Source organism: Halomonas sp., assembly GCF_014859505.1.
Lineage (GTDB): Bacteria > Pseudomonadota > Gammaproteobacteria > Pseudomonadales > Halomonadaceae > Halomonas.
Genome location: NZ_JACUUD010000009.1, coordinates 1 through 49,247, shown reverse-complemented (window position 1 = coordinate 49,247; position 49,247 = coordinate 1). Strand labels below are relative to the sequence as shown.

Here is a 49,247-nt window from a genome sequence, read left to right as displayed (position 1 = left end):
GGGGTCTCCGCCATTCTTCGCCGGGCAGAGCCCGTGGTTCAGCCAGCGGGCCTGTCGTGCTGGCGAATGCCGGGGCCGGTGACACCGTCCATGCCCAGTTCGTAGAGCAGTTCGGCCTCCTGCAGGCTGTCGACGCCCTCGGCGATGGCCAGGATGCCGATGGAGTGGCACAGCGTGGCCATGCCGCGCAGGATGGTCTGCTGCTCGGGGCTGCGGTCGACCCCCTTGACCAGCGAGGCGTCGATCTTGAGGTAGCTGAGCCCCAGGTCCTGAAGGTCCGAGATGCGCCGGAACTCGCGCCCGACGTGCTCCAGGCCCAGCTTGCAGCCGAAGGGCTGCAGTTCGCGGCACAGGCTGCGAAAGCTCTCCAGGTCGTGGATGACCATGGCTTCGGGCACCTCCAGCCAGAGCTTCTCGGCGGCGTCGCGATGGGAGTGGATCAGGTTGCGCAGGTCGAGCACGAAGCGGGAATCGCACACCGAGGCGGGCGAGAGGTTGATGCCCAGCGGCTTGCCGTGTCGCGAGATCTCCTTGACGGCCTCGCGGGCTATGGCCATGTCCAGGGTGGTGTCCAAATCCAGGCGCGAGACCCAGGGCATGAAGACGCCGGCGGGGCGCCACTCGCCCTTCAGGCGCAGCCGTGAGGGGCACTCCAGGTGGAGCAGCTTGCCGTTGGTGTCCAGCACCGGGAAGCGGCCCAGGTAGACGCCGGCCTGCAGGGCCTCCTGCAGTGCCTGGCGCCAGTCGGCGTGGCTGTTGAACAGCGGCAGGCGCTGGGCCCCTTCGGCGATCAGCTGTGCGAGGTCGCCGCGGTTCTCGGCGGTGGCCAGCGCCCCATCCAGGCTGGCCAGCAGGGCCGCGGGCTTATCCTCCTGGGAGTAGGCAATCAGCGAGGAGGGCAGGCCGAGATTGATGCGCTCCTCCTGCTTGTGCAGGACATCCAGGCGCTGGGTGAGCTCCTGGCCAATGCCCTGCAGGTCGACCCGGTTCGGCACCAGCAGGGCGAAGTCGCCGCCGCCCAGGCGCCCGGCGATGCCGCCGCCGCTGACTTTGCCGAGTTGCTCGAGCTCCTGGCCGAGCGCCCTGAGCAGGTGATCGGTGTCGGCGTGGCCCAGCCGTTCGCTGACCTCCCCGAGGCGGGCCAGGCGCACCAGGGCGAGGCTGCCGCTGGCCCGGGCGCCGCTGCTCTCCAGCATGACCGTGAGCTGGCCGAGGAAGGCCTCGCGGTTGAGCACGCCGGTGACGGCGTCATGCTGCAGGCGCTGGCGGAGCACGTCGAGTCGCTCGCTCTCGCGCCCCAGCATGTCACGCACGGAGCCGGAGAGCTGGTTCATGGCCTGCACCACCTCCTTGAGCTCGCGGGTGCGCGGCTCGGGGGAGGTGGTGAAGCGGCGGTTGCCGATGTCGCGGGCCTGGGCCACCACGGCGCGCAGCGGGCGACGGATGGTGCGCACGATCCAGGCGGCCAGCGCCAGGCTGATCACACCGGCCAGGGCGAACCAGCCAAGCAGCTCCAGGGTACTGCGCCACAGGGATTGATAGGCGAAGCTGTGGTGGGTGGCGACGCTCAGGGTCCCGTACTGGCGCCAGCCGTCCTGGACCACCGCCTGGCCGGGGGGAACCTCGAAGCGGACCAGGTCGACGAACCAGCCGGGAGCGCCCTCGACTGCCTCGCTGCCCTCCCGATTCTCGATCACCTCACCCTGGGGGTCGCGCAGCTCGATCAGCCGGTAGTGGCCGGTGTCGAACTGGGCCGCGATCAGCAGGCCGACGGTTACCGGGTCCTTGTCGAGCTGGCTCATGGTCAGCGCCAGGGCGTTGGCGTTGTCGGCGTTCTTGATCTGCACTTCCTGCTGCATGTAGTGGCGGCTGCTGGTGACGCCGATGAACAGGCTGCCGCCGAAGGCCAGCAACAGCAGTACCACGATGGTCAGCCAGAGCTGCTTGATAAGCGACATGTCGTTGTGCTCCCCACGGGTGTGTCACCCGAATCAGATGAATCCCTGCTCACGCATGCGGTCGATCACGTTGCGCCAGCGAGATAGCCGCGCCAGCGGGTCGGCCCGTGATTCGGTGCTGCCCCCGGCCCACAGTCCCTGGCTGTTGAAGCTGAACAGCGGGTCGAGGTCGGTGCGCTGGCCGCCCGGCGTGATCGACGGCACCAGGTTGTCCAGGATCAGCGGCTCTGCCGCCGCCGTCTCGTACCAGCCCAGCACCATGTGGGCCTGGGTGATCTGGCTGCGGCCGATGCGCGCCCGCACGTAGATCATGCGCAGCTGGCTGCCGGGCACGCCGAGCTGCTTCAAGGTGATGTACTTGGCGATGGAGTAGTCCTCGCAGTCGCCCTGTCCGCGGCCCATGGTCTCCAGCGGCGTGGCCCAGAAATCCTCGTGGCCCCAGTTGTCGATGTCATCGACCCAGCGCACCCGGCGGTTGAAGAAGTCGTTGACCTCGCGAAGCTGGTTCTGGAGGGGGACGCCGCGCAGGCGCTCGAGCAGGGAAAACCATGCCTCCAGGGTGCTCAGCCCCTGCTGGCCATAGAGGCGCTGCATGCTCTGGCGCAGCCGCGAGGGGTCGAGGCTCGCCGCGGCAGGCCCCGGACGCAGCCCCAGCCCGGTCGCCAGCAGCAGGGCGCCGAGCCCCGCCAGAAAGCGGCGGCGGCCCGGCGACTCTGGACGACGGGGCGAGGAGGGCATCATGGAGGGACTCGGGTAGATCGGCGTTTGCTGAAGTCTAGGCGCAGGCGCTGCCTAATGCGAATGCCCTATGTGGCTCATACCTTCAGAGGGAGAGACCAGGGGGGCTCATCCCTTGCCGGGGCCCTGCCAGACCCGCAGCCGGCCGATCCAGCCGAGATGGTAGCAGGCTGCGCGCAGCTCGTCGGCCGCCTGGTCCAGGGTCTGGTCCTCCGGCAGGGCGTTGACGAAGATCGAGACGTCCACCTGGTTGTCCAGGTAGTGGAGGTCCAGGGCGACCCGGGCGTGCCAGATGCCCACGTCGCGCCAGGTCTCGTCGAGCATGCCCTCCACGTCGCCGCGCAGCGGCAGGCCGGGGCGCAGGCTGTGCTCGGTCTCGCCGGCATCGTCTTCCGGGTCGATGTGGAAGGTGACGTCGGCCAGCACCGGGAAGGCCTCGCGCAGGCGCCGGGTCACGGCGTTGCCGATCTCGTGAGCCTCGGAGACGGTGACCCGCGGCGGCACCACGATGTGCAGGTCGAGCAGCGCCTGGCTGCCCAGGGTACGGGTGCGCAGGTCGTGGACCCCCTTGACCCCGGGCACCTGCTCGGCCAACGCCTGCATTTCCTGGCGCTCCTTCTCGGGCAGGGCGGTGTCGATCAGCTCCTGGCTCGACTCCCACAGCAGCCGGCCGCCCACCTGGCCCACCATCACGCCGACCACGATGGCGGCCACGGCGTCCATCCAGCCGGCGCCGAACTGGGCCGCGATCAGGCCCACCAGCACCACCACGGTTGAGAGCGCATCGGAGCGCGAGTGCCAGGCGTTGGCCTCGAGCAGGCGCGAGTTGACGCGCCTGGCGACGCGCATGGTGTAGCGGTAGATCCACTCCTTGGCGAGCAGGGCGATCACCGCGATGCCGATGGCCCAGAGGCCCGGGGCGGGGATCGGCTCGCCGGCGACCAGCCGGGTCACGCTGGCCCAGGCGATGCCGCCGGCCACGAAGATCAGCACGCCGCCCAGCCACAGGGTGGCCAGGGTCTCGATGCGGCCGTGGCCATAGGGGTGGTTGCTGTCCGGTTCCTGGCGGCCGAAGTGGGTGGCGGCGAGCACGAAGACATCGGTGAGGATGTCCGAGAAGGAGTGGATGCCGTCGGCCACCAGGGCCGCCGAGCCCACCATGAACCCGGTGACCATCTTGGCGACACCCACCACGAAGTCGATCACCGCGCCGATCAGGGTCACCTTGTGAGCCTCTCGGGTCTGGGCGCCGCGGTCGGGCGGTACTTGCGGGTGGTGATGGCCGTGGGCGTGTGCCATGGCGTCCTCGCTGTCAGGGGGCGATCAAGGAGAGATGAGCCCGGCCTTGTTGCGCACGGGGTTGGCGTACTGGGCCAGCCACCAGCTGCGCAGCTCTGCGGGGACCTGCTGCAGGCGGGCCTGGAAGCGGGCGCGGTCGGCGTCGCTGATGGCCGCGTGGTCGATCAGCTCCGGAGCGTCACCCAGCGCCTCAAGGGCGAGGTAGTGGCTGGGGAAGAGGCGGTAGCCGGCCAGCACCTGGCGGTCGATCTCGGCGGCCACGGCCTCGGGGCTGTCGAAATCGGCGGCAAGCGAGGTGCCGAAGGTCAGCTGCACGCGCCCCTTGTGGCCGGTGATGCCGGCGACGATGGACTGGATGTCCTCGAACTGCTTCTTCTCGTAGTTGCCGCTGGTGTGCAGGGCGTGAAGCTCCCGGGCCTTCTGCACGTCGCAGGGGTCGTATTCATAGCTGATCGAGACCGGCACCAGGCGCAGCTCGGCGATCGCCTCGCCGATGGAGACGCCGCGCTGTTCGGCCCGTCGGGCCATGGTGATCATCTTGATGATCGCCGGGTCGGTGCGGTCGATACCGTCCTTGGCGCGCCCCTCGCGCTGGGCCATCCAGATCGAGTGGTTGTCCGCGTTGAGGGAGTGGCGGATATAGCTCGACAGCTTCTGATAGGCGGCCAGCATGGCGCGCTTGCCGCGGGCACTGCGCGGCACGATGAAGCTCTTGTTGAGGCGCATCAGGTCGGTGACGTAGGGCTTCTTGAGCAGGTTGTCGCCGATGGCGATGCGAACCGTGTCGCGGCCTGCCAGGTAGAGCGCATAGTTGACGAAGGCCGGGTCCAGGGAGATGTCGCGATGATTGCCGATGAACAGATAGGCGGTATCGCCGTCCAGGTCGTCGAGTCCCTCGACCTGGAAGTTGGTGGTGGTGGTGCGGATCATGCGCTCCATGTAGCCGGCGATGCGCATCTGGAAGTCGTATACGCTGGCCACGCCGCGCACCTCGCGGCGAATGGCCAGGCTGGCCAGGGTGCTGGAGAGCCGCGGCATGACGCGCGACAACCGCGGCAGCCGAAAGCGGGTCAGGGCGCTCAGCAGTTCCGGGTCCTGGGCCAGGCGGGCGAGGACGTTGGCCACCTCGTCGTCGCGATAGGGGCGGATCTCGGACCATGGATCGGCGGATGAGGCGTCAGGGCGTTGGTCGGTCATGGCGTCACACGTCACGGTTCGCGGTGCCCGCCTCGCCGTCCAGCCAGGCGATCAGGCGCTCGATGTTCGTGCCCATGGCCTCGGCCATCAGCAGGAAGTCGGTCTCCAGGCGCACCAGGGCATCGTCGCCGTCGTCGGAGGCGTTGGCCTCGTCGATCAGGGCATCGCCGAAACGCAGCGACTTAAGCGCCAGGTCGTCATGTAACACGAAGCTTAGCCGCCCCTCGATCTCGAGGGCCAGCTTGCTGGCCTGCCGCCCACCCTCCAGCAGCTGCTGGATCTCGTCGCTGTCCAGCTCGACCTGGCGGGCACGCAGCACACCGTCGTCGCCCTTGGCCTTGAGTTCCACCTGGTCGCCCAGCACCAGGTCGGCGGGCCGAGAGGCGGGATCCACCAGCCACTGGGTCATGGCGCGCATGGGCAGGGTCTGGCTGGCCAGGGGGGTCACCTTGAGGCTGCCCAGGGTCTCGCGGAGCAGGTCGAGCAGCTCCTCGGCACGGGAGCGGGAGCTGGCATTGACGCCGATCAGCTGCCTGCGCGTGTCCCACCACAGGTCGATCTTCTGACTGCGCACGAAGGCGCGTGGCAGCAGCTCCTCGATCACCTGCTCCTTGAGAGCGATCTTTTCCTGGCGGCGCAGCTTGCGCCCCTCCCGGGCCTCGACGTCGGCGGCGCGCTCTTCCACCTCCTCACGCACCACGGAGGAAGGCAGCAGCCGTTCCTGGCGCAGGGCGCTGATCAGTCGCTGGCCCTGGAGTTCGTGCAGGCGCGCGGTGCCGGCGCGGCCGGCGGGCGCGGTCCAGCCCAGCCGGCGAGGATCCTGGCTGCCCAGCGGCCGGGCGGCGTGCTCGGCCAGGGCCTCCTCGAGGGTGGCGGCATCCAGCGTCGGCGCATCGTGCAGGCGATAAAGGTGCAAGTGCTTGAACCACATGAAGCATTTCCCGGGATAAAAAGGATGGCCATTATCCCTGAACGGGGGCGGGGGTGCCAGCGGGTCCCCGGGTTGTGGCGAGCTTGAAACGGATGTTTGAAATTGTGTCCCGGCATGGCCAGAATCGCCGGGGTCAGCAACAGGGTCTTCTTCAAGGAGCAATGCCATGGATTCTCGCATCTCGACCAGCCGCCTGCGGGTGCGCGGCTATCACCTGGACGGCTACGGTCACGTCAACAACGCCCGCTACCTGGAGTTCCTGGAGGAGGGGCGCTGGGGCTACTTCGATGACCACCCGGCCCTGGCCCGGCGGCTGATGGGCGGAGACCTGGCCTTCGTGGCCGTGAACCTCAACATCGACTATCGCGAGGCGGCGGTGGCAGGTGACGACCTGGAGATCCGCACCCGTCTCTCGGCACTGGGCGGGCGCAGCGCCAGGATGAGCCAGGAGATCCATCGCGTGCGCGACGACGCCCTGGTCAGCGCGGCCACCCTGACTTTCGTGATGCTCGACGTGGTCGCCAACCAGGCGATGCCCATCGAGGCCGAGATTCGCGGGCTGCTCGAGCCCCTGGTGATGGAGCAGGCGCTCGTATAGCCATCTGCCTTTGCTCTGCCCGCGGTGGTATGATGTAGCGCTATCATGGCGCCCACGGCAACGCCGGAGAGGGCGGCCAACCTCTTGCAGTGCAAAGGATTCGACGACCCATGGGTGACATCGCCAGAGAGATTCTGCCAGTCAACATCGAGGACGAACTGAAGCAGTCGTACCTCGATTACGCGATGAGCGTGATCATCGGCCGGGCGCTGCCGGATGTGCGCGATGGCCTGAAGCCGGTTCACCGGCGCGTGCTGTTCGCCATGCACGAGCTCGGCAACGACTGGAACAAGCCTTACAAGAAGTCGGCCCGCGTGGTCGGTGACGTGATCGGTAAGTATCACCCCCATGGTGACAGCGCCGTCTATGACACCATCGTGCGCATGGCCCAGCACTTCTCCATGCGCCACGTGCTGGTCGACGGTCAGGGCAATTTCGGTTCCATCGACGGCGACAGCGCCGCCGCCATGCGTTACACCGAGGTGCGCATGGCCAGGCTGGCCCACGAGCTGCTGGCCGATCTGGAGAAGGACACCGTCGACTGGGTCGACAACTACGACGGTACCGAGCGCATCCCCGAGGTACTGCCCACCAAGGTGCCCAACCTGCTGATCAACGGCTCGTCGGGTATCGCCGTGGGCATGGCCACCAATATCCCGCCCCACAACATGGGCGAGATCATCAGCGCCTGTCTGGCGCTGATCGACGACTACACCCTCAGCGTCGACGACCTGATCGAGTTCATTCCGGGGCCTGACTTCCCCACCGGGGCCATCATCAACGGCCGCGCCGGCATCCTCGAGGCCTACCGCACCGGCCGCGGGCGCATCTATGTGCGCGCCTGTCACACCATCGAGCATGACGACAAGAGTGGTCGCGATCACATCATCGTCAACGAGCTGCCCTATCAGGTGAACAAGGCGCGGCTGATCGAGAAGATCGCCGAGCTGGTCAAGGAGAAGAAGATCGAGGGCATCGCCGAGCTGCGCGACGAGTCCGACAAGGACGGCCTGCGAGTGGTGATCGAGACCAAGCGCGGTGAATCCGGCGAGGTGGTAGTCAACAACCTCTTCGCCCATACCCAGCTGCAGACGGTCTTCGGCATCAACATGGTGGCCATCGAGGACGGCCAGCCGAAGATCATGAACCTCAAGCAGATCCTCGAGGCCTTCATTCGCCACCGCCGCGAGGTGGTGACCCGGCGGACCCTGTTCGAGCTGAAGAAGGCCCGCGAGCGTGGCCACATCCTCGAGGGCCTGACCGTCGCCATCTCCAACATCGATGAGGTGATCGAGCTGATCAAGGCCTCGCCGAACGCAGCCGAGGCCAAGGAGAAGCTGCTCGCGCGCAGCTGGCCGCCCGGCCAGGTCACCGGCATGCTCGAGCGTGCAGGCGCCACCTCGTGCAAGCCCGAGGAACTGGAAGAGGGATTCGGCCTCGACGACGCGAGGCTCTCCTACCGGCTCTCGCCGGCCCAGGCCCAGGCCATCCTCGAGTTGCGACTGCACCGCCTAACCGGGCTCGAGACCGAGAAGCTGCTCGACGAGTATCTGAGCATTCTCGAGAAGATCGCCGAGCTGATGGCGATCCTGGCCTCCAGCGAGCGCCTGCTCGAGGTGATTCGCGAGGAGCTGATCGCCGTGCGTGACCAGTTCGGCGACCCGCGCCGCACCGAGATCCAGGCCAGCCACCTCGATCTGTCCATGGAGGACCTGATCGCCGAGGAGGACATGGTGGTCACCGTGTCGCGCTCCGGTTACGCCAAGACCCAGCCGCTCTCCGACTACCAGGCCCAGCGCCGCGGTGGGCGCGGCAAGTCGGCCACCGCCATGAAGGATGAGGACATCATCGAGCATCTGCTGGTGGCCTCGACGCACGACACCGTGCTGCTGTTCTCCAACCGCGGCAAGGTCTACTGGCTCAAGGTCTACGAGATGCCGGCGGCCAGCCGCGGCTCGCGGGGCAAGCCACTGGTCAACATGCTGCCGCTGGATGAGGGCGAAGCGATCAACGCCATCCTCCCGGTGCGCGACTATGACCCGGAGAGCTACATCTTCTTCGCCACCGCCCGCGGCACCGTCAAGCGCACCAGCCTCGAGCAGTTCTCGCGTCCGCGCAGCGTTGGCCTGATCGCCATCGATCTCGAGGAGGGCGACCGCCTGATCGGCGCCGCCGTCACCACGGGCTCCGACCACGCCATGCTGCTGTCGTCCAACGGCAAGGCGATCCGCTTCGAGGAGGGCAATGTGCGCGCCATGGGCCGCACCGCCCGCGGCGTGCGCGGCATGCGCCTGCTCGACGATGCCGAGGTGATCAGCCTGATCATCCCCCAGAGCCAGCAGATCGACGCCGAGGCCGATGTGGAGAATGAGAGTGAGGCCGAGGTCGAGGAGGGGGTCGTCGTCGAGAGCGGCAACGGCGGCCAGATCTACATCCTCACCGCCAGCGAGAACGGCTACGGCAAGCGCAGCCGTCTCGAGGAGTTCCCGCTGCGTGGCCGCGGTGGCCAGGGCGTCATCGCCATGCAGACCAGCGAGCGCAACGGCTCGCTGGTCGCTGCCATGCAGGTCTACGCCGCCGACGAGATGATGCTGATCACCGATCGCGGCACCCTGGTTCGCACCCGGGTCGAGGAGGTCTCCATCACCTCGCGAAACACCCAGGGCGTGATGCTGATCCGCCTGGGTAACGACGAGAAGCTGGTCAAGACCGTGCGTATCGATGAGCCGGGCGACGCGTCGCTGGAAGAATCGGGGACAGCCCCTCAGTTCGATGCCGGTGAAGATGCAGGGGTAGAGGATGACGATGAGAAAGCATAATTTCTGCGCCGGGCCGGCGGCACTGCCCACCGCTGTGCTGGAGCGGGCTCGCGACGAGCTGCTCGACTACCAGGGTCGTGGTCTCTCGGTGATGGAGATGAGCCATCGCTCGGCGGCGTATATCGCCATCGCCGAGAAGGCCGAGGCGGACCTGCGCGAGCTGCTGGCTGTGCCGGCCAACTACCGGGTGTTGTTCACCCAGGGCGGTGCCACCCAGCAGTTCGCCGCCGTGCCCTACAACCTACTCGGCCCGGGCGGGCGTGCCAACTTCGTCAATACCGGCATCTGGAGCAGGAAGGCCATCGGGGAGGCGATCCACCTGTTCGGCGACGTCCACGTGGCAGCCTCCAGCGAGCCCGGCGGGCATCTGGCGGTGCCGCGCCCGGAGGAGCTCATGCTCTCCGATGACGCCGCCTACCTGCATTACACCACCAACGAGACCATCGGCGGCCTGGCCTTCGACTATATCCCCGAGGCCAGGCGCCCCGATGGCTCCGAGGCGCCGCTGGTCTGCGACATGTCCTCGTCGATCCTTTCGGGTCCGCTGGATGTCTCTCGGTTCGGTGTGATCTACGCCGGCGCCCAGAAGAACATCGGCCCGGCGGGCCTGGTGGTGGTGATCGTGCGCGACGATCTTCTCGACCGCGCACGCCAGGACATGCCGTCACTGTTCGGCTACCAGGCGCTGTCGGAAGCCGGCTCCATGATCAATACCCCGGCCACCTACAGCTGGTACCTGGCCGGGCTGGTGTTCGAGTGGCTCAAGGACGAGGTCGGTGGCCTGGCCGCCATGGAGGCGATCAACGCCCGCAAGGCGCAGAGGCTCTACGGCGCCATCGATGCCAGCGACTTCTACTCCAACCCCATTACCATTCCCAACCGCTCGCGGATGAACGTGCCCTTCGTGCTGAGTGACGCGCGCCTGGATGCGCCGTTCCTGGCCGAGGCCGAGGCGGCGGGCCTGCTCAACCTCCAGGGCCACCGCAGCGTGGGTGGCATGCGCGCCAGCCTCTACAACGCCGTGCCGGAAGCTGCGGTGGAGGCGCTGGTGGATTTCATGGCCGATTTCGAGAAGAGAAGGGGCTGACAAGCATGAGTGATACCCCCATCGATCTGGAGGCGCTGCGCCAGCGCATCGACGACCTGGACGGCGACATCCTGCGCCTGATCAACGAGCGCGCCGAGTGCGCCCAGCAGGTGGCCCAGGTGAAGAGCGCCGAGGACCCCGATACGGTCTTCTATCGCCCCGAGCGCGAGGCCCAGGTGCTGCGCCGCATCATGGCGCTGAACAGGGGCCCGCTGGACAGCGAGGAGATTGCCCGACTGTTCCGCGAGATCATGTCCGCCTGCCTGGCCCTGGAGCAGCCCATCAAGGTGGCCTACCTGGGTCCGGAAGGTACTTTCACCCAGCAGGCGGCCCTGAAGCACTTCGGCGAGAGCGCCGTCAGCCTGCCCATGGCGGCCATCGACGAGGTGTTTCGCGAGGTGGAGGCCAGCGCGGTCAACTATGGCGTGGTGCCGGTGGAGAACTCCACCGAGGGCGTGATCAACCACACCCTGGACTCCTTCATGGACTCCAGCCTGCGCATCTGCGGTGAGGTGGTGCTGCGCATCCACCACCACCTGCTGGTGGGGGAGACCACTCGCCAGGACAAGGTCTCGCGGATCTACTCCCACCCCCAGTCCTTCGCCCAGTGTCGCAAGTGGCTCGATGCCCACTATCCCCACGCGGAGCGGGTGCCGGTCTCCTCCAACGCCGAGGCGTCGCGCCTGGTCAAGACCGAATGGCACAGCGCGGCGATCGCCGGCGACATGGCGGCCAAGCTCTACGGGCTCACCAAGCTGGCCGAAAAGATCGAGGATCGTCCGGACAATTCCACGCGCTTCCTGATCATCGGCAACCAGGACGTGCCCATGTCCGGCGAGGACAAGACCTCCATCGTGGTGGCCATGCGCAACCAGCCCGGCGCCCTGCATGACCTGCTGGAGCCCTTCCATCGCCACCAGATCGACATGACGCGTCTGGAGACCCGTCCGTCGCGCAGCGGCGTCTGGAACTACGTCTTCTTCATCGACTTCAAGGGGCACTGCGACGAGCCCCGTGTCGCCGCAGTGCTGGAGGAGGTGCGTCTGCGCGCCGCCGAGGTGAAGGTGCTGGGCTCCTACCCGATCGGCGTGCTCTGAGGCGTGGTGGTGAGAGTCAATGAAGCGCGCCTCCTGATCGTCGGCCTGGGCCTGATCGGTGGCTCGATCGCCGCGGCCCTGCGCGCCGCCGGTTTTCGGGGAGCCATCCTCTCTTGCGACCCCGACGCCGACGAGATCGCCCGGGGCATCGAGATGGGGCTGATCGATCGCGGCGCCACCGAGCTTTCCGAGGTCATCGAGGGGGCGACCCTGATCGTGCTGGCGGTGCCGGTGCTGGCCATGCGCAGCGTGATGGCCGAGCTTGCCCGGGTGATCGACCGGGCCGCCCCCGACGTCGTCATCACCGACGTGGGTAGTACCAAGGCGACCATTCGCGACTGCGCCCGCGAGGCCTTCGGCCAGGTGCCGCCGCGGCTGGTGCTGGGCCACCCCATCGCCGGCTCCGAGAAGAGCGGCGTGGCGGCCGCCAATCCCGCGCTCTATGTGCGCCACAAGGTGATCCTGACCCCGGAACCCGACACCGACCCCGCTGCACTTTCCCGGGTGCGCACGCTGTGGGAGGCCTGCGGTGCCGAGGTGCTGGTAATGGACGTCGAGCGCCATGACCAGGTGCTGGCGCGGACCAGCCACCTGCCGCATCTGCTCGCCTTCTCCCTGGTGGACACCCTGGCGCGCCAGGATGAGCGGATGGAGATCTTCCGCTACGCCGCCGGGGGCTTTCGCGACTTCACTCGCATCGCCGGCAGCGACCCGGTCATGTGGCGCGATATCTTCGTCGCCAACCGTGAGGCGGTGCTGGCCTCCCTGGACGACTTCGAGGCCGGCCTGGCGCGTCTTCGCCGGGCCATCGAGCGCGGTGACGGCGACGCCATGCTCGCGACCTTCGATCGCGCCCGCCATGCGCGTCACTACTTCGAATCCCTGCTCAACAAGACCAGTTATCAGGTGGAATATCAGATGCAACAGCAAGGCAAGTTGCGCTACCGGGTCGCCCCGGGTGGCGCCGTGACCGGCCGCATCCGCGTGCCCGGCGACAAGTCGATCTCCCACCGCTCCATCATGCTCGGCGCCCTGGCCGAGGGTGTCACCGAGGTGAAGGGCTTCCTCGAAGGCGAGGATAGCCTGGCTACCCTGCAGGCGTTTCGCGAGATGGGGGTGGCCATCGAGGGGCCCCACCACGGCCGCGTCACCGTGCACGGCGTCGGCATGCATGGCCTCAAGGCGCCGTCGGGGCCGCTCTACGTGGGCAACGCCGGCACCGCCATGCGCCTGTTTGCCGGTCTGCTGGCCGGCCAGGCCTTCGACACCGAGCTCACCGGGGATGCCTCGCTGACCAAACGCCCCATGGGCCGGGTGGCCGATCCCCTGCGACTGATGGGCGCGGTGATCGATACCAGCGAGGGTGGCCGCCCGCCGCTGCGCATCCACGGCGGCCGCGCGCTTACGGGCATCACCTACGACATGCCCATGGCCAGCGCCCAGGTGAAGTCCTGCCTGCTGTTCGCCGGGCTCTACGCCGAGGGCGAGACCCGGGTGCGCGAGCCGGCGCCGACCCGCGACCACACCGAGCGCATGCTCCAGGGCTTCGGCTACGAGGTGCATCGCGAGGGAGATACCTGCTGGCTCAACGGCGGCGGCAGGCTCAGCGCCGCGCCCATCGATGTGCCCGCGGACATCTCGTCTGCCACCTTCTTCCTGGTGGCGGCGGCGATCACCCCGGGCGCCGACCTGGTGCTGGAGCACGTGGGCATCAACCCGACCCGCATCGGCGTGATCAATATCCTCGGGCTGATGGGCGCTGACCTGACGCTCGTCAACCAGCGCGAGGTGGGTGGCGAGCCGGTGGCGGACCTCCACATCCGCCATGCGCCCCTCAGGGGCATCGACATTCCCGTGGACCAGGTGCCGCTGGCCATCGACGAGTTCCCGGCGCTCTTCATCGCCGCGGCCAATGCCGAGGGCACCACCCGCCTGCGCGGGGCGGAGGAGCTGCGCGTCAAGGAGTCCGATCGCTTGCAGGCCATGGCCGATGGCCTGGCCGCCATCGGCGTCGAGCATACCCTGGTCGAGGACGGCATCGATATCGTGGGAGGAGGTCGACTCGAAGGTCACAACTATGGCGGCGGACGCATCGACAGCCTGGGCGATCACCGCATTGCCATGTCATTCGCCATCGCCGCGCTGCGTGCCGGTGACGAGATCATCATCGACGACTGTGCCAACGTGGCCACCTCCTTCCCCGGCTTCATCGACCTGGCCCGCAAGGTGGGGCTGCGTCTCGAGGAGGAAGCGGTCGAGGAGGGCGCATGACGAGCGAAGAGACTGTCATGCCGGTGCTGGCCATCGACGGGCCAGGTGGCGCCGGCAAGGGGACTATCAGCCGCCTGGTCGCCGAGCGCCTGGGCTGGCACCTGCTCGATTCGGGCGCCCTCTATCGTCTGACGGCGCTGGCCGCCGGCAAGCACGGCGTGGCGCTGGATGACGAGGCGGGGCTGGCCGGGGTCGCTGCCGAGCTGGATGTGGTCTTCCTGGCCGAGGCACAGACAACCCGTATCCTGCTGGAGGGCGAGGATGCCACCGCCACCATCCGCACCGAACAGGTGGGCGATGCCGCTTCCCGGATCGCCGCCCTGCCGGCGGTGCGCGAGGCACTGCTGGGTCGTCAGCGTGACTTTCGCAAGCCGCCCGGCCTGGTGGCCGACGGTCGCGACATGGGCACCGTGGTGTTCACCGATGCACCGCTGAAGATCTTCCTCACGGCCTCCGCCGAGGAGAGGGCGCGCCGGCGTCAGCTTCAGTTGCGGGAAGCGGGGGTGGATGCTAGTCTATCGAGTCTTTTGAAGGAGATTCAGGCGCGCGATGCACGCGACATGCAACGCAGCGTGGCCCCGCTCAAGCCGGCAGATGATGCCATCACGCTTGACACCACGCGCCTGACGATACCGGAAGTGGTGGATCGGCTGACGGAATTGCTGACCGAGCGTGGTCTGGCATCCGCCACCTGAACCTCCCTTGCGGCGCCCCCGGCAGCATGTGATGACGTGGCTAGGCAGCGATTCCCGATAGCCGAGCCAGGTCGAACCAGCGCCAACATCTCCGGGGGTCTGGTAAATAAGGCCCGCACTCGCTGGTGGTGCGGAGGAAGCGGCATGACCGCACTTAACGTTGATCACGTAGGAACACCATGAGCGAAAGCTTTGCTGATTTGTTTGAACAATCTCTCCAGGACATCAACATGGAGCCGGGCGCTATCGTCGTGGCTACCATCGTCGACATCGAGGGTGACTGGGTCACCGTCAATGCCGGCCTGAAGTCTGAAGGTCAGATCCCGGCGGCCCAGTTCCGCGACGATAATGGCGATCTGTCCATCGCCATCGGCGACGAGGTCCACGTGGCTCTGGAAGCCGTCGAGGACGGTTTCGGCGAGACACGCCTCTCCCGCGAGAAGGCCAAGCGCGCCGAAGCGTGGAAGATTCTGGAAGCTGCCTTCGAGAAAGACGAGATCATCAAGGGCGTGATCAACGGCAAGGTCAAGGGCGGTTTCACCGTCGAAGTCGACTCCATCCGTGCCTTCCTCCCGGGTTCCCTGGTCGACGTGCGTCCGGTGCGCGACACCACGCACCTCGAGAACAAGGAACTCGACTTCAAGGTCATCAAGCTTGACCCGAAGCGCAACAACGTCGTCGTGTCCCGCCGTGCCGTGCTTGAAGCCGAGAACAGCGCTGAGCGTGAGGCTCTGCTCGCCACCCTGCAGGAAGGCCAGCAGATTCTGGGTATCGTCAAGAACCTGACCGACTACGGCGCCTTCGTCGACCTCGGCGGCGTCGACGGCCTGCTGCACATCACCGACATGGCCTGGAAGCGCATCAAGCACCCGAGCGAGATCGTGGCCGTGGGCGACGAGATCAGCGTCAAGGTGCTGAAGTTCGACCGCGAGCGCAACCGCGTCTCCCTGGGCCTGAAGCAACTGGGCGAGGATCCCTGGGTCAACATCAAGGATCGCTACCCGGAAGGCACCAAGGTGCACGCCGTCGTCACCAACCTCACCGATTACGGCTGTTTCGCCGAGCTGGAAGAGGGTGTCGAAGGCCTGGTCCACGTCTCCGAGATGGACTGGACCAACAAGAACATCCATCCCTCCAAGGTGGTTCAGGTCGGCGACGATGTGGACGTCATGGTCCTGGATATCGACGAGGAACGTCGTCGTATCTCCCTGGGTATCAAGCAGTGCACCGCCAACCCGTGGGAGACCTTCAGCTCGCAGTACAACAAGGGCGACCGCGTTGCCGGCAACATCAAGTCGATCACCGACTTCGGTATCTTCATCGGCCTGGAAGGCGGTATCGACGGCCTGGTTCACCTGTCCGACATCTCCTGGACCGACACCGGCGAAGACGCCGTCCGCGGCTTCAAGAAGGGCGATGAGGCCGAGGCCGTGATCCTCTCCATCGATCCGGAGCGTGAGCGCATCTCCCTGGGCATCAAGCAGCTCGATACCGATCCGGTAGCCGAGTTCCTGGCCGTCCACGACAAGGGCACTATCGTCACCGGCCGCGTGGTCGAGGTCGATGCCAAGCAGGCCCAGGTCGAGCTGGCTACCGATGTCGTCGCCGTGCTGAAGGCGTCCGAGATCAGCGCCGACCGCGTCGAGGATGCTCGCAACGTCCTGAACGAAGGCGATAGCGTCGAGGCCCGCATCATCGGCGTCGATCGCAAGAACCGTCAGATCGCTCTGTCCGTGAAGGCCAAGGATCAGGACGATACTCGCCAGAACCTGAAGAAGCTGCGCGAAGAGGCTCCCGAGAGCGGTGGTCCGATGACCATCGGCGACCTCATCAAGCAGCAGATGGGTCAGGACTGATCGGGAAGCGATTTCCGACGGACCAGAAACCGCCGCCCTCAGGGGCGGCGGTTTTTTTTATTAGACGAGTCACTCAGGCTATCTAGCACACCGGCTTTCAGCGGCGCGGGTTTGAGTGGCGTGAGTTTGAGTGGTGGAGTTTTCACCGCCACATCTTTCAATACTTCAGTTTTTCCGCGAGCTATCTAACGAGAGCTCCACTCGCCGAGACTTTGGGGGGGCGGCCAATCGTTATACTTGAGTTGCGTTGAGCCCCGGGATCCTCCAGACTATTGCCAGTTATAAGTCTTTTGTCAGATAATGCTGACCCCGTTGTATTACCCACCCCGAGAGAAGGAAATCACAAGATGTCTCTGCTCAACGAATACATGCAGATGGAACAGCAGCTGAAACAGCTCCAGTCCAACATGGAGAAGCTTCAGAACGACAAGCGCCTGCAGTCGGAACTCGAGTTCAAGGATCGCCTCGAGTCGCTGATGAAGGAGTTCGGCAAGAGCGCCGCCGACGTGATCGCGCTGCTTGACCCGAAGCCCGCCGCTGCGGCGCCCAAGGCCGCTTCTGCTCCCGCCGGTGCGCGTCGCAAGCGCAAGCTGAAGATCTACAAGAATCCCAATACCGGTGAGGTGGTGGAAACTCGCGGCGGTAACCAAAAGACCCTGAAGGCATGGAAGGACGAGCACGGCGGCGACACCGTGGAGTCCTGGCTGGTGCGCGTCGAGGAGTAAGACAGCGCTCCCGCGGTTCGATGTCTGGTATGACGACGGCGCCTCGAGGGCGCCGTCGGCGTATGGCTCACCGACTTCGCTCCCGGTCGCAATGGCGATATACTGGCAACACACTTAGCCTTGCCAGGGACCGGCGTGTTCCAGGTTGTTTTTCCCAATGGGCTTCCCATTACCGTCCCCACGAACGACCGGTCAAGAATGAAACAGCAGACACAGCGAAAACCCATGGACGAGCGTGAGAAACTGCGTCAGTTCCGTGAACTCGATGATGCCTTTGCCGAGGCGCTTCGCGAACTCGATGACCCCGATGTCGGCCCCGATACGTCGGAGGTACCCCCGTCCCTCGCCGGGCCGCCTGCCCGGGAGGGCGAGGCGCCTGGACAGGATCATTTCGAGGACCGTCTTCGCGCGCTGATGCAGGAGTATCACCAGCCCGCCGAACGGGTAACCGACCTGCTGCAGACCCTCAGGAACCTGGGTCGGATCGCCTGAAGTCGTTCGCTATCCGCTATCCGGTGGCGATCTCCAGTGCGGCGATGCGCTCCAGCGCCTGCTCGCGGCGTTCTCCGCATAGCGCGGCATCGAAGCCGAAACGCTCGCATACCGCCGGACGGTGCGGGTCGCCGAACAGCCGGCAGAGGTTGTCGTCATCCAGCTGAACGCAACGCACCCCGGCCGGCTTGCCCTCGGGCATGCCGGGAATCGGCGTGCTGATCGAGGGGGCGATGCAGCAGGCGCCGCATCCCGGGCGGCAGGCCGCGTCGTTTGCCGGGTCGCCGCTGGTGGGCGTGATGCCTGCGGTCATGGTGCGGCCTGGGCAAAGGCGCCCTTGTCGATCCCCTCGAAGGCCTGCACCCGGGTGGCGATTCCCGTCTCGCCGGCGATCTGCCGGGCCAGCCAGTCGGCGATCCACTCCACCGTGGTCGGCGTCGGCAGCACCTGGCAGCGCTCCATCGGCAGGCGCAGGAAGAACTGCCCCTGGGTCGTGCAATAGCGGCTGGTCAGCATCTGCTTCCAGGCCGGCTCTTCGTCCGTGACGATATCGGCCTCGTCGACCAGGTAGCGATCCGCCAGCCGGTCGGCCCACTCTCGCTCCAGCTCGGGAACGCGCTTGCCGCCCTGCCAGACATGCAGCCCCGAGCGGTGGCCATGGGCGATGCGCTGGCAGTTGCCGGCGTGACGCCGCAGGCCATGGCTGTAGGTGTAGGCCGCCCCCTCGATCTGCTCCTCCCGCAGGCGCAGGCGGATATCGCTGACCCGCGGCGGCGGCCGGCGCATCAGCTCCGCCGCCAGGTGGTCGGCCAGGCGCTCGGCGCGGATCTCCCGCCAGGGCAGCAGGGTCAGCGCCTGGCGCGGCGCGCGCAGCTCCATGGTCCAGGGCAGGGTGGTGCGCACGCAGAGCCCCTCGCGGCAGTCGTGGAGCTCCAGACCGGGGGCTCGGGTGGGCACCAGCAGGGTGTGGTCGGCACCGGCATCCAGGCGCTGCTTGATCCACGGCTTCACCTCGCCGAAGTCGAACAGCATGCCGTCTTCGCCGAGCTCCCCGTCGAGTTCCACATCTACTTGCCAGCTGGCGCCGACCAGGCCCCGGGTAGGGCACCACCAGGAGACGTCGAGCTGGGTCAGGCGGTTGACGAATAGCGTCATCAGTCGATCCCCGTGATCTTGTGGGTCTGCAGCGACAGCCGCCACTGCGGGTGGGCGAGGCAGTAGGCGACGCTCGCGGCCATGGTGTCGGTCGTGGTGGCGGCGATGGCGTCGTCCGCCGGGCTGGCGGGGCGTCTGCCGGCAGCGGTATCCATGGGCTGCAGGAAAAAGTGGTCGAAGTCGAGCCGGGCGAAGCGCGCCGGGGGAGCCTCTGGCTGGGGATAGACCAGCTTCAGCTCGTTGCCCGCGGTGATGGCAAGCGCCGTGGTGCCCTTGGGGCTGACGCAGAGCCAGTCGATGCCGGCGGGCGCGGGCAGGGTGCCGTTGGTCTCCACGGCGACCTCGAATCCCTGTTCGTGCATGGCCTGGATCAGCGCCTCGTCGAGCTGCAGCAGGGGCTCGCCCCCGGTGAAGACCACATAGGGGGTGGCGGCTCTCGCCTCAGGGTCGTCCTGCTCTGGCCAGAGCGCCGTCAGGTGTGCGGCCAGTGCGGCGGCATCCGCGAAGCGCCCGCCGTTCTGGCCGTCGGTGCCGACGAAGTCGGTATCGCAGAAGGTGCAGGCGGCACTCGCGCGGTCCGACTCCCGGCCGGACCAGAGGTTGCAGCCGGTGAAGCGGCAGAAGACGCTGGCGCGCCCGGCCTGGCCGCCCTCGCCCTGCAGGGTATAGAAGGCCTCCTTGACGTGGTACATCAGGCCTCCTGATCGGGCTTCTGTGAGGTGTCGGCGGCGGGCTCGGACCGCTCCGAATAGCTCAGGGGGTCGGTCGCCCCGTTGGCGGCAAAGGCCGCCAGGCGCTCGCGACAGCTGCCGCAGCGCCCGCAGGCCAGCGCCTCGCCCCGGTAGCAGGTCCAGGTCTGGCCGTAATCGAGCCCCATGGCCAGGCCGTCGGCGAGGATCTCGGCCTTGCTGGTCCGCAGGTAGGGGGCGTGAATCTCGACGGGGTCGAAGTTGGCGATGCCGGCCACGGTGTTTATCGCCTCGACGAACTCGGGTCGGCAGTCGGGGTAGAGCATGTGGTCGCCGCCGTGGGCGCCGTAGTCGACCCGGCCGGCGCCGATGTTCACCGCCTTGGCGATGGCCAGCGACAGCAGGATCATGTTGCGGTTGGGCACCACCGTGGCGGTGAGGTTCTCCTCGGCGTAGTCGCCCTCGGGCAGCACGCGGCCGGCATCGGTGAGCGCCGAGTTGTCGATCAGGCCGTGGATGGCGCGGATGTCCACCACCTGGTGGGGCACGCCGAGCTCGCGGCAGACGCGCTCGGCCACCGCGAGCTCACGGGCGTGGCGCTGGCCGTAGTCGAAGGAGAGGGCGTGGACGTCGCACCCCTCGCGCAGGGCGCGGTGCAGTACGGTGTAGGAGTCCATGCCGCCGGAGTAGATCACCACGGTGGTGCGGTCGGCCGCCGTGGGGGAAGCAGGAAGGGTCATGGGTCAGCTCTGGTCGGAGAATTTGTGGGGCCGTGGGTGCGGCAGTCCGGGGTCCGGTCCGGTGGTGCGCAGTGTACGCAAATCGTCACTTTCTGGCCAGATTCCCCGGCAATTGCTAGACTTTCGCGCCTTTCCAATCCCCTGCACCCGCGGCGCCTGCGCCCGGGGTGCCATCGTCCTGACAACGGTGACCTCACATGCAAGCCCCCGAACTGCTCTCCCCGGCGGGAACGTTCAAGAACATGCGCTACGCCTTCGCCTACGGGGCGGACGCGGTCTATGCCGGCCAGCCGCGCTACTCGCTGCGCGTGCGCAACAACGACTTCAAGATCGACAACCTCCACAAGGGCATCGCCTACGCCCACGAGCGGGGCAAGCAGTTCTATGTGGCGTCCAATATCGCGCCCCACAACAGCAAGCTGAAGACCTACCTGCGCGACATGGAGCCGGTGATCGAGGCCGGCCCCGACGCGCTGATCATGTCCGACCCGGGCCTGATCATGATGGTCCGCGAGCGCTGGCCGGAGCAGGTCATCCATCTCTCGGTGCAGTCCAACGTGGTCAACTGGGCCGCGGCTCGTTTCTGGCAGCGCCAGGGCATCAGCCGCATCATCCTGTCGCGGGAGCTGTCGCTGGCGGAAATCGGCGAGATCCGCGCCGAGTGCCCGGAGCTGGAGATCGAGACCTTCGTCCACGGCGCGCTGTGCATCGCCTATTCCGGGCGCTGCCTGCTCTCCGGCTACTTCAACCATCGCGACCCTAACCAGGGCACCTGTACCAACGCCTGCCGCTGGAAGTACAACACCGTGGCCGCCGCCCGGGACGAGACCGGCGACCTGGTGCCGGCCAACTCGGCGGCCGCCCATGCGGCCAGCGGCGTCTGGACGCCCGAGAGCGGAGGGCAGCAGGGCGGTCTGATCGCCTCCGGCGGCGGCAGCGCGTCGGTGATCGAGGCCATGGAGAGCACCGCCACCGCCGGCGGCGTGGAGGGCCAGGACGAGCTCTCGGCGCTGATCGAGGATCGCACCCGCCCCGGCGAGCTGATGCCGGTGTTCGAGGACGAGCACGGCACCTACATCATGAATTCCAAGGACCTGCGCGCCGTGCAGCATGTGCCGCAGCTCACCCAGATGGGCGTCACCTCCCTGAAGATCGAAGGGCGCACCAAGTCCCACTACTACGTGGCCCGCACCGCCCAGGTCTACCGTCGGGCCATCGACGACGCCGTGGCCGGCCGCCCCTTCGACATGCGCCTGATGGACGAGCTCGACAACCTGGCCAACCGCGGCTACACGGAGGGCTTCTACCGCCGCCACGTCCACGACGAGTACCAGAACTACGAGCAGGGCAACTCGGTGGGGGTGCACCAGCAGTTCGTCGGCGAGGTGATCGGCTATGACCCGGACCGCGGCTCGCTCGAGGTCGACGTCAAGAACCGCTTCGAGGTGGGTGACGGCATGGAGCTGATGCTGCCCGGCGGCAATCGTCGCTTCGTACTCGATCATATCGAGAACAAGCGCGGGGAATCCGTGGGTGCGGCGCCGGGCTCCGGTCATGTGGTGCGTATCCCGGTGCCGGGCGAAGCCATTGCGCCTGAGCGCATCGAGTTCGCCCTGCTGATGCGGGACCTGTCGCGATAGGCCGACAAGGTTTTCACACCGCCTGCATCATTGGGGACTAGGCTAGTAGGCATCACCCCCATGGAACCGGAGGTTCACATGAGCAAGCGAATCGATCTGCGCCTGGCCCTGGCCACCTCAAGCCTGGTGCTGCTGATGGCCGCGGGCCCCGCCCTGGCCCAGCCCGCCGATCACCCCGGCCGCGGCCAGGGTGCTTCCCAGGGCCAGGGACAGGGCGAGCGCAAGGTGCCGCCGGGCCAGCAGAAGCAGGCCGAGGAGGCCCGCCAGCAGGGCCAGGGCCATCCCGGGCGTGGCGCCGACAGCGGCCGTGAGGAGACACGCGAACGCGAGACTTGGCGCGAGCGTGACCGCGACTACTGGCGCGAGAGCGACCGGGAGACCTGGCGCGACCGCGACCGCCGCGACGACCGCTATCGCAGCGGACCGAGTCTCGACGAGCGCGAGCTGCGCCGACTGTTCGGTGAGCGCCGCGACTGGGTCCGCGAGGAGGAGCGTGCCGGCCTGCCGCCGGGCATCCGCATGAACCTGGAGCGCGGCAAGCCGCTGCCTCCCGGCATCGCCAAGCGCTTCGACGATCGTGCGCTGGGCTACCTGCCGCGCTATGACGGCTACGAATGGCGTCGCGTCGGGCCTGATGCCATCCTCGTGGACGCCGCCAACGAGATCATCTATCAGGTGATTCGCGACGTCCTCTACTGACGCTGTCCATCAGCCAGCGCCACATCGTCCCGGTCTCCTCGCGAGGTCGGGACGATCTCGTGTCACGCTGGCGTCCGGCGCGTCCTGCGTGGCACCATGAGGGATTGCGTACTGGATGATGATTGATGTTCAACGATAGTTCGCTCCGCTGGCCCTGGCGGGTGGTGGCGGTGGGTGGCGTCGTGCTGATGGCGCTCTACCTGTGGATCTGGCACTCCCCTGACCTGGCGGACCTGCAGCGCTGGGCCGACGAGGCCTCCCACCATCCCGCCGTGATCATCAGCGTGATCCTGGTGATGGCGGTGACCCTGGCCCTCGGCCTGCCCGGCAGCATCGGGCTGTGGCTGATCGCTCCCTTCTACACGCCGCTGGTCGCGACACCCATGCTGATCGTGGGCAGCGTGCTGGGGGCCCTGGGCGCCTACTGGCTCTCCGCCCGGGTGGGGGATCGCTGGACCCCGAAGGGACTGACCCGCAAGATCATGCGTCGCCTGGAGAGGCGCAGCGATTTCCTGACCCAGTGCGCCCTGCGGGTGCTGCCGGGCTTCCCCCACTCGGTGGTCAACTATGCCGCGGGGCTGCTGCGACTGCCCCTGGGCACCTTCCTGATGGCGGCCATCATCGGCCTCGGGGTGAAGTGGGCGGTCTACGCCAGCGCCATCTACGGGGCGCTGGAGGCGGTGGAGAGCGACGAGGTGATGAGTATCAGCGTGGTGCTGCCGCTGCTGGCGCTCACTGCGCTATTGCTGCTCGGCGCCTGGGTCAGGCGCCGGGTGGAAGCCAACGGCCAGGCAGCGAACAGCTAGCCTGGCCGTTGGGGGTTACGCCTTGCGCAGCGAGGCGTTCAGGTGGTCCACCACCTCGGCCCAGTCGGCGTCCTCCTCGATGGCTTCACGCAGAAATTCCGCCTGGCCCTCGTTCCAGCAGGCCGCATCGGGCAGGGCGACGTCCTCGGGGATGGGCCCGTTGCGCTCGATGAAGCGCTTGATCGCCTCCGGGTCCGAGGCCAGTCCCAGCTGTTCGAAGAGTTCGGTGAAGGGATGATCGGGGTGTTCCATGGCGGCTCTCCTTGCGGTGTTGGAATACCCACCATAGCGGCTTGCGCCGCCCGTTGCATGACCGGCGTCAACGCTGGTGAACCAAGCCGTCAGCGCTCTCCCACCAGCGGGGTGAGAAAGCGCCGCCGGCGCTCGTCATCCGCCAGCGGCTGGGCCAGCAGGTGGACCAGCTTGGTCAGTGCCGCCTCCGGGGTCATGGCGTCGGCCGACAGCACTCCGGCCGCCTGAAGCCCCCGGCCCGCCGCATAGTGGCCGATGTCGATGCCGCCATGGGGGCACTGGCTGATCGCCGCCAGCAGCTTGCCCTGACCGCTGGCCTCGGCGAGCACGCCGAGCAGGTCGGGATCCTCCGGCACATTGCCGCCGCCCCATACCTCCAGCAGGGCTCCCTTGAGCGTCGGCTCCTCGAGCCAGGCCGCCACCTGGCGGGCGGTGATGCCCGGCCACAGCACGATGCGCGCCACCCCGCCCTCCGCCAGGGGGCCATAGTCGGGCTGCTCGAAGCGCGGGGCGCCGTGCTGTTGCTGTGCCAGGCCTCGTCCGGGATAGAGCACGGCGTCGTGGCCTACCCGCTCGCCCAGCAGCGGATAGTTGGGGCTGACGAAGGCGTCGGCGTCCCGCGTCTGCCACTTTCGTGCCCGCACCCCGCGCAGCAGCATGCCGCCGAAGGCGATGACCACCTCCCGAAGTGCCGGCATGACCGCGAAACGCAGCGCCAGCTCGACGTTGTCGGCGGCGTCGCTGCCCTCGGCTTCCAGCGGCTGCATGGCGCCGGTCACCACCACCGGGCGGTCCAGGCCCTGCAGCCGATAGGCGAGGCTCGAGGCCGTCCAGGCCAGGGTATCGGTGCCGTGCAGCACGACGATGCCGGCGTGATCGCGATGGCGCTCGGCGATCTCGTCGGCCAGGCGCTGCCACTCCCGCGGGGTGGCGGCGCTGGAGTCGATGGGCTCGGGGAAGGCCAGCACCTCATGGTCGGGAAGTGCCGCGCGGCGCTGGGCGGGCAGGGCGGCCAGGGCGCGCGCCAGGCGCGCCTCGATGTCGCCGCCGGGGGCGAGGCCCTGCTCGCCTGCCAGCATGCCCAAGGTGCCCCCGGTGTAGATGACCAGCGGGGGCCGCAGGGAAGCGGGGGTGGCGTCGGCAGGCATGGAGGCTCCGGGGCAGGCTTGGGCCGCCCATGATACGAAGGCACGGGCGAAGCCGCCAGGCTCAACCGTGCGAGGTGGGGTCAGCGGGTGACCAGCAGCCCCGTGGTGTCGATCTCCAGGCGGCGATTGCGCCCGGCGAACAGGGCGAAGGTGGCAGCCGAGGCACAGATCGCCAGCAGCACGGCGGTGATGGTGGCAAGCCCCAGGTCGAGCTGCAGCATCACCCCCACACCCAGCGGCCCCATGGCGGCCAGCGTATAACCACCGCCCTGGACCAGGCCCGAGAGCTTGCCGGCCAGGCGGGAGTTGCCGCTGCGCAGTACGATCAGCGTCAGCGCCAGGCTGAAGCCGCCGCCCTGGCCGAGCCCCAGGAACACGATGCCGAGCCAGCGTAGGGGCGTTGGCCCGATGAGCAGCAACCAGAAACCGGTGGCGATCATCGCCAGGACGATGAGCAATGCCGGTCGCTGGTCGCTTCCCATCCGAGCGAGCCAGGGGGCACCGAGCGCCGCGGGAAGCTGTACCATCACCGAGGCGGCCATCATCCAGCCGGCCTCACCCTCTCCGTAACCTCGCTCCATCAGCAGTGTCGGCAGCCAGCCGAAGACGATATAGGCCAGCGACGACTGCAGGCCCATGAACAACATGACCTGCCAGGCCAGCGGCTGGCCGAGCACCGAGCGCATCGAGCCTGCCCGGCTGGGCAGTGCCGCCTCGTGGCGGCGCGGGGCCAGGGCCAGCCAGGCGACCAGCGCCAGGGCGGCGAGGGTCGACCAGCTGGCCAGCCCCAGGTGCCAGCCGCCCAGCTGGTCGGCGAGGGGAACGCTGAGCCCCGCGCCCAGGGCACCGCCGAGACACAGCGCCATGGTGTAGACGCCGGTCATCAGATCGGCGCCGGCGGGCAGCTCGCGCTTGACCAGGGCGGGTAGCAGGGTACCGGCCACGCCGATGGCGGCACCCACCATCAGCGTACCGATAAAGAGGGCCGCCACCAGCGGGACGCCACGCAGCGCGAGTCCGCCGGCAAGCAGCGCGAGGCCAGCGGCAAGCGCCCGTTCGGCCCCGAGCCGCTTGGCCAGCCATGGCGCCATGGGCGCAAACAGCCCCAGGCAGAGCACCGGCAGGGTGGTGAGCGCGCCGATGGACAGCGGCGAGAGGCCGGTATCCTGCTGGATGCGGGTCAGCACCGGGGCCAGGCTGGAGAGGGCGGGACGCAGGTTAAGCCCCACCAGCACCATGAGTCCGATGAAGACCAGCAGCCGGCGGCGGTTCGGTTGCGGGGAGCGGGGGTCCGTGGGCTCCGGCATCGCGGACATCGGCGTTGACTCGTCGGGTGAAGGGGGCAATAGATTAGCATGGTAAGCTCCATGGCCCCACGCCGGTAGGCTGCCCCTCTAGGCCACCCCTCCCGGCCACCCGGACCCTTCACGGACTGTCACACGGAACCCTCCCATGACGCGCCCTCTGAGCCACTGGCTGCTGCTGGTCACCCTCTCCCTGCTGTGGGGCAGCTCCTTTGCCCTGACCCGCATCGCGGTCGCCGAGCTGGAGCCGGCCATGCTGGTGGTGGGTCGCAACCTGCTGGCCAGCCTGGCACTGCTCGGCCTGGTGCTGTTGCTGGGGCGCGCCTGGCCCCGCGGTGGGCGGTTATGGGGCTTCATGCTGGCCATCGCCGTGGTGGGCAACATGACCCCCTTCCTGCTGATCAGCTGGGGCCAGCAGCGCATCGACAGCGGGCTGGCCGGCATCCTGATGGCGATCATGCCGCTCATGACCCTGGTGCTGGCGCACTTCCTGGTGGCGGGGGAGCGCATGACGTCCGCCCGGCTGGCGGGGTTCGTGATCGGCTTCGCCGGCATCCTGGCGCTGGTGGGACCCGCCGCCCTTCGTGAACTGGGCGTGCAGGGAGAGACCCTGCTGGCCCAACTGGCGGTGCTGCTGGCCGCCTGCTGCTACGCGGTCAGCACCATCATCGCCCGCCACAAGCCGGCAAGCGACGCCTGGTCGACCTCGGCGCTGGTGCTGGGGATGGCCTGTCTGCTGACCCTGCCGCTGGCCCTGCTGCCCGCCGAGTCCGCCTGGCCCACGGGGCTCTCCAGTGGCGCCCTGTGGGCCGTGGTGGTGCTGGGCGTGCTCTGCACGGCGCTGGGCAGCGTGGTCTACTTCACCCTGGTGGCCGCCGCGGGGCCCACCTTCCTCTCGCTGATCAACTACCTGATCCCGCTCTGGGCAGTGGCCATCGGCCTGCTCTTCCTGGGGGAGCGCCCCGAGTGGAACCACCTGCTGGCGCTGGGGATGATCCTGCTCGGGGTGGCCGTATCCCAGCGCCGCTAGGGGGGGCGGCAGAAGGGCTAGGGCCAGAGACAGGAGCCGGAAACGAGACGGCCGCCTTTCGGCGGCCTCGGGGGGGGTGTTCAGTCGCTGTCGCGGCGCCATTCGCGCCCGGCCTTCGGGCGCATGCCGTCGCGGGGGCCGTCCTCTTGCCGTGCCACCAGGGGGTGGGCCTCGTTGGCATTTTCGGGCCGGAAGACCACCTCGCCGGGGTGTTGCGGCGTGGACTGCGCCACCCGTTGGCGAATACCGGCAATATCCTCGCTGCTGATCAGGCCGCTGTAGGTGAACGTCGGGTCGGGCTGGGCGGTCAGTCGTCCCTGGAAGGTCCAGCAGCGCTGTGGCACCTGGGAGAGGCTCCAGTCGCGCCCTCTCCAGCGCGCCTGGTCTTCCGGGAGCAGCTCGAGCTGCTCCACGGGCACCAGCGCCTGGAAGAGCCTGGCGTTGAGCACCACGCCGCCGGTGGCCATCTTAACGGCGCCGGCGAAGCGGCCCTCCTCGAGGGCCGCCAGCACCGCCTGACGGTTGGGTCTTGCCTCCAGGGTGGCGCGGCCGCACAGATGAAGCAGGTCGATGTCGACCTGCTTGATTACCCAGACGTCGATGGGGGCCTTGCCCAGCAGTCGCTTCAGCATGGTGTTCGGGCTTCAGGGATCGAAAGGTTAGCTACATTCGCATATTCAAATCAACTATTCTAGTCGCCCTGGCAGCAGCACCGGACTGCCGCCTCAGGCCTGCCGGCGACCACCGCTGCCGCCGCGACGACGGCGGGGGGCCTGGGACTGCTCGTCGCGGCCGCGCTGACCCTGGCCCTGAGTATTGCCACGGCTCTGAGCATTGCCGCGACCCTGGCCGCGGCCACCGCCACCACGGTTGCGGCCGTTCTCGATGGGCTCGGGCTTGGCATTGGGGTCGGGCTCGAAACCGGGCTCGATGCGCTTCTCGAGGTCGCGCTTGATCAGCCGTTCGATGCCCTTCAGCAGGCCATGCTCATCGACGCAGACCAGCGATACCGCCTGGCCTTCGCTGCCGGCGCGGCCGGTGCGGCCGATGCGGTGCACATAGTCCTCGGCCACGTTGGGTAGCTCGAAGTTGACCACGTGGGGCAGCTCGCTGATGTCGAGGCCTCGGGCGGCGATGTCGGTCGCCACCAGCACCTGCAGGTCGCCGCCCTTGAAGGCGGCCAGCGCCTTGGTACGCGCCGACTGGCTCTTGTTGCCATGGATCGCCATGGCTGGAATCTCCTGCTTGGAGAGCTGCTCGGCCAGGCGGTTGGCGCCGTGCTTGGTGCGGGTGAAGACCAGCACCTGTTGCCAGTTATGCTGGCTGATGAGGTGGGCCAGCAGCTCGCGCTTCTTCTCCCGGTCCACGCGATAGATCGCCTGATCGACGAGTTCGGCGGTGGTGTTGCGACGCGCCACCTCGATCATCGCCGGTCGGTCCAGCAGCTTGTTGGCCAGGGCCTGGATCTCGTCGGAGAAGGTCGCCGAGAAGAGCAGGTTCTGGCGCTTCGGAGGAAGCACCCGGAGGATCTTCTTGATGTCGTGGATGAAGCCCATGTCGAGCATGCGATCGGCTTCATCGAGCACCAGGATCTCCACCTTGGTGAGGTCCACGTGCTTCTGCTGCTGCAGGTCGAGCAGACGGCCCGGGGTGGCGACGAGGACGTCGAGCCCGTTGCGAAGGGCGTCCACCTGGGGCTGCTGGCCCACACCGCCGAAGATCACGTGGCTCTTGAGGGTGAGATGACGGCCGTAGTCGGCCACGCTCTCGCCCACCTGGGCGGCCAGCTCGCGGGTCGGGGTGAGCACCAGGGCACGCACCTCGCGACGGCCAGGGCGAGGGCCATCGGCCAGGCGCTGGAGCATCGGCAGGGTAAAGCCGGCGGTCTTGCCGGTGCCGGTCTGGGCGCTGGCCAGCAGGTCGCCGCCCTCGAGCACGGCAGGAATCGCCTGCAGCTGGATCGGGGTCGGAACGGTATAGCCCTGTGCCTCAACGGCACGCAGCAGTTCGGCACGCAGGCCGAGGTCGGAAAAGGTCATGCGGTCTCCGCAGAAACGCCTCGGCCGTGCCACACAAAAGCGCGTGGCCAGTCCCGGGCCGGGGCGAGAAAAAATCGAATCCAGAGGGGCGGCAGGAGGGACTAGAAGGTTGCCGCGTGACACCAGTATGCCAGATCGTCGGCGCTGGCGCAGCTACTTCGCGTCTATCGCCTGCTCTTCCTCGGCAATGCTCGCGCGGATGCGGGCCAGGGTGGCGGCATTGAGCCCGGTGACGTCGTCCAGCGCCTCGGAGCCGAGTTCGCGCAGCTGGTCGAGATCGCTGATGCCATGGGCGAACAGGCGACGGGCCGTGACCGGCCCGATGCCGTCCAGAGCGGTGAGGGCACGGGCGTGGCGATCCAGGAAGGCTTCGTGCTCGACCTCGCCGAGACCATCGCAGGCGCCGTCCTGGTAGAGCTGACAGGCCAGGCGGTCCACGCCGCGGCGCACGTCGTCGAGCTCGGGCAGGGCGATGAAGCGGTTCTGGGTGGCAAGCTCGGCGATCTCCGTCAGGACCTCGTCGGCCACCTGGAGCTCGTCCATGGCATCCTGGCTGTGGGTGTCGCTGGCCAGGGCGATCAACAGGGCGCGGCGCGCCCTGCGGGCCAGCTCCTGGAGCCGCAGGGCGATGGCGTGCTGCTCCTCGCGAAGGGCGGCGTCATTCAGGTGGTTGGGGTCGTCGTGGCTGGAGTCGTCGTGCATGGGTGTCGTCCCTGTGGTGACGTGATGCGCTCGGGCGCGCCTGTGATGACCATAGCGCAAGGCGGACTGGCCTGCCCGGGCGGGCTCACCGCGCGCGGCGGACCGCCTCGGCGAGCTCATCGGCCGCATCGTCCCAGCCGCGACCCAGGGCGCGCACCAGCGCCGGGTAACCATCATCGTCTAGCTCGGTCTCCATGCGCAGGGACTCCATGGCCAGCAGTCGTCCCTGGGCGTCGCGCAGTTGCCACTGGCCGCCGATCACGGCCAGGCCGTCGTGGCGACCCTGGAAGCGGTCGAGCTCCAGGCGAAGGTCGAGGGCCCCGGGTTCGCGCACGCCGGCCTCGTCCAGCATCACCCGGGTGTCGGGCAGCCGGGCAGCCAGGCGCAGTCGCAGGCCGCGCTCGAGCTGGCGGGCCAGGGGTTCGGCCCACTGGTGGCCGCGGGCCTCCACCAGGGTGATGTCGTCCACCTGCATCACCAGGCCGTCCACGTCCAGGTAGTGGGCCAGGCGGGGTGGTCGCAGCAGCAGCAGGTATTCGGCCTCGGCGCCGGCCACGCTGCCGTTCGCTTCGGGCAGGGTGTAGCGCGCCGGCGCCGGGCTCGAGGTGGCGCAGCCGGCGAGTCCCACCGTCACCGCCAGGGCCGCCAGGGCGGCCAGCATCCATCGCCTCGTCATCGTCTCGTCTCCTTGTCGCGGGCCGTTTTTCGTCATCTCTTGCCGTCAGTGTTACCGCGGGGCCCGAGGCATGGGGTCCTCGGTCTCCAGGCTTTCGAAGAGCAGGGCGCGGGGGTTCTCGGACAGGGTGCGCGCCACCGGCTGGAGGTCGCGCATCAGCCGGTCCAGGCGCTCCACGGCGCCGGTCAGCTCCTGGTAGGCGCTGGAGCCGGGCGATAGCCCCTGAAGGGTCACACGCAGCTCTGCCAGGGTGGCGTTGAGGTTGGCCGGCACCTCCCGGGTGCCCGGATCGTCGAGCATTCCCTGGAGCGACGTGGAGAGCGCGCGCACCTCGCCGAGCATGGCCTCCGAGGCGGCCAGGTTGCGGTCCAGCCCCGCCAGCAGCGGCTCGATCTCCAGGGCGTTGAGCTTGGCCAGCAGGTCGGTCACCTGGGCCTCGATCAGCGCAAACCCGCCCGCGACCGTGGGGAAGACCGACTTCTCGGCGAAGGTCTCCGCCACGTGCGCTCCGGCCAGGTCGCTGTTGAAGTTGAGGTCGACGAACAGCGCCCCGGTGAGCAGGTTGCCGCTCTTGAGGCTGGCGCGCAGGCCCACGCCGAACAGGCGGTCGAAGCGCTCCCGCCACTCGGACAGATCCACGTCCTGGTTCTCGATGCCCAGCCGCTGGGGCTCGATGCGAATCAGCACCGGGATGGAGAAGCCCGTGCGGCCCTCGGGCTGTGGCGCATTGAAGTTCCAGGGCACCGCCGCCACGGTGCCGATGCGCACGCCCCGGAACTCCACGGGGGCGCCGCGGGAGAGGCCGCGCACCGAGTCGTCAACCATCAGCACGTACTCCAGGTAGCGGTTGAAGGTGCCCTGGCGGGCGCTGTCCTCGTCGGGGTAGAGACTGAAGGTGACATCCGGCTCCACCGGGCTGCCCAGGGGCAGGTCTTCGGGCACCCCGAAGGTGACGCCGCCGCCCAGCAGCGCCTCGAAGGACTCCACGTTGACCCGGAAGCCCTCGGAATCGAGGCGCAGGTCGATGCCGCTGGCCGACCAGAAGCGGGTGCTGTCGGTGACCAGGGTATCGTAGGGCGCCTCGATGAAGATGCGATGCTGCATGCGCCGGGTCTGGGCATCGAAGGTGGCGTCCTCGACCCGGCCCACGGTATAGCCCTGATAGGTGACCGGGTCGCCGACGCGCAGCGAGTTGCCCAGCTGGCTGACCAGGTTGATGCGCAGGCCGGCGGCACCCGCCGGGGCCACCGGCGGCTGGTCGCTGACCCGGAACTCCCGGGCGTCGACTTCGCTCCCGCCCGGCTCGAGCTGGATGAAGGCGCCGGATAGCACTGTGCCCAGTCCGCTGATCCCCTCGCGGCCGACCCGTGGCTTGACCACCCAGAAGCGGCTGTCCTCCACCAGCATGGCCTCGGTGTCGGGGCTCATCCGGGCGATGATCACCGCGGTGGAGAGATCCTCCGAGAGATTGACCCGCTCGACCCGGCCGACCTGGACGTTGCGGGTCTTGATCAGGGTGCTGCCGGCCTCGATCCCCTCGGCGTTGGCCATTACCAGGGTCACCTGGGGGCCGCGGCTGCGGTAGTTGTCATAGACCAGCCACAGGCCGATCAGGATGGCCACGATGGGCACGATCCAGATCGGCGAGAAGCGGGCCTGTGGGGAGGGCTTGGCCCGGTGCAGGTCCTGCTCGGACGCGGCCTCGCCGCGGGGTGTATCGCTCATCCGGGGGTTCCTTGTGAATCCTGTCTTGTTCCTGGTGAATCCTGACTAGAGACTTTCTGGTTCTGGATCGTTGCCCGCGGGTCTGGTCTGGAATCATGGCGCGGCAGCGGGTCGTCCCAGAGCAGCCGCGGGTCGAAGGTCATGGCCGCCAGCATGGTGATCACCACCACGGCGCCGAAGGCCAGGGCGGCGGGCCCAGGGGTGATCGACATCAGCGAGCCGGCGCGGATCAGCGCTACCAGGATGGCCACCACGAAGATATCGATCATCGACCAGCGGCCAATGAATTCGGTGAGCCGATAGAGCCGGGTGCGGACCGCGGCATTGAGCTCGTTGCTGTGTCTCACCACCAGGCAGAGCCAGGCCAGCGCCACCAGCTTGCCCACCGGCACGATGACGCTGGCGATGAAGATCACCGCGGCCACCGGCCAGGAGCCCATCTGGACCAGTTCCACCACCCCGCCGATGATGGTCGAGGGGCTCGTGTGGCCGAGGCTGGTGGTGGTCATGATCGGGTAGACGTTGGCGGGAACGTACATCACCGTGGCGGCGGCAAGCAGCGCCCAGGTGCGCTGCAGGCTGTGGGGCAGGCGGCTGCGCAGCCGGTCGCCGCAGCGTCGGCAGCGCCCCCGCCCCCCGGGATCGAGCCGATTGATCAGGCCGCAGGTGGAGCAGCCGGCCAGCCCCTGGGGGGCGGCGGTCTCGCCGGTGCGGGTCCCCTCGGGGGCCCGGGGCTCGCCGGCCAGGGAGAACCACATCCAGTCGGCGTCGATGGACTGAGTGGTCACCAGCAGCAGCAGGGCGAAGACGCAGAAGGCCCAGAAGGAAGCGCCCAGCTCGATCTGGGCCATGCCGGCCACCTTGATCAGGCTGACCAGGGCGCCAATGATGAAGACATCGGCCATCATCCAGGGGTTGAGATGGGCCAGGGAGCGGGCGATGGCGCGGCTCGCGGGCAGCGGGTCATCGCGCAGCAGACCGAGCTGCAGCCAGATTACCCCGAGCAGGTAGACCGCCGGCAGCACGATGATGGTGAGGATCACCGCGCCGGCTACCACCGGTTGATGGAAGCCGATCAGGGTGGTGGCGGTCTGGGAGAGCTCGATGCGGTTGCCCACCCCGCCCACGCTGAAGCTGATGAAGGGGAAGGAGAGCGCCATGGCCAGCGCCAGCAGCGCCGAGAGGGCCAGTGCCATGCTGCGCTGGGCCGGGCGCAGGTGGCGCTTGACCAAGGGGTGGCCGCAGCGCGGGCAATCGGCCTGTTCACCGCCGCGCAGCGGCGGGAGGGCGACCACCCAGTCGCACTCCTGGCAGGCGCGCAGGCGCCGCCGCGCCCGGGATTCAGGCGGCATGCGATCGACCCTCGGGGCCCCGGTGGGCAGCGAGGGCATGCGTTCCAGAAGGCGGAAGGGGCGCTGGGCCAAGGGCGACGTCACTCCTGCTGACGGGTCGGTTCCGGGAGCTTCACCCGAGGCGAAGAGCGGCCTACACTCCCGGCCGCGCGCAACGGGTGTCGGACAAAAGTGTGACACGTTGGCCCAGCGGGTACCATATATAAACATGCACTTCTGAATGTCGCCGAGGCAACACGATGATCCTTCCTGCGGTAGCGGTGGTGGTGGGCCTGGTCCTGCTGGTGTGGAGCGCCGAGCGTTTTGTCGATGGTGCGGCGGCGACCTCCGCGCGCTTCGGTATTTCGCCGCTGCTGATCGGCATGCTGGTGATCGGCTTCGGCACCTCCGCGCCGGAGCTGGTCGTGTCGGCGCTGGCGGCGGGGCAGGGCAATCCCGGCCTGGCCCTGGGCAATGCCTTCGGCTCCAACATTGCCAACATCGGCCTGATCCTGGGGCTGGTGGCGCTGATATCGCCCCTGGCGGTGCACTCCACGGTGGTGCGTCGCGAGATGCCTATCCTCGGCGGGGCGACCCTGCTCTCGGCGCTCTTGATGTGGGGCGGGGTGGTGGGTCGCCTGGAGGGGACGCTGCTGCTGGTGTTGCTGGCCGCCTTCATCGGCGTCAGCATCTGGCGTGCCCGTCGCGATGGTGCCGACCCCCTGGGTACCGATACCGAGGAGAGCCTCGAGGCGCGGCCGATGTCGATGGCCGCGGGGCTGGCCTGGACCGGTGTCGGGCTGGTGCTGCTGGTGATCAGCTCGCGGATCCTGGTGTGGGGCGCGGTGGCCATCGCCCAGGGGTTCGGCGTCAGCGATCTGATCATCGGCCTGACCGTGGTGGCGGTGGGCACCTCGCTGCCGGAACTCGCCTCCTCCATCAGCGCCCTGCGTCGGCGCGAGCATGACCTGGTGCTGGGCAATGTGGTGGGCTCCAACCTCTTCAATACCCTGGGGGTGGTGGGCCTCGCCGCGGTGATCCATCCGATCCAGGTCGGCACCGAGGTGCTGCTGCGCGACTGGAGCCTGATGGCGGCGATGACCCTGCTGCTGGCGGTCTTCGCCCTGGGCTGGCGCGGTCGGGCAGGGCGCATCAACCGGTTGGAGGGCGCGGTACTGCTGGTCATGTATCTCACCTACACGGCCTGGCTGGTGCGCCTGGTGGTAAGCGGAGGCGGTGGCTGACGAGGGGAGGGCGACCAGTAGGCTGCGACAAGAGGACACACTGACCGGGATCAACTTTCCTCCGATCAGCGGGTCCCTGTAGTCTCGACCTGTCACTGGTGTCCAGGTGGAATGCGTCACGGCGGGCCTCTCATGGGCCGGCCGAAGGCACAACACGCACCGGAGCGTGCATGCGCATCCCTTGCGACGACCCCGAGTCCATCGCTGTCATGAGGCTTGCGTCATGGAACTGGATCCTCTCCTGCTGTCGCGAATGCAATTCGCCTTCGTGGTCTCCTTTCACGCCATCTTTCCGGTCTTCACCATCGGGCTGGCGTCCTATATCGCCCTGCTTCACGGGCTCTTCTATCGCACAGAGAACCCTGCCTGGGATCGCCTGGCCCTGTTCTGGACCCGGGTCTTTGCCGTGGTATTCGGCATGGGCGTGGTGTCGGGCATCGTGATGTCCTTCCAGTTCGGCACCAACTGGAGCAACTTTTCCTACGCTTCGGCCAACTTCCTGGGTCCCATGCTCAGCTACGAGGTGGTCACGGCCTTCTTCCTGGAGGCGGCCTTCCTCGGTGTGCTGCTGTTCGGTCGCGGCAAGGTGCCTCAGGGGGTCCACCTCTTCGCGGCCTGCATGGTGGCCTTCGGCACCTTCATCTCGTCGTTCTGGATCCTCTCGGCCAACAGCTGGATGCAGACCCCGGCGGGGGTAGACCTGGTGGAGGGCAGCTTCCGGGTGCTCTCCTGGGGCGAGGCGATCTTCAACCCCTCCTTCGGCTGGCGTTTCGCCCATATGGTCATGGCCTCCTTCCTGACCGGCGGCTTCGTGGTGGCCGGGGTCAGCGCCTGGTACCTGCTGATCAAGCGCGACGTCGAGGCCAATCGCCGTGCCCTCTCCATGTGCCTGTGGCTGCTGCTGGTACTGACGCCAGCACAGGCGGTGATCGGCGACTTCCACGGCCTGAATACCCTGGAGCATCAGCCCACCAAGGTGGCGGCCATGGAGGGCAACTGGGAGACCCGGGGCAACGTGCCGCTGCTGCTCTTCGCGATTCCCGACCAGGAGGCGCAGGCCAACCGATTCGAGATTGGCATCCCCAGCCTGGCCAGCGTGATTCTCAAGCACGACCCTGCCGGTGTGGTGCCCGGCATCAGCGAGGTGCCCCGGGAGGAGCAGCCGCCGGTGTGGATCGTCTTCTGGGCCTTCCGGGTCATGGTGGGGCTGGGCCTGTTGATGATTGCCGTCTCCGTTGCCGGGCTCTGGCTGCGCCGCGGCGGGCGAGTCTATGAGCATCGGGGCTTTCTGCAGGTGTTGAGAGTCATGAGCGTGACGCCCTTTGTCGCGGTGCTGGCCGGCTGGATCGTCACCGAGGTGGGCCGCGCGCCCTGGCTGGTCTACGGGATGATGAGCCATGCCCAGGGGCTGACGCCGTCGCTGACCGGCGGGATGGCACTGTTCACATTGATCGGTTATGTCGCGGTCTACGCGGTGGTGTTCTGCGCCGGGGTCTACTATCTGACCCGGGTGGTACGCCAGGGCATGCTTCCCGAGGACGAGCGCGATACCGTGGAGGGTGTGGTTCACCGGCCCAAGCGGCCGCTCTCTGCGGCACATGCCTCCTTCGACAACGATTCCGCCCCGACCTGGAGGAGATAAGCGATGGAGATGTTCGATCTTTCAGTGATCTGGGCGCTGATCATCGGTTTCGGGGTGATCATGTACGTGGTGATGGACGGCTTCGACCTGGGCCTGGGGATCCTCTATCCCTTTGCTCCTGACGAGGATGCCCGCGACGTGATGATGAACTCGGTGGCCCCGGTGTGGGACGGCAACGAGACCTGGCTGGTGCTGGGCGGGGCGGGCCTGCTGGGCGCCTTTCCGCTGGTCTATTCGGTGTTCCTGCCGGCGCTCTACATCGGCGTCTTCCTGATGCTGGCGGGGCTGATCTTCCGCGGCGTGGCCTTCGAGTTCCGCTTCAAGTCACGCAGGAATCGCCGCTGGTGGAACCGCGCCTTCTGCTGGGGCTCGGCGGTGGCGGCCTTCGCCCAGGGGGCCGTGGTGGGCGCCTACATCCAGGGCTTCGCCGTGAAGGACTTCGCCTACGTGGGCGGTGCCCTGGACTGGCTGACCCCCTTCACCCTCCTGACGGGCCTGGGACTGATGACCGGCTACGCGCTGCTCGGCGCCACCTGGCTGATCCTCAAGTCCGAGGGGCATGTGCAGGCGTGGGCCTATCGCATTGCCCCGGCACTGCTGGTGGCGGTGCTGGTGGTGTTCGCCATCATCAGCCTGTGGACCCCGTTCGTGAACCCTGATGTGTGGGCGCGCTGGTTCGACCGAATCCAGCTGATCTGGGTCTTCCCGACGCTGGCCATGGCCAGCGCCGCCTGGCTGTGGAGCGCGGTGCATCGCCGTCAGGAGGGCCAACCCTTCGTCGCGACCCTGGGCATGTTCATCTTCACCTACCTGGGGCTGGTGGCCAGCAAGTGGCCGGTGATCGTGCCGCCCGACTACACCATCTGGGACGCCGCCTCGGCCCCGGAATCGCAGCTCTTCCTGCTGATCGGGGTGCTGTTCGTGATCCCCATCGTGCTGGCCTACACCGCCTGGACCTACTGGGTCTTCCGCGGCAAGGTCAAGGTGGGCGAAGGTTACCACTGACCCATGGCCGCTGCTGAAGCCGTCGGCGGCGGGCGCGATGTCCGCCGCTGGCTCACTGCGCTCGCCGCCGGGGAGCGGCGTCGTCTGGGCCTTGCCGTGGTCGCCGGGGTGATCTCTACCCTGGCCACCCTGGGGCAGCTCACCCTGCTGGCCGGGGTGATCAGCCAGCTGCTGGTGGAGCAGGCCACCCCGGCGTCGCAGTTACCGGCCCTGACCGCCATGGTCGGCCTGCTGCTGGTCCGCGCGCTGGCGATCTTCAGCCAGGAACGGCTGGGCCGGTCGGCCAGTCTCGCCATCCGCTCCCGGGTGCGCGGGGAACTGCTCGATCACCTGGATAGGCTCGGGCCGGGCTGGCTTGCCGGGCGCCACTCCGCGGGGCTGGCCAGCCAACTGGTGGAGCAGGTGGAGGCGCTGGATGGTTACTTCGCCCGATTTCGACCGTCGCTTGCGCTCTCCGTGATCAGCCCCTTGCTGGTGCTGCTGGTGGCGCTGTGGCTGGACTGGCTGGCGGCGCTCTTCCTGCTGCTGTCGGCCCCGCTGATCCCGCTGTTCATGGCGCTGGTGGGCATGGGCGCCGAACGACTGAATCGCGAGCAGTTCGAGGCGGTGGCCAGACTCTCCGGCCACTTCATCGACCGGGTGCGTGCCATCACCACCCTTCAGCTGTTCGGCCGCACCGCCGCCGCCACCGGCGAGGTGCACGCCGCTGCCGACGACTATCGTCGCCGCAGCATGCGCACCCTGCGCATCGCCTTTCTCTCCTCGGCGGTGCTGGAGTTCTTCGCCTCGGTGGCCATCGCCGTGGTGGCCATCTACGTGGGCTTCGGACTGCTCGGCTACATCACCTACGGGCCCTCGCCAGAACTCACCCTGTTCAGCGGCCTGCTGGTGCTGCTGCTGGCGCCGGAGTTCTTCCAGCCGCTGCGCACCCTGGCCCAGCACTACCATGATCGGGCGGCCGCCCTGGGGGCCGCCGATGGCCTGCTGGCGATCCTCGAGGCGATGCCCGACCCGACGCGTGAAGCCAAGGCGCGCCCTCCGCAGGCGCCGGGTGCCCTGCTGGAACTCGCGCACGCCAGCGTGAGCCATCCCGGCCGCGGCCGAGTGCTGGGGCCGGTCGACCTGGGCCTGATGGCCGGCGAGGTGGTGGTGCTGACCGGGCCCTCGGGGGCTGGCAAGTCGACCCTGCTGCAGCTGCTGGCGGGTTTCGTCGGGCCGGGCGCCGGGGAGCGTCGCCTGGCCGCGGATACCGCCTTCGCCTGGATGGATCAGCGACCGTTGCTGATTCAGGGCAGCCTGGCCGACAACCTGCGTCTGGCCGCCCCCGAGGCATCGGCCCGGGCCATGGATGAGGCGCTGGGCAAGGCCGGCCTTGGGGAGCTCGTCCAGGTGCTTCCCGAGGGGCTGGATACGCGGGTAGGCGAACGCGGGGTCGGGCTCTCCGGTGGTCAGGCCCAGCGCCTGGCCCTGGCGAGAGTGTTCCTCTCCGAGGCTCCCCTGGCGCTGCTGGATGAGCCCACCGCCAGCCTGGATGCCGAAACCGAGGCCCGGGTCATCGTGGCTCTTCAGGCCCTGGCAGAGGAGGGCCGTACCCTGGTGATCGCCACCCATCACCCGGCGCTTATCGCCATGGCCGGCCGATGCCTGGCGATCGAGGGTGGTCTTGTCACGGGGGTGTCCCATGGCTGATCCCCGACCCGCTGGCAGCCCGCTGGCGACCCTGCGACCCTGGCTGGCGCTGCTCGACCGCCGCCGCGGGCGGCTGTGGGCCGGCGCCGCGCTGATGGCGCTGACCCTGGCCTGCGCCATCGGCCTGCTGGCGCTCTCCGGCTGGTTCATCACCGCCACGGGGCTCACCGGGCTGCTGCTGGCGGCGGGGGTGGCCGCGAGCCTGGAGGTCTACGTCCCGGGTGGCGGCATCCGCTTCTTCGCCGTGGCGCGCACCCTGTCGCGCTACCTCGAGCGGCTCTACAACCACGACACCGTGCTGCGCCTGCTGGCCGACCTGCGGGCCCGGCTGTTCGGTGTACTCGCTGGCCTCGACGCTCAGTCGCTTTCCCGGCGCCGGGCCAGCGACTGGCTCAACCGCCTGACCGCGGATATCGACACACTGGACAGCCTCTACCTGCGCCTGCTGGCGCCGGCGGGGGTAGGACTGGTGGCGATCCTCGGACTCTCGGCCTTCCTTGCGCTCTTCGCGCCGCGGGTCGGCCTGGCCGTCGGCACCCTGCTGCTGGTCGGCTGGCTGTGGCTGACCCTGGGCCAGGCGCGGCTGGGGCTGGGCGCGAGTCGGTCTCAGGTGACCGAACTGGAGGCCCTGCGTGGACGCCTCGTGGAGCGGCTGCAGGGCATGGCGGAACTGGAGGCCTACGCCAGCCTGGCGAGCCACCGGCGCGAGCTGGCCGCCATCGAGGCGCGGCTTTACCTCGGCCAGCGCCGTCTCGGGCTGCTGGTGGCCCTGGGCAACGCCCTGGCCAGCCTGGTGGTGGGCCTCTCCATGCTGCTGGTGCTGTGGCTGGCCGCCCAGGCCTGGGCGGCGGGCGTGCTCTCCGGGCCGCTGATGGTGATGATGGCGCTCGCCCTGCTGGCCATGAGCGAGTCGCTGTCGTCCCTGCCGGCAGCCTTTACCTGGCTGGGCGCCACCCTGGGGGCCGCCGAGCGGCTCAACGAACTGGAGACTCGCGTCGAGCGGCCGCTGCCGGTCGCTTGTGTCGATGACGTCACCGAGCTTGCAGACGGTCCATTGGCCGTCGAGCTCGAGCGAGTCACCCTGCGCTACCCCGGCGCCCTGGCAGCGGCCCTCGATGATGTCACCCTGCATATCGCACCTGGCGAGCGGCTGGCGCTCTGTGGCGCCTCCGGGGCCGGCAAGTCCAGCGTGGCGGACCTGCTGCTGCGCCAGCTCACCCCGGATGTCGGCGTACTGCGGCTGGGGGGCGTGGCCCTCGCGGCTTGGCCCGAGGCGGCGCTGCGCCAGCGGGTGGCCGCGCTGACCCAGCGCATCGACCTGCTCGATGACAGCCTGGCGGCCAACCTGCGCCTGGCCGCGCCCGAGGCCGAGGAGGGCGCGCTGTGGCGGGCGCTGGCCTGGGTCGGGCTCGACGACTGGGCCCAGGAGTTGAGTGAGGGCCTGGCGACACGGGTGGGTGAGGGCGGTCAGCGTCTCTCGGGGGGCCAGGCACGCCGCCTGGCGCTGGCCCGGCTGCACCTGCGCGAGCCGTCGCTGGTGATCCTCGACGAACCCTTCGCCGGCCTGGACGCCGACACCGCCCAGGCGCTCGCCTCCCGGCTCGATGCCTGGCTCGCCGGACGTAGTGTGCTTTACCTGGTGCACCAGATCGATGCCGGGCCCATCCAGCCGCCGGCCATCGACCGCACGCTGACGCTGTCAGAGGGGCGGCTCTTGACGCCGCACTCGGAGACACCGCCACCGGCGGGCGGGGAATAGCGGGCGTGGAAACTCAGGCTTTGCGCGGAGCCGCTGTCTCCATCAGGATGAGATAAACGAACCGGAGAGCGAACCATGCGCGACTTTCTCACGCGCCTGCCCAAGGCCGAGCTGCACCTGCATATCGAAGGTTCTCTGGAGCCCGAGCTGATGTTCGCGTTGGCCGAGCGCAACGGGGTCGCGCTGCCCTATGCCTCGGTGGAGGAGGCCCGTGCCGCCTACGACTTCCGGGACCTGCAGTCCTTCCTCGACCTCTACTACCAGGGCATGAACGTGCTGCGCACCGCCGAGGACTTCCACGACCTGGCCATGGATTACTTCCGTCGCGCCCACGCGGAGGGGGTGGTCCACGTGGAGATGCATTTCGACCCCCAGGCCCACCGGATGCGTGGCATCGAGCTGCCCGTGGTCATGGAAGGGCTCTCCCTCGCCCGTCGCCACGCCGAGCGCGAGCTGGGGCTCTCCACAGCGCTGATCATGGCCTTCCTGCGTGATCGTCACGCCGCCGAGGCGATGGCGCTGCTGGATGAGGCCGCCCCCTACTGGGAGATGCTCGACGCCGTGGGGCTGGATAGCGCTGAGCGCGGCCATCCCCCCTCGAAGTTCACCGAGGTGTTCGAACGGGCCGCCCGCCTGGGGATCCCGCGGGTGGCCCATGCCGGGGAGGAGGGGCCGCCCGAGTACATTCGCGAGGCGCTGGATCTGCTCGACGTCTGCCGCATCGACCATGGGGTGCGCTGCCTGGAGGACCCGGACCTGGTGGCGCGGCTGCGCGATGAGGGCATGGTGCTGACCGTCTGCCCGCTTTCCAACGTGCGCCTCAGGGTGGTGGAGCGCATCGAGGATCATCCGCTGCCGCAACTGCTGGAGGCTGGCCTGCGGGTCACCCTCAACTCCGACGATCCGGCCTACTTCGGCGGCGGCGTGCTGGACAACTATCTGGCTTGCCAGCGCGCCTTCGGCTTGGACGAAGCGACCCTCATCCAGCTGGCCGGGACGGCCATCGAGGCGGCCTTCATCAGTGACCGGCGCCGCCTGGCGCTGCGCCGCCAGCTCGCCGACAGCGTCTGACGCCTCTTTCTGTCGCTGCGTCAGCAAAAAAAAGCCGACCCCCGGAGCGTTCGGGAGTCGGCGTCTGTGTGGCACGCTCGTCGGTCGCCTCGAGTTACGGCAGGGCCGGCACCTCGAAATCGGGCATCTCGCCGGTCAGGGTATGCAGGAAGGCGGTGATATCGTCGATGGTCTGCTCCTCGAAGTCCCGTCCCAGCATCTCGGTGCCCATGATGGCAACGGCCTCCTCGAGGGTCTCGGTGGCGCCGTTGTTCATGTAGGGGTAGGTCACGCCCACATTGCGCAGGGTCGGGGTGCGGAACTTGTACTTGTCGGCCTCGTCCCCGGTGACCTCATAGCGGCCCACGTCGCTTGAGCCGGGGACCTGGATGCGGTGGAAGTTGCTGTCGGTCATGGCCGGGCCGCTGTGGCAGGCGATGCAGCCGTTGTCCACAAAGGCCACCATGCCGTCTTTTTCCTGCGGATTCAGCGCGTTCTCGTCGCCATGCAGGTAGCGGTCGAAGGGCGAGTTCGGGGTGTTCAGGGTGCGCTGGAAGCTGGCCAGCGCCTTGGCCAGGTTGTCGGCGTTGATCGGGTCGGCATCGTCCGGATAGGCCTCGGCGAACTTCTTCTGGTAGAGATCGAAGTCGTTGAGTCGCTCCAGGGCAGTCTCGAGGTCCATGGCCATTTCCACGTCGGCCTCGATGGGTCCCAGGGCCTGTCCCTCCAGGTCAGGCTCGCGGCCGTCCCAGAACTGGGAGCCCAGGAAACCGGAGTTCAGCACGGTGGGTGTGTTGCGTTCGCCGATCTGGCCGTCGTGGCCGGTGGCGCGTGGAATGCGGTCTGCCCAGCCCAGCGCCGGGTTGTGACAGGTGGCGCAGCTGATCACGCCGCTGGAGGAGATGCGCGGCTCGAAGAAGAGCATGTTGCCGAGTTCGACCTTCTCCCGGGTCAGGGAGTTGTCGGCGGGGATCGGCGGGAAGTGGGGCAGCGGCTCGAAACGGTCGCGATAGTCGCCGAGGCCGTCGTCGGCCATTGCCGGTGCGGCGATGGCGATGGCAGAGCCCATGGCGATGGCCGAGGCCAGCAGGCGTCTGGTGATCATGGCAGTTCCCCCTCGTGTTGATGATCCGGGTCAGTGGCGCGGGGTAACCCGCGCTTGACCTTCTGCCGGCACCTTAGTGCTGCCACTTGACGCCAATCAACCCAGTAAAACCGTCGGAAAACGGCCACTCTTGAGCCAGGTCAAGCACGAAGTCCTCAGCCAGCCTGTGGCTGGACGTCCCCACTCTGAGGTCATTCATCACCCCACCATGTATTGCTGCAGGGGAGCCCTGATGCTGGAGGCATCACAGCGAATCCTCACCTTCCGCCTGCTGGTGCTGCTGGCCGGCAGCCTGCCCGCGGTGCGGCTGGCCTGGCACTGGCTGCATCGGCTGGTCTGCGTGTCGGCGGCGCTGGGCGTGACCCACCTGTGGATCCTGACCCGAGCCGACTACCGCATGCCGATGCTCTTCGCCGCCGCGCTGGCGGCCCTGACGGTGTTCCGCGTGGCGGATGCCCTGCTGGGAGGGAAGCGAGATGCGTAGGGGGACGGTGAGTAGGGGGACGGTGAGTAGGGGGACGATGAACGCCCAGGCGGCGAGCCTGCTGGTCGCCCTGCTGGCCTCGGGCCAGGCTCAGGCCGACGCGGTCGAGGAGGACGAGGCGATGATCGACCTGGCCTGGGACAGCGGCTGCTTCAACTGCCACGACCTGAACAAGACCCTTCGTGGGCCCGCCTGGCGTGACGTGGCCGAGCGCTACCGGGACGACGGCGAGGCACTGGATCGCCTGGTGGCCACGGTGCGCGAGGGCGGCAGCGGCAACTGGGGCGAGGAGCGCATGACCCCCAATCGCCGGGTCGCTGAAGAGGATATCGAGCGCCTGGTGAGCTGGATCCTCGCGCTGCCGCCGGACCAGGAATAGGGGTGAGTCAGTCCCGTTCGGCGATCATGGTCTCGCGCCGATGCTGGAGATGCCCGTTCGCCCAGGTCTCGGCCACGCAGCGGTCGTCGCCAAGCATCATCAGCGCGAAGAGCGTCTCGGCCAGGGTTCGGCAGCGCGCCGTGCGCCGGGCCAGCAGTGGGGTCGCCGCCGGGTCGAGCACCACGAAGTCGGCGTCCATGCCCGGCGCCAGGCGGCCGATGCGTTCATCCAGCGACAGCGCCCGGGCGTTGCCCAGGGTCAGGCCATGGAAGCCCTGCCAGGCGGTGAGGGGCTGGCCGCGCAGCTGGCCCACCTGGTAGGCGGCCTTGAGCGTGGCGAGCCCCGAGAGGTCGGTGCCGCCGCCCACGTCGCTGGCGAAGGTCACGCCCAGGCCCATCTCCCGGGCGGCCTGGCGGTCGAAGAGCCCGCTGCCCAGGAAGAGGTTGGAGCTGGGGCAGAAGGCCAGATTGGCGCCGCGCTCGGCGAGGCGAGCGCGCATCTCCCGGTCCAGGTGGATGCCGTGGGCGAAGGTGCTGCGCGGCCCGACCAGGCCTGACTCCTCGTACACCGCGAGGTAGTCGCGGCTGCCGGGGAAGAGCTCTGCCACCCAGTCCAGCTCGCCGGTGTTCTCGGCCAGGTGGGTCTGCAGCCACAGGCTCGGATCGTTTCTCAGGAGGGCGCCGGTGGAGTCGAGCTGGGCGCGGGTGGAGGTGGGCGCGAAGCGCGGGGTCAGGCTGTAGCCGAGTCGCCCCTTGCCGTGCCAGTCGCCGATCAGCCGTTCGCTGTCGCGGATGCCGCCCAGGGTGTCGTCGGTCAGGCCTTCGGGGGCGTGGCGGTCCATCAGCACCTTGCCGGCCAGCATACAGAGCCCGCGCCGCTGGCTCGCCGCGAAGAAGGCATCCACCGACACTGGGTGGCTCGAGCAGAAGACCTGGGCGGTGGTGGTGCCGACCCTGAGCATCTCGTCGAGAAAGGCCTCCGAGAGGGCCTCGGCGTGCTCGCGGCTGGCGAACCTGAGTTCCTCCGGGAAGGTGTAGTCGTTGAGCCAGTCGAGCAGCTGGCGCCCCCAGGAGGCCATGATCTCCAACTGCACGTAGTGGACATGGCTGTCGATGAAGCCGGGGGTAATCAGCTTGCCACGGTGGTCGATCACCTCCAGGCCAGGCGGCAGGTCGGCGGCCAGGGTGGCGTAGTCGCCCACGGCGCGGATGCGACCGTTCTCGATCCACAGGGCGCCGTCCGGGTGGTGGACGACGCTGCCCGGGGTCGGGGTATCGTCGTCGCCGGGGTCGGCATCGAAGCTCAGCAGTTCGGCGCGCAGCAGGCGCGAGTAGGTCGTCGTCATTGTCGTCAAGCTCATCATTTGGTGTCACCGGGGCTGATCCGGCGACAGGCCCCGGGGTGCCGGACCATCGAGGAGGCGCTGTGAATACTTCCCTGTACGCTACCGACGCCATCCCTGGCGTAGGACCTCCTCTTCGGCCTGCCCCCGGCGCCCCTAGGTTCCGGGGGGAGACCTGTTGAAGGTGGCCCTCAGCACGGCCGGCTCCAGGCCGCGCTGGTCCGGCCGTTCTGCGCTGGCCGTCAGCGGCAAGAGCTCGGCCAGGGTGGCCAGGGCGATGACGTAGGGGGTCTTGTCGCCCCCCCTTTTTTTATTGCCATCTGGTCCCGCCGCCATGCCGATGGGGCAGCGCACCCGCGCGAGTGTCGCCTCCCCGTGGCCGGCGTTGCCCAGCCGCGAACGGAAGCTGGCCCACTTGCTCTTCGATCCGATCAACCCGACCGAGGCGATGTCGTCACGCCTGAGGAGAGCGTCCACCAGCTCGCGATCCTCGGCGTGGTCGTGGGTCAGCACCAGGGTATGGGCGCCTTCGGGCAGCGCGGACACGGCGGCGGCCGGGTCCGGGGCGTGGCGGCAGGCGAGCCGCGGCTGGCTCGCCGCCCAGTCCGGGAAGATGCCCTCCCGGCTGTCATGCCAATGCACTCGCCAGGGCAGTGGGGCGGCCAGGCGCACGAGTTCGGTGCCCACGTGGCCGGCGCCGAAGATCGCCAGGGTGGTGGCGCTGCCCGGGAAGACCTCGATCAGCACGTTGACGAAGCCGCCGCAGCACTGGCCGCTGCGCCCGCCCAGGGAGAAGGCCTCGAGGCTCAGGCCGCCCTCGGCTCTGCCATCCTTCCCGGCGAGCCGCGCCCTGGCGGCTTCGATCACCTGGTATTCGAAGGTGCCGCCGCCCAGGGTGTCGAAGACGGCATCGGCGGTGATCACCATCCGCGCCCCGGGCTCCCGGGGCGTGGAGCCGGCGCTGGTCACCTGGGTGGCCAGGGCGTGGGGCAGGCCGTCGCGCTGCAGTCGATGCAGGGCGGCGTGCCAGCTCTCGGGGCGTTGGTCGCCTGCGCGGGTCACGGCGTCGGCTCCTCGAAGGCCGGCGGCCAGCCGCTGTGGCGCGAGCGCAGCGCCTCGGCGGCCATCAGCACCCGCTCCGGGGTAGCAGGGGTATCGAGCCGCGGTGCCTCGCGGTAGTCGGCGAGGCTCGCCAGGGCGTCGCGCAGCGCCGACCATACCGAGATGCCGAGCATGAAGGGCGGCTCGCCCACCGCCTTGGAGCGGTAAATGCTGGCCATGGAGTTGGGGTGGCCCTCCATCAGTTCGACGTTGAACTCCGGGGGCAGGTCGCCGTAGGTGGGGATCTTGTAGGTGGCCGGGCCATCGGAGATCAGCCGGCCGGCCTCGTTCCACCTGAGTTCTTCGCTGGTCAGCCAGCCCATGCCCTGGATGAAACCGCCCTCCACCTGGCCGATATCGATGGCCGGGTTCAGGGAGTCGCCCACGTCATGCAGGATGTCGACCCTATCAACCTGGTACTCGCCGCTCAGGGTGTCGACGCTCACCTCGGCCACCGCGGCTCCGAAGGCGTAGTAATAGAAGGGGCGGCCCTGGCCGGTGCCGCGGTCGTAGTGGATCAGCGGGGTGGCGTAGAAGCCCTTCTCGGAGAGCGAGACGCGCCCGAGATAGGCCGCCTGTACCAGCTCTCCCCAGGGGATGCGCCGCTCGCTCTCGCCCTCGCCTGCCACCAGATGGCCGGCCTCCAGGCGCATCGCCTCGCGGTCGAGTGCATAGTGCTCGGCGGCGAAGTCGAACAGTCGCGCCTTGAGGGTCAGGCAGGCGTCGCGGGCGGCCATGCCGTTGAGGTCCGCGCCGCTGGAGGCGGCGGTGGGCGAGGTGTTGGGCACCTTGTCGGTGCGGGTGGCGGTGATGCGCACCGCTTCCATGTCCAGCGAAAGCTCCCGGGCCACCACCTGGCAGATCTTGGTGTGCAGCCCCTGGCCCATCTCGGTGCCGCCGTGGTTGATCTGCACGCTGCCGTCGGTATAGACGTGGAGCAGGGCGCCGGCCTGGTTGAGGTGCTTGGCGGTGAAGGAGATACCGAACTTCACCGGAGTCAGCGCCAGGCCACGCTTGATCACGGGGCTGCCCACATTGAAGTCGCGGATCGCCTCTCGCCTTGCCCAGTAGTCACTGCTCGCCTCCAGCCGCTCGACCAGCTCGTGCAGCAGGCCGAGCTGCTCCACGGTCTGGCCATAGTGGGTGACGTCGCGTCCCTGGCGATAGAGGTTGCGCTTGCGCACGGTGAGTGGATCCTCGCCCACCCGGCGGGCGATGTCGTCCATGGCCGCCTCGATCACCATCATTCCCTGGGGCCCGCCGAAGCCGCGGAAGGCGGTGTTGGAGGCGGTGTGGGTGCGCGCACGGTGGCCGGTGACCCGGGCCGCCCCCAGCGAGTAGGCGTTGTCGGCGTGGAACATGGCGCGGTCGACGATGGCATCCGACAGGTCCGGCGAGTAGCCGCAGTCGCCGATCACGGTGATCTCGCCGCCCTGGATCACGCCGAGCTCGTCCACGGCCAGCCGGTAGCGGTTGTGGAAGGGGTGGCGCTTGCCGGTGACGCGTATGTCCTCGGCACGGGGCAGGCGCAGCCTGGCCGCGCGCCCGGTGCGCCGGGCGATGAGGGCGGCGATGCAGGCCCAGGGCGAGGCCTGGGTCTCCTTGCCGCCGAAGCCGCCGCCCATGCGCCTCACCTCTACGGTCACTGCATGGAAGGGGATGCCCAGCACCTCGGCCACCAGCTTCTGGGTCTCGCTGGGGTGCTGGTTGGAGGTGTGCACCACCACGCCCTCGTCCTCGGTGGGGGTGACCAGGCAGGCCTGGCCCTCCAGGTAGAAGTGCTCCTGGCCGCCGACGAACTGCTTGCCCTCCACCACCTGGCTGGCGCCGGCCAGCGTGGCCTCCCAGTCACCGCTCTGCTGGACATGGGTGGGGCGCACGAACTCGCCGTGCTCGGCGGCGGCCACCGCATCGAGGCTCGCCGGCTGCTCGTCGATCGTGAGGACATCGGCTTCCAGTGCGGCCTTCACCGCGTCCCGGGCGGCAGCATGGCTGTCGGCGGCCACAGCGAAGAGCACCTGGCCGGCATAGCTGATCTCTTCCTCGACGAAGATCGGGTCGCCGGGAAAGACCGGGCCGATATCGGTATGGCCGGGCACCTCATGAAAGCCCACCGCGTCCACCACGCCGGGCAGCGCGCGGACCCTGTCGAGGTCGAGGCGGGTCAGGCGGCCGTGGGCCACCGGCGAGAGCGCCAGCGCCAGGTGCAGGCAGTCCGCCGGCACCTTGAGATCATCGATATAGTCGGCGCGGCCAGTGACGTGTTTCACCGCGCTCTCGTGGGCCTGGGAGTGGCCGGCGCTGCCCGGTGTCTGGGTATCACGAGCCAAGGGGCTCGCCCCCTGGATGCGGTCCTCCAGCTCGCGTCGGGCCTCGGCGGAGTCGGTGCCGACGTCGGCGTCACCTTTCATCTTGGCCGGCGCGGCTGCGGGCGTCTTGGAAGGCGCGGTACCGGGCGCCTTATTGAGCTTAGTGAGCGTACGCATGGAGCATCACCTCCCGGTCAGAGTTGGCTTCCTGCTGCGCGATCACAAGGCGCAGCCGCTCCAGCAGGTTGGCGGCGGAAAGCGCGCGGTAGTGGGCGCTGCCGCGCACGTCACTCATCGGCTGGAAGTCCTGCTTCAGGGCGGCGCGAGCCGCCTGGAAACTGGCCACCGTGGGTGGCTGGCCCTCCAGCGCCGCCTCGGCGGCGGCGGCCCGCTTCGGCGTGGCCGCCATGCCGCCGAAGGCGAGGCGCACGTCGCGCAG

The 49,247-nt window shown here is 68.4% G+C and carries 43 protein-coding genes and 1 pseudogene; 21 read left to right on the top strand and 23 right to left on the bottom strand.

The genetic code is table 11. The annotated features are described in order from the left end of the window. Window positions 1–38: 38 nt before the first annotated feature. The 5 genes from IBX53_RS02690 to IBX53_RS02670 all read right to left on the bottom strand — a co-directional run bounded on the left by IBX53_RS02690 (window position 39) and on the right by IBX53_RS02670 (window position 6,123). A complete protein-coding gene (locus tag IBX53_RS02690; RefSeq protein ID WP_290904956.1) occupies window positions 39–1,958 on the bottom strand; it encodes an EAL domain-containing protein in 1,920 nt (639 codons plus the stop codon). 33 nt (window positions 1,959–1,991) lie between these two features. Further along, window positions 1,992–2,696, bottom strand: coding sequence for a transglutaminase-like cysteine peptidase (locus IBX53_RS02685; protein WP_290904967.1), 705 nt, complete (start codon window positions 2,694–2,696; stop codon window positions 1,992–1,994). A 108-nt stretch (window positions 2,697–2,804) separates the two neighbouring features. Beyond that, a complete protein-coding gene (locus IBX53_RS02680; protein WP_290904952.1) occupies window positions 2,805–3,995 on the bottom strand; it encodes a cation diffusion facilitator family transporter in 1,191 nt (396 codons plus the stop codon). 24 nt (window positions 3,996–4,019) lie between these two features. Continuing rightward, window positions 4,020–5,192: a 1-acyl-sn-glycerol-3-phosphate acyltransferase gene (locus IBX53_RS02675; protein ID WP_290904949.1), complete on the bottom strand. Its 1,173-nt coding sequence runs from the start codon at window positions 5,190–5,192 to the stop codon at window positions 4,020–4,022. Window positions 5,193–5,196: 4 nt separating this feature from the next. Further along, on the bottom strand, window positions 5,197–6,123 hold the full coding sequence (locus IBX53_RS02670) for a recombination-associated protein RdgC (RefSeq protein WP_290904946.1): 927 nt from the start codon (window positions 6,121–6,123) through the stop codon (window positions 5,197–5,199). A 166-nt stretch (window positions 6,124–6,289) separates the two neighbouring features. Between IBX53_RS02670 and IBX53_RS02665 the strand changes: the two genes are divergently transcribed. The 9 genes from IBX53_RS02665 to IBX53_RS02625 all read left to right on the top strand — a co-directional run bounded on the left by IBX53_RS02665 (window position 6,290) and on the right by IBX53_RS02625 (window position 17,763). Next, window positions 6,290–6,721, top strand: a complete 432-nt coding sequence (locus IBX53_RS02665; protein ID WP_290904942.1) for a thioesterase family protein — start codon at window positions 6,290–6,292, stop codon at window positions 6,719–6,721. 110 nt (window positions 6,722–6,831) lie between these two features. Continuing rightward, window positions 6,832–9,540 (top strand): DNA gyrase subunit A, encoded by a 2,709-nt coding sequence (gene gyrA, locus IBX53_RS02660; RefSeq protein ID WP_290904938.1) that lies wholly within the window; start codon window positions 6,832–6,834, stop codon window positions 9,538–9,540. Continuing rightward, window positions 9,521–10,627: a 3-phosphoserine/phosphohydroxythreonine transaminase gene (gene serC, locus IBX53_RS02655; RefSeq protein WP_290904935.1), complete on the top strand. Its 1,107-nt coding sequence runs from the start codon at window positions 9,521–9,523 to the stop codon at window positions 10,625–10,627. The genes gyrA and serC overlap by 20 nt, the downstream gene beginning before the upstream one ends. Window positions 10,628–10,632: 5 nt before the next feature. Then, window positions 10,633–11,724 (top strand): prephenate dehydratase, encoded by a 1,092-nt coding sequence (gene pheA / locus IBX53_RS02650; RefSeq protein WP_290904932.1) that lies wholly within the window; start codon window positions 10,633–10,635, stop codon window positions 11,722–11,724. Between the two features lie 9 nt (window positions 11,725–11,733). Then, entirely contained in the window at window positions 11,734–13,995 is a 2,262-nt protein-coding gene (locus IBX53_RS02645) for a bifunctional prephenate dehydrogenase/3-phosphoshikimate 1-carboxyvinyltransferase (protein WP_290904929.1), read from the top strand. Further along, a complete protein-coding gene (cmk, locus tag IBX53_RS02640; protein WP_290904925.1) occupies window positions 13,992–14,690 on the top strand; it encodes a (d)CMP kinase in 699 nt (232 codons plus the stop codon). Before IBX53_RS02645 ends, cmk begins: the two co-directional genes overlap by 4 nt. Before the next feature lie 179 nt (window positions 14,691–14,869). After that, window positions 14,870–16,546, top strand: a complete 1,677-nt coding sequence (rpsA, locus tag IBX53_RS02635) for a 30S ribosomal protein S1 (RefSeq protein WP_290904920.1) — start codon at window positions 14,870–14,872, stop codon at window positions 16,544–16,546. 347 nt (window positions 16,547–16,893) lie between these two features. Then, complete coding sequence (locus tag IBX53_RS02630; protein ID WP_290904916.1) at window positions 16,894–17,271, top strand: histone-like nucleoid-structuring protein, MvaT/MvaU family; 378 nt, start codon at window positions 16,894–16,896, stop codon at window positions 17,269–17,271. Between the two features lie 198 nt (window positions 17,272–17,469). Then, entirely contained in the window at window positions 17,470–17,763 is a 294-nt protein-coding gene (locus tag IBX53_RS02625; protein WP_290904914.1) for a hypothetical protein, read from the top strand. A 16-nt stretch (window positions 17,764–17,779) separates the two neighbouring features. On the opposite strand, the gene IBX53_RS02620 is transcribed toward IBX53_RS02625, so the two are convergent. The 4 genes from IBX53_RS02620 to queC are packed head-to-tail and all read right to left on the bottom strand — an operon-like array spanning window position 17,780 to window position 20,347. Then, window positions 17,780–18,076, bottom strand: a complete 297-nt coding sequence (locus IBX53_RS02620) for a YkgJ family cysteine cluster protein (protein ID WP_290904911.1) — start codon at window positions 18,074–18,076, stop codon at window positions 17,780–17,782. Then, entirely contained in the window at window positions 18,073–18,918 is an 846-nt protein-coding gene (locus IBX53_RS02615) for a 6-carboxytetrahydropterin synthase (protein ID WP_290904908.1), read from the bottom strand. Before IBX53_RS02615 ends, IBX53_RS02620 begins: the two co-directional genes overlap by 4 nt. Then, a complete protein-coding gene (gene queE, locus IBX53_RS02610) occupies window positions 18,918–19,610 on the bottom strand; it encodes a 7-carboxy-7-deazaguanine synthase (protein WP_290904905.1) in 693 nt (230 codons plus the stop codon). Before queE ends, IBX53_RS02615 begins: the two co-directional genes overlap by 1 nt. Further along, on the bottom strand, window positions 19,610–20,347 hold the full coding sequence (queC, locus tag IBX53_RS02605) for a 7-cyano-7-deazaguanine synthase QueC (RefSeq protein WP_290904903.1): 738 nt from the start codon (window positions 20,345–20,347) through the stop codon (window positions 19,610–19,612). Before queC ends, queE begins: the two co-directional genes overlap by 1 nt. Window positions 20,348–20,544: 197 nt before the next feature. Between queC and yegQ the strand changes: the two genes are divergently transcribed. The 3 genes from yegQ to IBX53_RS02590 all read left to right on the top strand — a co-directional run bounded on the left by yegQ (window position 20,545) and on the right by IBX53_RS02590 (window position 23,492). Beyond that, complete coding sequence (yegQ, locus tag IBX53_RS02600; RefSeq protein ID WP_290904901.1) at window positions 20,545–21,987, top strand: tRNA 5-hydroxyuridine modification protein YegQ; 1,443 nt, start codon at window positions 20,545–20,547, stop codon at window positions 21,985–21,987. A 78-nt stretch (window positions 21,988–22,065) separates the two neighbouring features. Beyond that, complete coding sequence (locus IBX53_RS02595) at window positions 22,066–22,686, top strand: anti-virulence regulator CigR family protein (protein ID WP_290904899.1); 621 nt, start codon at window positions 22,066–22,068, stop codon at window positions 22,684–22,686. Window positions 22,687–22,811: 125 nt separating this feature from the next. Continuing rightward, window positions 22,812–23,492: a TVP38/TMEM64 family protein gene (locus IBX53_RS02590; protein ID WP_290904896.1), complete on the top strand. Its 681-nt coding sequence runs from the start codon at window positions 22,812–22,814 to the stop codon at window positions 23,490–23,492. A 15-nt stretch (window positions 23,493–23,507) separates the two neighbouring features. On the opposite strand, the gene IBX53_RS02585 is transcribed toward IBX53_RS02590, so the two are convergent. From IBX53_RS02585 to IBX53_RS02575, 3 genes are all read right to left on the bottom strand, one after another. Then, window positions 23,508–23,744: a DUF2789 domain-containing protein gene (locus IBX53_RS02585; RefSeq protein WP_290904893.1), complete on the bottom strand. Its 237-nt coding sequence runs from the start codon at window positions 23,742–23,744 to the stop codon at window positions 23,508–23,510. Between the two features lie 89 nt (window positions 23,745–23,833). Continuing rightward, on the bottom strand, window positions 23,834–24,892 hold the full coding sequence (locus tag IBX53_RS02580; RefSeq protein WP_290904890.1) for an asparaginase: 1,059 nt from the start codon (window positions 24,890–24,892) through the stop codon (window positions 23,834–23,836). A gap of 80 nt (window positions 24,893–24,972) precedes the next feature. Continuing rightward, window positions 24,973–26,199: an MFS transporter gene (locus tag IBX53_RS02575; protein WP_290904964.1), complete on the bottom strand. Its 1,227-nt coding sequence runs from the start codon at window positions 26,197–26,199 to the stop codon at window positions 24,973–24,975. A gap of 145 nt (window positions 26,200–26,344) precedes the next feature. On the opposite strand from IBX53_RS02575, the gene IBX53_RS02570 reads away from it, so the two are divergent. Next, entirely contained in the window at window positions 26,345–27,226 is an 882-nt protein-coding gene (locus IBX53_RS02570; RefSeq protein WP_290904888.1) for a DMT family transporter, read from the top strand. A gap of 80 nt (window positions 27,227–27,306) precedes the next feature. On the opposite strand, the gene IBX53_RS02565 is transcribed toward IBX53_RS02570, so the two are convergent. From IBX53_RS02565 to IBX53_RS02540, 6 genes are all read right to left on the bottom strand, one after another. Further along, window positions 27,307–27,858 (bottom strand): hypothetical protein, encoded by a 552-nt coding sequence (locus tag IBX53_RS02565; protein ID WP_290904885.1) that lies wholly within the window; start codon window positions 27,856–27,858, stop codon window positions 27,307–27,309. Between the two features lie 93 nt (window positions 27,859–27,951). After that, window positions 27,952–29,265 (bottom strand): DEAD/DEAH box helicase, encoded by a 1,314-nt coding sequence (locus tag IBX53_RS02560; protein ID WP_290904882.1) that lies wholly within the window; start codon window positions 29,263–29,265, stop codon window positions 27,952–27,954. 153 nt (window positions 29,266–29,418) lie between these two features. Then, entirely contained in the window at window positions 29,419–29,967 is a 549-nt protein-coding gene (locus IBX53_RS02555; RefSeq protein ID WP_290904879.1) for a helix-hairpin-helix domain-containing protein, read from the bottom strand. Between the two features lie 85 nt (window positions 29,968–30,052). Then, window positions 30,053–30,643 carry an ABC-type transport auxiliary lipoprotein family protein gene (locus IBX53_RS02550; RefSeq protein WP_290904875.1) on the bottom strand — a complete coding sequence of 197 codons (591 nt, stop codon included), beginning with the start codon at window positions 30,641–30,643 and terminating at the stop codon, window positions 30,053–30,055. Window positions 30,644–30,694: 51 nt separating this feature from the next. Further along, the gene (gene pqiB / locus IBX53_RS02545; protein WP_290904872.1) at window positions 30,695–32,368 is read right to left on the bottom strand and encodes an intermembrane transport protein PqiB; all 1,674 of its coding nucleotides are present in this window, start codon (window positions 32,366–32,368) and stop codon (window positions 30,695–30,697) included. Beyond that, window positions 32,365–33,759, bottom strand: a complete 1,395-nt coding sequence (locus tag IBX53_RS02540) for a paraquat-inducible protein A (protein ID WP_290904961.1) — start codon at window positions 33,757–33,759, stop codon at window positions 32,365–32,367. Before IBX53_RS02540 ends, pqiB begins: the two co-directional genes overlap by 4 nt. Window positions 33,760–33,959: 200 nt before the next feature. On the opposite strand from IBX53_RS02540, the gene IBX53_RS02535 reads away from it, so the two are divergent. The 6 genes from IBX53_RS02535 to IBX53_RS02510 all read left to right on the top strand — a co-directional run bounded on the left by IBX53_RS02535 (window position 33,960) and on the right by IBX53_RS02510 (window position 42,109). Further along, window positions 33,960–34,943 (top strand): calcium/sodium antiporter, encoded by a 984-nt coding sequence (locus IBX53_RS02535; RefSeq protein ID WP_290904869.1) that lies wholly within the window; start codon window positions 33,960–33,962, stop codon window positions 34,941–34,943. A 223-nt stretch (window positions 34,944–35,166) separates the two neighbouring features. Then, on the top strand, window positions 35,167–36,585 hold the full coding sequence (locus IBX53_RS02530) for a cytochrome ubiquinol oxidase subunit I (RefSeq protein ID WP_290904866.1): 1,419 nt from the start codon (window positions 35,167–35,169) through the stop codon (window positions 36,583–36,585). Between the two features lie 3 nt (window positions 36,586–36,588). Next, window positions 36,589–37,590 (top strand): cytochrome d ubiquinol oxidase subunit II, encoded by a 1,002-nt coding sequence (cydB, locus tag IBX53_RS02525; RefSeq protein WP_290904863.1) that lies wholly within the window; start codon window positions 36,589–36,591, stop codon window positions 37,588–37,590. Between the two features lie 3 nt (window positions 37,591–37,593). Continuing rightward, window positions 37,594–39,279 (top strand): thiol reductant ABC exporter subunit CydD, encoded by a 1,686-nt coding sequence (gene cydD / locus IBX53_RS02520; protein WP_290904861.1) that lies wholly within the window; start codon window positions 37,594–37,596, stop codon window positions 39,277–39,279. Continuing rightward, entirely contained in the window at window positions 39,272–41,038 is a 1,767-nt protein-coding gene (gene cydC / locus IBX53_RS02515; protein WP_290904858.1) for a thiol reductant ABC exporter subunit CydC, read from the top strand. Before cydD ends, cydC begins: the two co-directional genes overlap by 8 nt. A gap of 75 nt (window positions 41,039–41,113) precedes the next feature. Next, window positions 41,114–42,109 carry an adenosine deaminase gene (locus tag IBX53_RS02510; protein ID WP_290904855.1) on the top strand — a complete coding sequence of 332 codons (996 nt, stop codon included), beginning with the start codon at window positions 41,114–41,116 and terminating at the stop codon, window positions 42,107–42,109. Between the two features lie 94 nt (window positions 42,110–42,203). Here IBX53_RS02510 and IBX53_RS02505 read toward each other — a convergent pair whose 3' ends face one another. Next, complete coding sequence (locus IBX53_RS02505) at window positions 42,204–43,193, bottom strand: cytochrome c peroxidase (RefSeq protein WP_290904853.1); 990 nt, start codon at window positions 43,191–43,193, stop codon at window positions 42,204–42,206. 232 nt (window positions 43,194–43,425) lie between these two features. Here IBX53_RS02505 and IBX53_RS02500 point away from each other — a divergent pair, with 232 nt between their 5' ends. Both IBX53_RS02500 and IBX53_RS02495 read left to right on the top strand, forming a co-directional pair. Next, window positions 43,426–43,677 (top strand): hypothetical protein, encoded by a 252-nt coding sequence (locus IBX53_RS02500; protein ID WP_290904850.1) that lies wholly within the window; start codon window positions 43,426–43,428, stop codon window positions 43,675–43,677. 37 nt (window positions 43,678–43,714) lie between these two features. Next, on the top strand, window positions 43,715–44,056 hold the full coding sequence (locus tag IBX53_RS02495) for a c-type cytochrome (protein ID WP_290904849.1): 342 nt from the start codon (window positions 43,715–43,717) through the stop codon (window positions 44,054–44,056). 7 nt (window positions 44,057–44,063) lie between these two features. Here IBX53_RS02495 and guaD read toward each other — a convergent pair whose 3' ends face one another. The 4 genes and pseudogenes from guaD to IBX53_RS02475 all read right to left on the bottom strand — a co-directional run. After that, window positions 44,064–45,401 (bottom strand): guanine deaminase, encoded by a 1,338-nt coding sequence (guaD, locus tag IBX53_RS02490; RefSeq protein WP_290904846.1) that lies wholly within the window; start codon window positions 45,399–45,401, stop codon window positions 44,064–44,066. A gap of 153 nt (window positions 45,402–45,554) precedes the next feature. Beyond that, a complete protein-coding gene (xdhC, locus tag IBX53_RS02485) occupies window positions 45,555–46,460 on the bottom strand; it encodes a xanthine dehydrogenase accessory protein XdhC (protein ID WP_290904843.1) in 906 nt (301 codons plus the stop codon). Continuing rightward, entirely contained in the window at window positions 46,457–48,910 is a 2,454-nt protein-coding gene (gene xdhB / locus IBX53_RS02480; RefSeq protein ID WP_290904958.1) for a xanthine dehydrogenase molybdopterin binding subunit, read from the bottom strand. Before xdhB ends, xdhC begins: the two co-directional genes overlap by 4 nt. Window positions 48,911–48,968: 58 nt before the next feature. After that, a pseudogene (locus IBX53_RS02475) lies at window positions 48,969–49,247 on the bottom strand (xanthine dehydrogenase small subunit); the annotation flags it as partial.

Excerpts from the sequence above, each read along its gene's own strand:
- IBX53_RS02675 (WP_290904949.1), bottom strand. The coding sequence starts at position 5,192 with ATGACCGACCAACGCCCTGACGCCTCATCCGCCGATCCATGGTCCGAG.
- IBX53_RS02565 (WP_290904885.1), bottom strand. The coding sequence starts at position 27,858 with ATGCTGAAGCGACTGCTGGGCAAGGCCCCCATCGACGTCTGGGTAATC.
- IBX53_RS02620 (WP_290904911.1), bottom strand. The coding sequence starts at position 18,076 with ATGACCGCAGGCATCACGCCCACCAGCGGCGACCCGGCAAACGACGCG.
- IBX53_RS02575 (WP_290904964.1), bottom strand. The coding sequence starts at position 26,199 with ATGCCGGAGCCCACGGACCCCCGCTCCCCGCAACCGAACCGCCGCCGG.
- IBX53_RS02595 (WP_290904899.1), top strand. The coding sequence starts at position 22,066 with ATGAGCAAGCGAATCGATCTGCGCCTGGCCCTGGCCACCTCAAGCCTG.
- IBX53_RS02665 (WP_290904942.1), top strand. The coding sequence starts at position 6,290 with ATGGATTCTCGCATCTCGACCAGCCGCCTGCGGGTGCGCGGCTATCAC.
- IBX53_RS02495 (WP_290904849.1), top strand. The coding sequence starts at position 43,715 with ATGAACGCCCAGGCGGCGAGCCTGCTGGTCGCCCTGCTGGCCTCGGGC.
- rpsA (WP_290904920.1), top strand. The coding sequence starts at position 14,870 with ATGAGCGAAAGCTTTGCTGATTTGTTTGAACAATCTCTCCAGGACATC.
- IBX53_RS02615 (WP_290904908.1), bottom strand. The coding sequence starts at position 18,918 with ATGACGCTATTCGTCAACCGCCTGACCCAGCTCGACGTCTCCTGGTGG.
- cydB (WP_290904863.1), top strand. The coding sequence starts at position 36,589 with ATGGAGATGTTCGATCTTTCAGTGATCTGGGCGCTGATCATCGGTTTC.
- IBX53_RS02505 (WP_290904853.1), bottom strand. The coding sequence starts at position 43,193 with ATGATCACCAGACGCCTGCTGGCCTCGGCCATCGCCATGGGCTCTGCC.
- yegQ (WP_290904901.1), top strand. The coding sequence starts at position 20,545 with ATGCAAGCCCCCGAACTGCTCTCCCCGGCGGGAACGTTCAAGAACATG.
- IBX53_RS02630 (WP_290904916.1), top strand. The coding sequence starts at position 16,894 with ATGTCTCTGCTCAACGAATACATGCAGATGGAACAGCAGCTGAAACAG.
- IBX53_RS02680 (WP_290904952.1), bottom strand. The coding sequence starts at position 3,995 with ATGGCACACGCCCACGGCCATCACCACCCGCAAGTACCGCCCGACCGC.
- IBX53_RS02555 (WP_290904879.1), bottom strand. The coding sequence starts at position 29,967 with ATGCACGACGACTCCAGCCACGACGACCCCAACCACCTGAATGACGCC.
- cydC (WP_290904858.1), top strand. The coding sequence starts at position 39,272 with ATGGCTGATCCCCGACCCGCTGGCAGCCCGCTGGCGACCCTGCGACCC.
- IBX53_RS02560 (WP_290904882.1), bottom strand. The coding sequence starts at position 29,265 with ATGACCTTTTCCGACCTCGGCCTGCGTGCCGAACTGCTGCGTGCCGTT.
- pheA (WP_290904932.1), top strand. The coding sequence starts at position 10,633 with ATGAGTGATACCCCCATCGATCTGGAGGCGCTGCGCCAGCGCATCGAC.
- queC (WP_290904903.1), bottom strand. The coding sequence starts at position 20,347 with ATGACCCTTCCTGCTTCCCCCACGGCGGCCGACCGCACCACCGTGGTG.
- pqiB (WP_290904872.1), bottom strand. The coding sequence starts at position 32,368 with ATGAGCGATACACCCCGCGGCGAGGCCGCGTCCGAGCAGGACCTGCAC.
- IBX53_RS02580 (WP_290904890.1), bottom strand. The coding sequence starts at position 24,892 with ATGCCTGCCGACGCCACCCCCGCTTCCCTGCGGCCCCCGCTGGTCATC.
- gyrA (WP_290904938.1), top strand. The coding sequence starts at position 6,832 with ATGGGTGACATCGCCAGAGAGATTCTGCCAGTCAACATCGAGGACGAA.
- IBX53_RS02540 (WP_290904961.1), bottom strand. The coding sequence starts at position 33,759 with ATGCCCTCGCTGCCCACCGGGGCCCCGAGGGTCGATCGCATGCCGCCT.
- IBX53_RS02670 (WP_290904946.1), bottom strand. The coding sequence starts at position 6,123 with ATGTGGTTCAAGCACTTGCACCTTTATCGCCTGCACGATGCGCCGACG.
- cmk (WP_290904925.1), top strand. The coding sequence starts at position 13,992 with ATGACGAGCGAAGAGACTGTCATGCCGGTGCTGGCCATCGACGGGCCA.
- queE (WP_290904905.1), bottom strand. The coding sequence starts at position 19,610 with ATGTACCACGTCAAGGAGGCCTTCTATACCCTGCAGGGCGAGGGCGGC.
- IBX53_RS02500 (WP_290904850.1), top strand. The coding sequence starts at position 43,426 with ATGCTGGAGGCATCACAGCGAATCCTCACCTTCCGCCTGCTGGTGCTG.
- IBX53_RS02535 (WP_290904869.1), top strand. The coding sequence starts at position 33,960 with ATGATCCTTCCTGCGGTAGCGGTGGTGGTGGGCCTGGTCCTGCTGGTG.
- guaD (WP_290904846.1), bottom strand. The coding sequence starts at position 45,401 with ATGACGACGACCTACTCGCGCCTGCTGCGCGCCGAACTGCTGAGCTTC.
- IBX53_RS02625 (WP_290904914.1), top strand. The coding sequence starts at position 17,470 with ATGAAACAGCAGACACAGCGAAAACCCATGGACGAGCGTGAGAAACTG.
- IBX53_RS02570 (WP_290904888.1), top strand. The coding sequence starts at position 26,345 with ATGACGCGCCCTCTGAGCCACTGGCTGCTGCTGGTCACCCTCTCCCTG.
- IBX53_RS02685 (WP_290904967.1), bottom strand. The coding sequence starts at position 2,696 with ATGCCCTCCTCGCCCCGTCGTCCAGAGTCGCCGGGCCGCCGCCGCTTT.
- IBX53_RS02530 (WP_290904866.1), top strand. The coding sequence starts at position 35,167 with ATGGAACTGGATCCTCTCCTGCTGTCGCGAATGCAATTCGCCTTCGTG.
- IBX53_RS02550 (WP_290904875.1), bottom strand. The coding sequence starts at position 30,643 with ATGACGAGGCGATGGATGCTGGCCGCCCTGGCGGCCCTGGCGGTGACG.
- IBX53_RS02510 (WP_290904855.1), top strand. The coding sequence starts at position 41,114 with ATGCGCGACTTTCTCACGCGCCTGCCCAAGGCCGAGCTGCACCTGCAT.
- cydD (WP_290904861.1), top strand. The coding sequence starts at position 37,594 with ATGGCCGCTGCTGAAGCCGTCGGCGGCGGGCGCGATGTCCGCCGCTGG.
- IBX53_RS02690 (WP_290904956.1), bottom strand. The coding sequence starts at position 1,958 with ATGTCGCTTATCAAGCAGCTCTGGCTGACCATCGTGGTACTGCTGTTG.
- IBX53_RS02585 (WP_290904893.1), bottom strand. The coding sequence starts at position 23,744 with ATGGAACACCCCGATCATCCCTTCACCGAACTCTTCGAACAGCTGGGA.
- IBX53_RS02590 (WP_290904896.1), top strand. The coding sequence starts at position 22,812 with ATGTTCAACGATAGTTCGCTCCGCTGGCCCTGGCGGGTGGTGGCGGTG.
- serC (WP_290904935.1), top strand. The coding sequence starts at position 9,521 with ATGACGATGAGAAAGCATAATTTCTGCGCCGGGCCGGCGGCACTGCCC.
- xdhB (WP_290904958.1), bottom strand. The coding sequence starts at position 48,910 with ATGAAAGGTGACGCCGACGTCGGCACCGACTCCGCCGAGGCCCGACGC.